Source organism: Burkholderia pyrrocinia (assembly GCF_003330765.1).
In the GTDB taxonomy this organism is placed as follows: domain Bacteria; phylum Pseudomonadota; class Gammaproteobacteria; order Burkholderiales; family Burkholderiaceae; genus Burkholderia; species Burkholderia pyrrocinia_B.
The window spans coordinates 2,559,919-2,616,656 of record NZ_CP024903.1 but is presented as its reverse complement, the minus strand read 5'-3'; the positions used below and the strand labels follow the sequence as shown (position 1 = coordinate 2,616,656).

At 65.6% G+C, this 56,738-nt stretch carries 53 protein-coding genes and 1 pseudogene (2 of these 54 only partly in view); 35 read left to right on the top strand and 19 right to left on the bottom strand.

What is annotated here, in order from left to right:
• The 18 genes from CUJ89_RS29515 to CUJ89_RS29440 all read left to right on the top strand — a co-directional run.
• A protein-coding gene (locus tag CUJ89_RS29515; protein ID WP_161556571.1) for a JmjC domain-containing protein crosses the window boundary here: on the top strand, positions 1-738 show its 3' portion. 411 nt of this gene lie to the left of the window's left edge; 738 of the gene's 1,149 nt are visible here — the last part of the coding sequence; its start codon lies off the left edge, out of view; it ends in the stop codon at positions 736-738.
• Positions 739-917: 179 nt separating this feature from the next.
• Positions 918-2,069 carry a hypothetical protein gene (locus CUJ89_RS29510; protein WP_114180810.1) on the top strand — a complete coding sequence of 384 codons (1,152 nt, stop codon included), beginning with the start codon at positions 918-920 and terminating at the stop codon, positions 2,067-2,069.
• A gap of 20 nt (positions 2,070-2,089) precedes the next feature.
• Positions 2,090-3,358, top strand: a complete 1,269-nt coding sequence (locus CUJ89_RS29505; RefSeq protein WP_114180809.1) for an HlyD family secretion protein — start codon at positions 2,090-2,092, stop codon at positions 3,356-3,358.
• A 3-nt stretch (positions 3,359-3,361) separates the two neighbouring features.
• Positions 3,362-5,518, top strand: a complete 2,157-nt coding sequence (locus CUJ89_RS29500; RefSeq protein WP_114180808.1) for a peptidase domain-containing ABC transporter — start codon at positions 3,362-3,364, stop codon at positions 5,516-5,518.
• Between the two features lie 231 nt (positions 5,519-5,749).
• Positions 5,750-7,168 carry an efflux transporter outer membrane subunit gene (locus CUJ89_RS29495; protein WP_114181622.1) on the top strand — a complete coding sequence of 473 codons (1,419 nt, stop codon included), beginning with the start codon at positions 5,750-5,752 and terminating at the stop codon, positions 7,166-7,168.
• A 124-nt stretch (positions 7,169-7,292) separates the two neighbouring features.
• Complete coding sequence (gene speD / locus CUJ89_RS29490; protein ID WP_114180807.1) at positions 7,293-7,715, top strand: adenosylmethionine decarboxylase; 423 nt, start codon at positions 7,293-7,295, stop codon at positions 7,713-7,715.
• A gap of 52 nt (positions 7,716-7,767) precedes the next feature.
• On the top strand, positions 7,768-8,604 hold the full coding sequence (locus tag CUJ89_RS29485; protein WP_152036675.1) for a class I SAM-dependent methyltransferase: 837 nt from the start codon (positions 7,768-7,770) through the stop codon (positions 8,602-8,604).
• Between the two features lie 3 nt (positions 8,605-8,607).
• Complete coding sequence (locus CUJ89_RS38100; RefSeq protein ID WP_161556570.1) at positions 8,608-9,288, top strand: hypothetical protein; 681 nt, start codon at positions 8,608-8,610, stop codon at positions 9,286-9,288.
• A 1-nt stretch (position 9,289) separates the two neighbouring features.
• Entirely contained in the window at positions 9,290-10,063 is a 774-nt protein-coding gene (locus CUJ89_RS29480; protein WP_161556569.1) for a phytanoyl-CoA dioxygenase family protein, read from the top strand.
• A complete protein-coding gene (locus tag CUJ89_RS29475) occupies positions 10,060-10,881 on the top strand; it encodes a phytanoyl-CoA dioxygenase family protein (RefSeq protein WP_161556568.1) in 822 nt (273 codons plus the stop codon). The genes CUJ89_RS29480 and CUJ89_RS29475 overlap by 4 nt, the downstream gene beginning before the upstream one ends.
• A complete protein-coding gene (locus CUJ89_RS29470; protein ID WP_114180803.1) occupies positions 10,878-11,717 on the top strand; it encodes a class I SAM-dependent methyltransferase in 840 nt (279 codons plus the stop codon). Before CUJ89_RS29475 ends, CUJ89_RS29470 begins: the two co-directional genes overlap by 4 nt.
• Positions 11,714-12,178, top strand: coding sequence for a hypothetical protein (locus tag CUJ89_RS29465; protein WP_114180802.1), 465 nt, complete (start codon positions 11,714-11,716; stop codon positions 12,176-12,178). The genes CUJ89_RS29470 and CUJ89_RS29465 overlap by 4 nt, the downstream gene beginning before the upstream one ends.
• A complete protein-coding gene (locus tag CUJ89_RS29460) occupies positions 12,171-13,244 on the top strand; it encodes a pyruvate kinase (protein WP_114180801.1) in 1,074 nt (357 codons plus the stop codon). The genes CUJ89_RS29465 and CUJ89_RS29460 overlap by 8 nt, the downstream gene beginning before the upstream one ends.
• Positions 13,245-13,499 (top strand): hypothetical protein, encoded by a 255-nt coding sequence (locus tag CUJ89_RS37875; protein WP_152036674.1) that lies wholly within the window; start codon positions 13,245-13,247, stop codon positions 13,497-13,499.
• Positions 13,490-14,629 (top strand): hypothetical protein, encoded by a 1,140-nt coding sequence (locus CUJ89_RS29455; RefSeq protein ID WP_114180800.1) that lies wholly within the window; start codon positions 13,490-13,492, stop codon positions 14,627-14,629. Before CUJ89_RS37875 ends, CUJ89_RS29455 begins: the two co-directional genes overlap by 10 nt.
• 131 nt (positions 14,630-14,760) lie before the next feature.
• Entirely contained in the window at positions 14,761-15,765 is a 1,005-nt protein-coding gene (locus CUJ89_RS29450; protein WP_114180799.1) for a DNA glycosylase AlkZ-like family protein, read from the top strand.
• A gap of 3 nt (positions 15,766-15,768) precedes the next feature.
• On the top strand, positions 15,769-16,857 hold the full coding sequence (locus tag CUJ89_RS29445) for a hypothetical protein (protein ID WP_114180798.1): 1,089 nt from the start codon (positions 15,769-15,771) through the stop codon (positions 16,855-16,857).
• Between the two features lie 18 nt (positions 16,858-16,875).
• Complete coding sequence (locus CUJ89_RS29440) at positions 16,876-17,949, top strand: nucleotidyltransferase domain-containing protein (RefSeq protein WP_152036673.1); 1,074 nt, start codon at positions 16,876-16,878, stop codon at positions 17,947-17,949.
• 124 nt (positions 17,950-18,073) lie between these two features.
• Here the strand turns inward: CUJ89_RS29440 and CUJ89_RS38380 are convergent.
• Positions 18,074-18,223: pseudogene (locus tag CUJ89_RS38380) on the bottom strand (IS256 family transposase); the annotation flags it as partial.
• Positions 18,224-18,433: 210 nt separating this feature from the next.
• Between CUJ89_RS38380 and CUJ89_RS29430 the strand changes: the two are divergent.
• The 4 genes from CUJ89_RS29430 (at position 18,434) to CUJ89_RS29415 (ending at position 24,280) form a co-directional block, all read left to right on the top strand.
• Positions 18,434-18,826 (top strand): Rrf2 family transcriptional regulator, encoded by a 393-nt coding sequence (locus tag CUJ89_RS29430; protein WP_114180796.1) that lies wholly within the window; start codon positions 18,434-18,436, stop codon positions 18,824-18,826.
• A gap of 260 nt (positions 18,827-19,086) precedes the next feature.
• Entirely contained in the window at positions 19,087-19,674 is a 588-nt protein-coding gene (locus CUJ89_RS29425; protein ID WP_114180795.1) for a DUF2760 domain-containing protein, read from the top strand.
• The gene (locus tag CUJ89_RS29420) at positions 19,671-21,512 is read left to right on the top strand and encodes an Hsp70 family protein (RefSeq protein WP_114180794.1); all 1,842 of its coding nucleotides are present in this window, start codon (positions 19,671-19,673) and stop codon (positions 21,510-21,512) included. Before CUJ89_RS29425 ends, CUJ89_RS29420 begins: the two co-directional genes overlap by 4 nt.
• A 5-nt stretch (positions 21,513-21,517) precedes the next feature.
• On the top strand, positions 21,518-24,280 hold the full coding sequence (locus CUJ89_RS29415; RefSeq protein ID WP_114180793.1) for an Hsp70 family protein: 2,763 nt from the start codon (positions 21,518-21,520) through the stop codon (positions 24,278-24,280).
• Between the two features lie 133 nt (positions 24,281-24,413).
• Here the strand turns inward: CUJ89_RS29415 and ctlX are convergent, their stop codons facing one another.
• Positions 24,414-25,415: a citrulline utilization hydrolase CtlX gene (gene ctlX / locus CUJ89_RS29410; protein ID WP_114180792.1), complete on the bottom strand. Its 1,002-nt coding sequence runs from the start codon at positions 25,413-25,415 to the stop codon at positions 24,414-24,416.
• Between the two features lie 59 nt (positions 25,416-25,474).
• A complete protein-coding gene (locus CUJ89_RS29405; protein WP_114180791.1) occupies positions 25,475-26,554 on the bottom strand; it encodes an ornithine cyclodeaminase in 1,080 nt (359 codons plus the stop codon).
• 294 nt (positions 26,555-26,848) lie between these two features.
• Between CUJ89_RS29405 and CUJ89_RS29400 the strand changes: the two genes are divergently transcribed.
• The gene (locus CUJ89_RS29400; RefSeq protein ID WP_006753967.1) at positions 26,849-27,280 is read left to right on the top strand and encodes an Lrp/AsnC family transcriptional regulator; all 432 of its coding nucleotides are present in this window, start codon (positions 26,849-26,851) and stop codon (positions 27,278-27,280) included.
• Between the two features lie 44 nt (positions 27,281-27,324).
• Here CUJ89_RS29400 and CUJ89_RS29395 read toward each other — a convergent pair whose 3' ends face one another.
• The 4 genes from CUJ89_RS29395 to CUJ89_RS29380 are packed head-to-tail and all read right to left on the bottom strand — an operon-like array spanning position 27,325 to position 30,925.
• On the bottom strand, positions 27,325-27,918 hold the full coding sequence (locus CUJ89_RS29395; protein WP_114180790.1) for a peroxidase-related enzyme: 594 nt from the start codon (positions 27,916-27,918) through the stop codon (positions 27,325-27,327).
• Positions 27,915-28,445 (bottom strand): CMD domain-containing protein, encoded by a 531-nt coding sequence (locus CUJ89_RS29390; protein ID WP_114180789.1) that lies wholly within the window; start codon positions 28,443-28,445, stop codon positions 27,915-27,917. The genes CUJ89_RS29395 and CUJ89_RS29390 overlap by 4 nt, the downstream gene beginning before the upstream one ends.
• A 45-nt stretch (positions 28,446-28,490) precedes the next feature.
• Complete coding sequence (locus tag CUJ89_RS29385; RefSeq protein WP_114180788.1) at positions 28,491-29,915, bottom strand: NAD(P)-binding domain-containing protein; 1,425 nt, start codon at positions 29,913-29,915, stop codon at positions 28,491-28,493.
• Positions 29,912-30,925, bottom strand: coding sequence for a LysR family transcriptional regulator (locus tag CUJ89_RS29380; protein ID WP_114181621.1), 1,014 nt, complete (start codon positions 30,923-30,925; stop codon positions 29,912-29,914). Before CUJ89_RS29380 ends, CUJ89_RS29385 begins: the two co-directional genes overlap by 4 nt.
• Before the next feature lie 60 nt (positions 30,926-30,985).
• On the opposite strand from CUJ89_RS29380, the gene CUJ89_RS38095 reads away from it, so the two are divergent.
• Genes CUJ89_RS38095 through CUJ89_RS29360 form a run of 5 tightly spaced genes read left to right on the top strand, consistent with a single transcriptional unit; the run spans position 30,986 to position 35,950 of the window.
• Positions 30,986-31,267 (top strand): hypothetical protein, encoded by a 282-nt coding sequence (locus CUJ89_RS38095; protein ID WP_161556567.1) that lies wholly within the window; start codon positions 30,986-30,988, stop codon positions 31,265-31,267.
• 13 nt (positions 31,268-31,280) lie between these two features.
• Positions 31,281-32,474 carry an ABC transporter substrate-binding protein gene (locus tag CUJ89_RS29375; RefSeq protein ID WP_114180787.1) on the top strand — a complete coding sequence of 398 codons (1,194 nt, stop codon included), beginning with the start codon at positions 31,281-31,283 and terminating at the stop codon, positions 32,472-32,474.
• Between the two features lie 34 nt (positions 32,475-32,508).
• Positions 32,509-34,320 (top strand): ABC transporter permease, encoded by a 1,812-nt coding sequence (locus tag CUJ89_RS29370; RefSeq protein WP_114181620.1) that lies wholly within the window; start codon positions 32,509-32,511, stop codon positions 34,318-34,320.
• A gap of 11 nt (positions 34,321-34,331) precedes the next feature.
• Positions 34,332-35,189, top strand: coding sequence for an ABC transporter ATP-binding protein (locus CUJ89_RS29365; protein ID WP_114180786.1), 858 nt, complete (start codon positions 34,332-34,334; stop codon positions 35,187-35,189).
• Positions 35,186-35,950, top strand: a complete 765-nt coding sequence (locus CUJ89_RS29360) for an ABC transporter ATP-binding protein (protein WP_114180785.1) — start codon at positions 35,186-35,188, stop codon at positions 35,948-35,950. Before CUJ89_RS29365 ends, CUJ89_RS29360 begins: the two co-directional genes overlap by 4 nt.
• A gap of 31 nt (positions 35,951-35,981) precedes the next feature.
• Here the strand turns inward: CUJ89_RS29360 and CUJ89_RS29355 are convergent, their stop codons facing one another.
• The gene (locus CUJ89_RS29355) at positions 35,982-36,905 is read right to left on the bottom strand and encodes a LysR family transcriptional regulator (protein WP_114180784.1); all 924 of its coding nucleotides are present in this window, start codon (positions 36,903-36,905) and stop codon (positions 35,982-35,984) included.
• Positions 36,906-37,067: 162 nt separating this feature from the next.
• Here CUJ89_RS29355 and CUJ89_RS29350 point away from each other — a divergent pair, with 162 nt between their 5' ends.
• The gene (locus tag CUJ89_RS29350) at positions 37,068-37,919 is read left to right on the top strand and encodes an NmrA family NAD(P)-binding protein (protein ID WP_114180783.1); all 852 of its coding nucleotides are present in this window, start codon (positions 37,068-37,070) and stop codon (positions 37,917-37,919) included.
• Between the two features lie 62 nt (positions 37,920-37,981).
• Here CUJ89_RS29350 and CUJ89_RS29345 read toward each other — a convergent pair whose 3' ends face one another.
• Positions 37,982-39,424, bottom strand: a complete 1,443-nt coding sequence (locus CUJ89_RS29345) for a sensor histidine kinase (protein WP_114180782.1) — start codon at positions 39,422-39,424, stop codon at positions 37,982-37,984.
• A complete protein-coding gene (locus CUJ89_RS29340; RefSeq protein ID WP_114180781.1) occupies positions 39,411-40,076 on the bottom strand; it encodes a response regulator transcription factor in 666 nt (221 codons plus the stop codon). The genes CUJ89_RS29345 and CUJ89_RS29340 overlap by 14 nt, the downstream gene beginning before the upstream one ends.
• Positions 40,077-40,314: 238 nt before the next feature.
• On the opposite strand from CUJ89_RS29340, the gene CUJ89_RS29335 reads away from it, so the two are divergent.
• Together CUJ89_RS29335 and CUJ89_RS29330 are read left to right on the top strand one after the other, a co-directional pair.
• Positions 40,315-41,331: an ABC transporter substrate-binding protein gene (locus CUJ89_RS29335; protein ID WP_114180780.1), complete on the top strand. Its 1,017-nt coding sequence runs from the start codon at positions 40,315-40,317 to the stop codon at positions 41,329-41,331.
• 118 nt (positions 41,332-41,449) lie between these two features.
• Positions 41,450-42,760: an MFS transporter gene (locus CUJ89_RS29330; RefSeq protein WP_114180779.1), complete on the top strand. Its 1,311-nt coding sequence runs from the start codon at positions 41,450-41,452 to the stop codon at positions 42,758-42,760.
• Between the two features lie 12 nt (positions 42,761-42,772).
• On the opposite strand, the gene CUJ89_RS29325 is transcribed toward CUJ89_RS29330, so the two are convergent.
• From CUJ89_RS29325 to CUJ89_RS29315, 3 genes are all read right to left on the bottom strand, one after another.
• Entirely contained in the window at positions 42,773-43,450 is a 678-nt protein-coding gene (locus CUJ89_RS29325) for a hypothetical protein (protein ID WP_114180778.1), read from the bottom strand.
• Positions 43,451-43,552: 102 nt separating this feature from the next.
• Positions 43,553-45,346, bottom strand: a complete 1,794-nt coding sequence (locus tag CUJ89_RS29320; protein WP_114180777.1) for a sensor histidine kinase — start codon at positions 45,344-45,346, stop codon at positions 43,553-43,555.
• Positions 45,343-45,990, bottom strand: a complete 648-nt coding sequence (locus CUJ89_RS29315; protein ID WP_114180776.1) for a response regulator transcription factor — start codon at positions 45,988-45,990, stop codon at positions 45,343-45,345. The genes CUJ89_RS29320 and CUJ89_RS29315 overlap by 4 nt, the downstream gene beginning before the upstream one ends.
• A 325-nt stretch (positions 45,991-46,315) precedes the next feature.
• Here CUJ89_RS29315 and CUJ89_RS29305 point away from each other — a divergent pair, with 325 nt between their 5' ends.
• Both CUJ89_RS29305 and CUJ89_RS29300 read left to right on the top strand, forming a co-directional pair.
• Positions 46,316-46,768, top strand: a complete 453-nt coding sequence (locus CUJ89_RS29305) for a hypothetical protein (RefSeq protein ID WP_114180775.1) — start codon at positions 46,316-46,318, stop codon at positions 46,766-46,768.
• A gap of 84 nt (positions 46,769-46,852) precedes the next feature.
• Positions 46,853-48,871, top strand: coding sequence for a VTT domain-containing protein (locus tag CUJ89_RS29300; RefSeq protein WP_114181619.1), 2,019 nt, complete (start codon positions 46,853-46,855; stop codon positions 48,869-48,871).
• Between the two features lie 16 nt (positions 48,872-48,887).
• Here the strand turns inward: CUJ89_RS29300 and CUJ89_RS29295 are convergent, their stop codons facing one another.
• The 5 genes from CUJ89_RS29295 to CUJ89_RS29275 form a co-directional block, all read right to left on the bottom strand.
• Entirely contained in the window at positions 48,888-49,217 is a 330-nt protein-coding gene (locus CUJ89_RS29295; protein ID WP_114180774.1) for a DNA-binding protein, read from the bottom strand.
• Positions 49,214-49,546, bottom strand: coding sequence for a type II toxin-antitoxin system RelE/ParE family toxin (locus CUJ89_RS29290; protein ID WP_114180773.1), 333 nt, complete (start codon positions 49,544-49,546; stop codon positions 49,214-49,216). Before CUJ89_RS29290 ends, CUJ89_RS29295 begins: the two co-directional genes overlap by 4 nt.
• A 371-nt stretch (positions 49,547-49,917) precedes the next feature.
• On the bottom strand, positions 49,918-50,472 hold the full coding sequence (locus tag CUJ89_RS29285) for a protein tyrosine phosphatase (protein WP_114180772.1): 555 nt from the start codon (positions 50,470-50,472) through the stop codon (positions 49,918-49,920).
• Positions 50,473-50,689: 217 nt separating this feature from the next.
• Positions 50,690-53,140 (bottom strand): flavin-containing monooxygenase, encoded by a 2,451-nt coding sequence (locus tag CUJ89_RS29280; protein ID WP_114180771.1) that lies wholly within the window; start codon positions 53,138-53,140, stop codon positions 50,690-50,692.
• Complete coding sequence (locus CUJ89_RS29275) at positions 53,127-54,842, bottom strand: GMC family oxidoreductase (protein WP_114180770.1); 1,716 nt, start codon at positions 54,840-54,842, stop codon at positions 53,127-53,129. The genes CUJ89_RS29280 and CUJ89_RS29275 overlap by 14 nt, the downstream gene beginning before the upstream one ends.
• Positions 54,843-55,106: 264 nt before the next feature.
• Here CUJ89_RS29275 and CUJ89_RS29270 point away from each other — a divergent pair, with 264 nt between their 5' ends.
• Positions 55,107-56,138, top strand: a complete 1,032-nt coding sequence (locus CUJ89_RS29270; RefSeq protein ID WP_114180769.1) for an AraC family transcriptional regulator — start codon at positions 55,107-55,109, stop codon at positions 56,136-56,138.
• Positions 56,139-56,193: 55 nt separating this feature from the next.
• On the top strand, positions 56,194-56,703 hold the full coding sequence (locus tag CUJ89_RS29265; RefSeq protein WP_114180768.1) for a GNAT family N-acetyltransferase: 510 nt from the start codon (positions 56,194-56,196) through the stop codon (positions 56,701-56,703).
• A gap of 16 nt (positions 56,704-56,719) precedes the next feature.
• On the opposite strand, the gene CUJ89_RS29260 is transcribed toward CUJ89_RS29265, so the two are convergent.
• A protein-coding gene (locus tag CUJ89_RS29260; RefSeq protein ID WP_114180767.1) for a leucyl aminopeptidase crosses the window boundary here: on the bottom strand, positions 56,720-56,738 show its 3' end. The gene runs 935 nt beyond the window's last position; 19 of the gene's 954 nt are visible here — the last part of the coding sequence; the start codon falls outside the window, past its right edge — the gene reads right to left on this strand; its stop codon occupies positions 56,720-56,722.

The window sequence follows — 56,738 nt, the reverse complement described above, 5'->3', positions numbered from 1 at the left end:
CATTGGGATTCCAGAGACGTTTTCGCGGTGCAGCTGAAGGGAAGAAAACGCTGGATCGTGTATTCCCCCTCCTTCGAGGCACCGCTATACATGCATCAAAGTAAATATATCGAACACAAATATCCTTGTCCGGATGAACCTTATCTCGATTTCGTTCTCGAGGAAGGTGATGTCTTTTATATTCCCCGAGGCTGGTGGCACAACGTTACGCCACTTGGGGAGCCGACGGTGCACCTCGCTATCGGTACGTTCCCGGCATTTGGTATCGATTACGCAAAATGGGTATTCCGGAAGTTGCCCGAGTGTATTCACGCGCGGATGGCGCTTGAAAATTATGCACAGGACAAGGAAACGATCCGTCTGCTTGCGGAAGTAATCTCCGAGCGCATGAATGATCCCGTGTGCTACCGCGAGTTCATGGAGTCACACGTAGCGGATCAAATCCTCGAGACGCGACTGAACCTCGAAACGCTTGGCAACGCGAGCGTCAATGCGCTCGAGTGTGACGCGCAGCTACGTCTCAACGTGTTGAGAAGCGATCTTTCAGACGATTACCTCGTCACGAGCAACGGCAAGGTGTGGTTTCAGGACGACCTGCAGCCTCTGAAAGATTTTCTGGTCACGAATCCACAAGTGAACGTTTCTCAAATTGAAGAGAAATTTCCGGATCGCACACGTGCCGAGCTGTCCGAAGCTCTTTATTCGCTAGCGATGAACGGAACAATCGAAATTATTTAAAAAGAAAGATTTATTAGCGTGCCTGGTGTAATTCAACGGTATCTGACACGGCATCGTTCTGCCACGTAGTGGAACGTTTTCATGATTGGTTTTGGATTCGGTTTGTGAATCGGGTATTCGATTAGGCGGCCGGTGATTGGCGAGATAACCGTAGTTCGATCGTAGGATATCGCTTCAAAATGATGAAATCCGAGCTTCCCTATCCATTCGACATCGAGTTCATGAGGCAGAACAAGGCTTTCATGTTTTTTTGTCCTCCTGATTGCCTGGACGAAGACGGTCGCCCGGTTCTGGAGGGCCGATCGATGTTGTACAAACCCGGTAGCTCGGCTTACCGGGCGTGTCCTTACCGAGACTCACGAGCGGATACCCATAAGCCGGTCAATGTGGAATCGCTCCAGGCACTTATGCGGCACCAGAACGAAGTGATTGCATTCATCCGGGAAACTGCCTCGCTTCTGCGCGATCGAAAAATCATCGGCGAGACAGGGGGCAGTGTCGGCGACATGTATGCGCTCGCTTACGTGTGCTACAAGTCGCCGGAAATCTATTTTGTCAATCAAGTGTTTGGCCGGCAGGTCGACGTGCCAGCGATATGCTCGATTGCCTCGCGCTTCTTTCATGGGCTGGTCAATCTGTTTGCCATCATGGCACTCGAACATCAGGGTGCCTTGGCCGAGGTCGACCTGACGCCCGAGGAGATCTATTGCTACGCGGATGAAGGAGGGTATCTTATTGGCATGAAAGAGGCGTGCGCCGCATCCAAGGCAACCATCGTCAAATACATCGCCCTCGCCCAGCAAGCCCTGCTTTCCGATGGAGATGTGGCCCGGTTCACGAATGTATTCCTGCCCGAAGAAAGGACAGACATGGTGATTCAAGCGGCTCAAGTCTCGATGAGCCTCGAATTCCATGGCCTTATCTACGAAACCGCGCGTTGTCGTTCCTGGCGACAGATCAATGAAGGTGACCCACTTCGCGGGAACCTTATGGAGCCACTTTCGCGATTTGCTACGACTCATTGTCTGGTGGCGAAGAAATTGTCGCTAGAAGAGCGTCCATTTGATCATCTTCTCTTCAAGCGAGCCCGCAATCTGTCCAAGGCGCTGCTGATTGATCATGCGTCATCGGAACGACTGATCGAATCGGCGAGCGAGTACATCAACACGAGCGTTCGCGATACCGAGGCACGAAGGGCAAGCAGAGAGAGGCTCAAATCCGACATGCTGCAGTTCATCGACAGTCATCGGCGATTCGTTGCCGAGCACGTCGCGGAAGACGGCTATCTCACGGCTGATTTGGACGTATTTTTTGGCCGATGGCCGGAATAGCGAATTGATGATTGGTGTCGATGGACAAGAGAGAATTATTCAGGAAGGAAGCGCTGGAGGCGCGCAAGGAAGCGAGGAATCTCTATGGCGATGTCCTGCTATTTCTTCCTCGATCTTATAAAAAGATACTCGTGTTGCTGCTCGTTTGCATCCTGTCTCTCCTGCTGGTCCTGATCTTCGGGTCCTACACGAGAAGAGTATCGGCAAAGGGAGAGCTGTTCTCGACGCTCGGCGCGATACCGGTGTATCTGCCGAAGCCAGGAATCGTCATTAAGTACTTCGTGAAGGAAGACGAAATCGTAAAAAAGGGCGCGCCGCTGTTCCTGGTTTCGACTGAGGTCTTTGGCCTGGCCAACCGGGGAACCTCGACGGAGGCGATAAACCTTCTCAACGAGCGAAAGGATTTGCTGAACCGGCAACTCGAGACCGAGAAGTCGATTTATGCGCGTCGCCTGAAAAACATCGAATATCAGATTCGCTCGAAACAGAATGAGCTGAAGCTGATTGGGGTGCAGATAAAAGAGGTGCGGAAGAAGAATGAGTTGCTGTTGGCGAGCTTGAGGCGGTACGAGGCGGCACGGGCCCAGGAGGCGATCTCCGAGGATGCGATGGCGGAAAAGGCGATCTCGGCGTTCAACAGCAGGATTGATTACAACGAACGGCAAAGATTGTCGGAAACCTTGAGTCGGGACATCTCTAATCTTTCTTTCGAAAAGGACAAAGATGAGTCGGAGTTCGGGAAGCGCATCTTGTCGATCAAGGGCGAACTGTTGGCGCTTGAAGAGCAGATTCTGGCCGCCGAGTACCGGAAGGGAGCCATCATCAAGGCGCCTGCATCGGGAAAGGTCACGGCGATTCAGGGTGTCGACGGTTCCTATTACGACAGCACCAAACCCGTGTCATTCGTGGTGCCTTCGCAGGCGGAAATCGAAGCCCGGCTTCTCATTCCGGCCGCAGCCATTGGCTTTTTGAAGAAGGGCGATGTCGTATATGTGCGGTATTCGGCTTTCCCGTATCAGCAGTTTGGACAGGGGAAAGGAATTATCTATTCGATGTCCGAAACTTCCCTGATGCCGGACGATATCGCGTTGGGTTCCAAGTTGTCGGTGACGGAACCGATGTATCTGGTGAAGGTTCGGCTCGAGCGGCAGTTCGTGAGCGGGAACGGCACGCGCTATGCGCTGAAGCCAGGGCTGATGATCGATTCGGACATCATGGTGGAACGGCATCGAATCTATCAGTGGCTCATGCGTCCGATCTTCACTGCGTCGGAAAGAATTAAACAGTAGGCAATGGAAAAAAAGGCATATTTCGAACGTTTATTTGGCACGAAATTCCCGACGGTCCTGCAGACTGAGTCGACGGAATGTGGTCTCGCATGCGTGGCGATGCTGGCAAATTACCATGGCCACCACGTGACGCTGCGGGACCTCCGGCTCAAGTTCTCCGTGTCGCTGAAGGGGATCTCGCTGGGATCACTGCTTCGCGTGTGCAAGCACAACGGCTTGTCCAGCCGGCCGATCCGTACTGAAATTGCTGGTCTCGAGCAGATCAAGCTCCCATGCATCTTGCACTGGAACTTCAATCATTTTGTGGTGCTGAGGAAAATAGGCGACGAGCACGCCATCATCATCGATCCCGCATACGGCGAGAGAAAAATAGAGTTGGGAGACTTGTCCCGAGCATTCACCGGGGTGGCCATCGAGGTATGGCCAGATCCAGAGTTCATCGTCATTGAGCGGCAGAAGAACATTCCCCTGAGTCATTTGATGGGCAATCTGCGGGGGCGGATGAGGGCGCTCACCACGATCCTGTTTTTGGCGATCGGGCTGGAATTTCTTGTGGCGCTGTCGCCCTATTACATCCAGTTGGTTATTGACAGTGCGATCGGCGCCAACGATCAGTATGTCATTGGCGCGCTGGCGATAGGTTTTTGTATTGTCTATCTGCTCAAGAATTTCATCGGTTCTGTGCGTAGCTGGTTCCTTATGTATTTGAGCACCAGCCTGAACGTTCAGTGGAAAGACAATGTCTTGGATCACATGCTCTCCTTGCCGCTCGAATACTACGAGAAGCGGAACATGGGAGACGTGCTGTCCCGATTCGGCGCCATCGACTTCATTCAGCGAATGCTGACCACGTCATTCGTCGAGTCGGTGCTTGACGGAGTGTTCTCCGTCGTCATCCTGTTCGTGCTGTTCATCTACCAGCCGCTGCTGGGCAGTCTGGTCCTAATCAGCGCGCTTCTGTACATCGCGGTGCGCTGGCTTCTCAACGCCTCGATTCTGGGTGCGTCGAGGAACGAGATCGTTCATGGGGCGAAACAGAGCTCCTACCTCCTCGAGACCATTCGTGGCATCCGGCAGGTCAAGCTCTATGGTCAGCAAGCGGAACGTCGGCTTACCTGGATCTCGCTGTTCGTCAATCAAACGAATGCCAAGATCAAGACGCTGAAAATCGATGTTTGGCTGAAGTTCGCCAGGACCTTGATATTTGACATTCAGAACATTGCGGTGGTCTGGTGTGGTGCAGCCCTGGTCATCGATCGGGAATACACGGTGGGCGCATTGATCGCTTTCCTCGGATACAAGCTGCTGTTCGAAAGCCGCGTGATCGCGCTCATCGATAACGTGTTTGTCATTCAGAACATGCAGCTCCACGCTGACCGGCTGGGTGACATCGTGCTTTCAAGGCCAGAGGAAACGCGCCGTGACCTGGAATGCGATATCGCCAGATTGTCTGGCAGCCTCGAGTGCAAGGACCTGTTCTTCCAATATTCGCTATTTGAGCGAAACGTGATCGATGGATTGAATTTCAAGGTCGAGGAAGGCGAGTCTGTAGCCATCATCGGGCCTTCGGGATGCGGAAAGTCAACGATTTTCAATGTCATTCTGGGTATCTACCAGGGAGCCAGGGGGCGAATCCTCATTGGCGGGGACGATGTTGAGTCGATGAGTGTGGAGAAAGTCCGCAGCGTATTCGGAACCGTGCTGCAGGATGACATCCTGTTTGGCGGATCCATCGCGGAAAACATCTCGGGATTCGATGCGCGTCCGGATCATGAGTGGATCGCCAAGTGTGCGGCAATGGCCAACATCGAGGATGAGATCGAAGCCATGCCGATGAAGTATGCCACCCTCGTGGGCGATATGGGCGCGGTTCTGTCTGGTGGTCAGAAACAGCGCATTTTGCTGGCGCGGGCGCTTTACAAGCGTCCGAAGATTCTGTTGTTGGACGAGGCAACCAGTCATCTGGATATGTCAAACGAGAAGGCGGTGAATCGGGCGATCAAGTCGCTGAAGATCACGCGCGTCATCATCGCCCACCGTCCGGAGACGGTCCTTTCCGCGGACAGGATCATGCTGATGAAGGACGGAAAGATTGATTCGATTATCACGCCGACGGAGGCGATGTCGTTGCTTGAATCCATCAATGGATCGTCGGTATAGCCGGGCCCGTGGTGGCAGGCAATTGGTCGACCAGGCTTCGTGTGGAGGGGCAGTCTTCATGTTCGCAATATCTGGCTTCAATGGTGACGTGATGCCTGAATTGTGTCTTGTGATTGGGTCTCGAGTGTAATCATGCCGTTTACAAACAAGGATCTGCCTCACGGGAATAACATGCGCAACATGCCCATTCCTGGCAGGCCTCGCCGCGCGTCGCCAGTTGTCGCGCACGCGATGCGTGAGATCACCTTCCCGCGGCTGAAACATTGCTTTGTCGGCGCATTGATCCCGTTCAGCGCCGTGTTTGCTGGGTGCGCGGGCAGTGTCTATGAACGGCCATCGCTCGATGTGCCGGCGCGTTGGGTTCAGGCGAACGTCGTGGACGCACATGCGACGACGGATGCAGCGCCCTGGTGGACGCGTTTTGGCGATGCCCGGCTCGAACGACTCATTGCCGAGGCGCTGTCGCGCAACAACAATCTCGCCACCGCCGCGCTGAACGTGCGGAAGGCCCAGATTCGCGCCGGACTCGCGGGCGACCCGCTCCAGTTCGGGTCCGAGGCTGGCGTTAATGTCCGTCGTGATTTTCACTTGGATAGCGGCGAGGCGACACGGAACAACATCGGCATGTCGCGCGGAACTGTGAGTTACACGATCGACCTGTGGGGCCGACTTGCGCAGCAGCGGAGCATCGCTGAATGGGCACTTCTGGCGTCCGAGGCGGATCGCGAAACAGCACGCCTCAATGTGATCGCCACCACGGCGAACCTTTACTGGCGCCTGGCGTACCTCAACCAGCGGCTAGCCTCCGAAGAGCAGAGCCTCGCGACGGCATTGCACACGCAGCAACTCGTAAATGCCCAGAATCTGGCGGGGATCGTATCCGCGCTCGAGCGTCGGGAAGCGGAGCAGACGGTTCTGACGCAAAAGAGCAGCCTGTCGCAGTTGCGTCAGTCTCAGGTCGAAACGCGCAACGCGCTGGCGATTATGTTCAACGCGGCGCCTAACAGCAATGTGCTGGAAGAGGTGCTCGGCCAGGAGCCGCCGGCATTGCCAGCCGGAGCATTGCCGGTGGTGGAGGGCGGGCTGCCTGCGGATCTGCTGGGGCGACGCCCTGATATGCGTGCTGCCGAACTCCGGTTGCGCCAGAGTCTCGCCAATGTCGATGTGGTTCGCACTAGCTACTACCCGAACCTGTCGCTGACCAGTGCGGTGGGATCGAGCAGCACCTCGCTCGGTAGCCTGCTGGCGAATCCGGTGGCGATCCTTGGCGCTGGCCTGAACTTGCCATTTCTCAATCTTAAGGCGATGCGCGTCGACACGCGCATCGCGCAAGTGGAGTACGAGTCGGCGGTCATCGGATTTCGCCAAGCGCTCTATCAGGCCTTCTCGGACGTCGAAAGCGCGCTGTCGGCGCGCGTTCGTCTGGCCGAACAGGCCGACTTTCGGGCGCGTAGTCTGACTGCCGCGAGAGAGGCCGAGCACATCTACGAAATTCGCTATCGCGCGGGCGCGGTCGCGCTGCGCATGTGGCTTGACGCCCAGGAGGCGCATCGTAACGCGGAGCTTTTGCTGGCACGGACCCGCCTGAGCCAGCTGCAGAATTTTGTGATGCTCTATCAAACGCTGGGAGGCGATACGTCCGCGCGATGACCAATGAGCGGACCATGAACGCGACGTGGCGCTGTTCGGATCACGTTGTCGTCCGGCCGCAAAGAAGAGAACGCCCCTGGAATCCGGGTGACCAGAAAATCAAGCAATGTGGCAATGAGCAAAAATGGAAACAAGCGCGACACACCTGCTGTGCGAGTTAAGTGATTGTGATGAGTCACTTTTGGCGGATTATTCGTACGTGAAAAAAGCATGCGAAATGGCGGCACTGGATGGCGGGGCGTCGATCATCGTTTCCAATGGGCACAAGTTTTCTCCTCAGGGTGTCAGCGTGCTCCTGTTTCTGGCCGAATCTCATTTATCAATTCATACGTGGCCTGAGCATAAATATGCGGCGGTGGATGTGTATATGTGCGGCGCGGCGGCATCCCCCCATCGGGCGATCGACAGATTGGTCGAATTGCTTGGGGCAAAGCGCGTCAATATCCGCGAGTTCATAAGGGGAAGGCAGCAAGGGGCAGAGTATTTATCGGTGGAGCGATTGCACGATGGTTCCAGCTCGCGCGAGCGTCTGGAAAATCATGTCTGAAGAATTCCGTGAGTAATGTGAGTGCCGCTTGATAAAAAGGGAGCATAGCCGGGTGCAAAAAGCCTTGAATTCCACATGTGGCGCTCATTTGGAGGGTGAGAAAAACCATCGCGCCCTGCCGTCTGTCGGGGCCATGGGTAACTATGGATATCGCGCAAGGACCTATCATCTGGAGCAATGCGATGATCGCGATTTTGAGTTCTATCGGTCCCTGCTGGATAACGCACCGGGGCCGACCTTGGTCGTCCCCTGCGGGGTGGGACGTTTACTGCCGATTTTTCTTGACAGACCAATGACCCACTTCATGGATCTGGAAGTCGAGATGGTCCGAATCCTGAAGGAAAGGCTGGAGGCGGCTGGCGGTGATTCGGGCAATGCACTGATTGGAAACATACTGGAATTGCCCGGAGAAAGGTACGCGAATATCGTCGTGCAGGCCGAAGCGATCCAAATGTTTGATCCGACCGAGATCGGGCTGGTGCTATCGAGCATCCATGGCGCCCTGATGCCAGGCGGTATCGCGATCATCGATATGGCGACGTTCCTATCTGGACATGGCGTGCCTTCCTATTTTGATGTACGACGGAAAGACTCGGAAAGGTGGTTGAGCTGGGAGAAATCCCTTGGTGGCGACTCCGTGATGCGGCGCTACGTTAGTCACACTCGACGGCGGAATTTTATCGACTTCGATTTCGAGTACGTGAATCTGAAGGAAGGGATGGAGATCGAGCGCCAGCGGGCCAGTGTCAAATTGTGGCTATACGATGATTCACAGTTCAGGAAATATTGTGATGGCGCCGGCTTGCTTGTCGAGGCCGTCTGGCGAGGATATTCCCGAAGGCAGGCGTGCGATGGGGCACGGTTGATTTACAAGGTTTGCAAACGCTGATTTATGATTGATTACACTGATCAGTATTACGAAAATTACTTCCGTGAAAATTACCATACTGCCTTATTGCGGGGATATGGCGCGGAGGAGTGTCTTGAATGGGCGTCGCGCGCTTTTCAGGCTGGCGACTGGCTTGACGTGGGCGCCGGGCCCTGCTCATTCTTCTGGGCTAGCGCTGCACGCGCGGATCTTTCTTCGATCGTTCTGGCCGATCGCTCCATCTCGGCTCCTCACATCACGTGCCAATTGGTCCAGACAAGGGACTGGCCAGCCGGATATCGGGAGGCCGCCGAGTATCTTGGTCGATCCGCTCAGCACCTGGATTTGCTCAGCCGGGTGCCGTTGACAGCAATCGCATTCGATGCATTTTCCGATTGGCCGCCGATGCACCGGTTCCACTCGATTTCCGCTTTCGGCCTGCTTGGCCTCGCTCAAACCGACGACGAGGTGAGGAGCTTTCTTGGCAATGCGAAGCAGCGTCTGGCGCGAGGCGGCGTGTTGTTCGGCGCGTCCTGGATCTTCAGCGCCGCGTATGCGGAGCGACTGGGCGGGCGCGCGCAATGCTTGGATGGGCTGCCGGACCAGTTGTCGAGCCTGGGCTTCGAGGAGGTTGAGGTTTCGACTGTGCCACTTGCCAATCAGGACCATTACGTTGGAATCCTACTGTTTCGTGGACGGGGATGACATGGACAGTCAACGATGGGCGGAGAATCTGGATGAGAACGGCTTTGTGCACTGTCGTGGCGCACTAACTGGCGACCTTGTGTCGTCCATCAGAGCGCATGCGAAACGCTGTATCGCCGCCGTGAACAGGACTGGCGTGCATGTTGTTGCGCGGCCGACTGGCGCGGATGCACTGAGCTTCTCCACGCTAGTGACGCATCCGGCGCTGGTCCGGACAGCACGCGCGGCACTGTCTACCGACGTGAAGCTGAGCTTGTTGGAGGTCGTCTCCACGGGGCGGGAGGATGGAGTGCTAGCGGCGAGCGACAAGTCAATCGCGCTTGGATACGATGCCTCGACCGGCGTGGGCGTCCATCGCGATGGCGCGTGGATCGAGCGGGATCTGGCCATGGCCAGCGCGCCGCGACTGACATTGAAGGCGGCTGTTTGGCTATCGAACGTTGCAAAGGGCGGCGGCAATCTGCGGCTCTTTCCGCGCACGCAGGCACTCGGTCGGTCGGTGGTGGAAACATTGGATCCCGCGACCCTCGACATTTTCGACGTGGAGGCTGAAGCCGGGGACGTGACGTTCTTCGACCGACGCACACTTCATACCCGAACCTGGAATCACTCGGATCACGAACGGCTGGCCGTGTTCGTCGAGTATTCGGTTACATGGCTGTGCCGGAAGCAGCCATTTCGCGTGTCCGACCTGCTGGCGAATCATGCGAATGACGCGCTGTTATGCAATCTTCTGATGGAGCCAGCGGATCCATGGAGTCACTACTGGCCATGAGCGAACAAGACATGCTTACCGACATTCATCGACTATGCGATGAGATAGAGATCAATGGTTTCGCCATTGTCCGAAATCTGATTGATCGGGATACCGTGACCGAACTGAGTCGCCGCGCGGATTCGGCGTGGCGGCGCGGCGCTGATCCGGATCGCCCGCATAGCAAGGTGGAGATCGCGGGCGCGGAAGTAGAGGCAGTCGATGCGGTGCGGTCCGTCGCCCGGGAAACGCGTCTTCTCGGCACCATGCTGGCGCTTCTTGGGCCGAATATTTATGTGAATTACGCGGGGTTTACGATCAATCCTCCCCAGGCCCCCGACAAGGCGGCGATGGAGTTTCATACCGATGGCGGACGCATTTCCCGCGAGCACGTGGGCGGCGCTGAACCTCGCTATTCGATCAAGACATCGGTGTGGCTAACGGACGGCACGCAACTTGGCACAGGTAATTTTCACGTCATTCCGGGGAGCCATAAATGGCCCACCAGGCCGGATGCCGACCTGGACGCCCTTGCGGTTCCCGTACTGGTCAATGTAGGCGACGCGATCATCTTCGAGCGCCGTGTCTGGCATACCCGTAAACCGAACCTCTCATCCACGACTCGCAAAGTATTGTTTCTGGATTATGCGCCGAGATGGATGGAGCGTAAGTGCTCTTCGGCCGCGGTGTCTTTGAATCACTATTCAGAGCCGATCGAAAATCAATTGTTCAACAATCAGGCCAATTGGTCCGCGTTCGCGCCCAAGAAGCACATGATTCCGTGTCTGGCGCTCATGGAGGCGCTGGGCATCACACGTCGCGAGGACCGTACCCGATGAGTTTCTCGCTGAGCAGTGTGCGTTATCTAGCTTGGTTGAAATCGCGACTGTCGCTGAGTGGTCCCGTGCTGCTTCTGGGTCGGCAGATGGTTTTCGGTCGCCGCACGGATGTCGCTTGGGCGATCAGGGCACAGGGCGAAGAGCCGTACGCGCAGCCACCCGAGTCCGACGGGCCGAACATCGTCGGCCTGGATCCGGATCGCTTCTCCGCTTACACGAATGACGTTTGCGTCCTGCGCATGTTGCTCGGTGACGTCGACGTGGAGGCGATGGATATCGATGGCTATCAGGGTGCCGACGTCATTCACGACTTGACGCAGCCCCTGCCGGACGGGCTGAAATCGAAATACGGCCTGGTCATTGATGCGGGAACACTGGAGCACATCATCAATCCCGTGCAGGTCATGGAGAACCTGGTCAGTGCGCTACGGCCCGGGGGGACGATTATCCATATGACACCGACAGCGGGATATGTCGACCACGGATACTTCCAGTTCGGTCCGCTCTTCTTCGACACGTACTATCGCTCGAAGGACATGACGGTCGACGGCATGTGCTTAGTCGAGCAACCGGCGCGTCGCACCAACCACACCCAATGGCGATTCTGGGCCTGGAACAAGGCGCTCAAGCGGAAGAAATTGCTTTCCATGGATCCGCTTTCGACCTTTTGCGCAGCACGACGCACGATCGATTACGCTGCCCCCGGGAGTACCGTTCAGAATTTTGCCGAATATTTAGAGGCAGATAGTGAGCGAGCGCATGAAGTCAGGCCGTGGGGGCTTGTCGAAGTCGCCGAATTACGAACCCGCACCGACTATCCATTGGAGCAGTTATGAGTACCCAAATGTGCATCGATCTTCCAGCCGTTGAGCCTGTCGTGTCCACGGAAATCGTATTGAGCCTGCAGGATCGCGCGTACGAACTCATCAAGTCAGGTGTGAAGAAGCTTGAATTTCGCAAGCGCTGGCGCAGCGGTCCGTGTATTGCCTATATCTATCGAAGCGGATCCAGGAAGGAACTGTCTGCCTACATGAAACTCGGTGCGCCGATCTACGGCTCGCCCCAGGAAATTGGCCGCCTGGCTGAACAGATGCTGCCGGGCAATGGCCCGGCCGTGGAGGAATACCTGATGTCGACGCAAGGAGGCTATGCCATTCCAATCGAGGAATTTCGGGAGTTTCCCCCTTTCTCCCTCGCTGAACTCCGCGTGATGGGTTTCCATCCGCCGCAGTATTTCTTCTACCTGTCGAACTATCCCGAACTCCAACGTGCGTTGGAGGTGCGTCGCTATGGCTGATGCGAACGAGATCAGCGTGCCATGGATTGCTGCGACGATTGGGCAGGCAACGTGCGGCAGCGAGATGCTGCGGGAACTTGGCCACGCCGGCGTCAGATTATTCAGGTACAACCTGGCAGCACAGCTCGGGCTGGAGGAGCATGGCCGGCGGATGAAGCTCTTTCGGCAGGTTCAGGAGGAACGAGGCGGCGACATTGAGCTGATGCTCGATCTCCCTTTCCCGGGGGCGAAATTCCGGATCGGCATGCTTCCCGAGTCGAGGCACCTTATCGAGAAGGGGACGCAGCTGACTTTTGCTACGGGCGTCGAAACCGACTCGATCGAGCGCGTGGTCCCGGTCGATGTCGCCCGATTGGGTGAGCGGGTGGAAAAGGATCAGGTCGTCACGGTGGGGGACGGCGAGCTTGCATTGCGGGTGCGGGAAGTCATTGATCACAGCAGCTTCCTGGCGGAGGCGTTGACCACGCATTACCTCCCTTGCCAAAAGTCGCTAAACGTCGGAAGCGTCGATCTCTCCGCGACAGATCGGAACGACGAACTGGCCGCCTTCGTCGCGAGCGTTCGGCCCGAGTACATCGCGTTCTCGTTCGTGGAGAGTCTTCAAAGCGCGCGCGATGCCTTCATGCTTCTCGAGCGTCATGGACTCGGGAGGGGGGACTACAAAGCGATCGCGAAGATCGAGACGCTGGCGGGCATCAAGGCTTTGCCCGAGTTCATCCGCGAATTCCACAGCGTGATGGTCGCAAGAGGAGACCTGGCACTGAATCTGGACTTCGCCTACCTGGGGGAGGCGCAAGAGCACATCATCGATTCGTGCCGGGCATTCGGGTGCGCCTGTATCGTTTCCACCCAGCTGTGTGAGAGCGTGAATACAGGCGGCATACCAAACCGTTCGGAGCTGGTGGGCATGCACCACATAGCCACGCGAGGCGTGGCGTACATGTTGCTGGCGAAGGAAACCAGCACACTTACCGAGCCCATACGTGCCGTGCTCACATTGCGTCGGATCATTGAGGCCGTGCGCAATCCTATGTTCACCGCGCCCCGCGCGAGCACGGAGGGTTGAATGCGCATGCGACTTCGCCAGTACCCGGAGCGCTACCCCGCCCATGATGCGCTGTCCTGCGTCCAGTCGTTTCTTTTTCGTGCTTCGAGTGCATTGAACAAGGTCATTTATCAGCAGACGCGCCGCAGCGGTTCCATTCCGGAACGTCGCAGGGCAAGTGTGGCGGAATCGCGGGCCAGGTCGATGATGGCACGAATCCGGGAGGGCGCAACGGAGATCGAACCATCGGGTTTCGGGGAGGTGCAATGCGCCTGACGCAATCCGAACGCGTTCCTGCGATTGTTGGCGTGCCGAAGGAAGTTCGCGGGGGGGAACGTCGCGTCATTCTGTTGCCGAGGACGGTTAGGCTGCTTGTCGATCGGGGCTGGCATGTCGTCGTGGAGCGGGGCGCGGGCCATGGCATCGGGATTGACGATCTGGCCTATGAAGAAGCCGGCGCTCGGGTGAGCGACGCCGAAGCGGTCTGGACGTCGTCGGACATCGTGCTGAAGTACAAGGCGCCTGTTCCGGACGAATTTCGCTTCTTTCGCCCTGGACTCGTCCTGGCGGGAATCCTGCATGCCGAGGGCGATCCGGAATTGACGAAGGCGCTGCTCGACTCGCGGGTGACTGCTTACTCGTATGAGTTCTTCCAGACAGAAGACGGAGGTTTTCCGCTTGCCGTCGCTGGTGGCCGTATCGCGGGCCGGATGGCGGCGTTGTACGGGATATGGCTTCTCCAGTCGCATCATGGTGGCGTGGGCAAATTGCCGGGACTCACGGGGGAAGGTGTTGAGCCGGTTCGGTGCGTGGTGATCGGGTCGGGCAACGTGGGCGCGAGTGCGACGGACGTGCTGCGCGCGTTGGGATGCCATGTGACGCTTCTGACATCGGGCGTGGCTGGTCTCGACAAGGCGCGCGCACGGTTCGGCGTCGATCAGGACGATCTCTGGATCGACATCAACGCACCCGAGGTGTTGGCCGATTGTGTCGCGCGCGCCGACTTGGTGATTGGCGCTATTCTCGTATCGACCTTCGACACTCCTCCGATGATGACGGAAGAGATGGTTCGCTCGATGCGTCCCGGGGCGGTTCTGGTCGACGCAACCGCGGGATACGGCGGGGGCTACATGCCCAGCTTTGATCGTCTGAGCGAACTTCCCTCCCCGTCCTTTGTGAAGCACGGCGTAGTGCATTGCAAGATCGACAATTACCCCGCCGCAGTACCGACAACCGCCGTGCAACTGGTCAACGACATCTACACGCCGTACCTGATGGCGCTGCTCGATAGCCTCCGCTCGGGCGAGGAAGAGCCGATATCCCGACGCGGCATGGTCACGCACGCGGGGCAGATCAGGCATCCGGAAGTGTTGCGTCATGCGAGATATCAGGAGCTGGCCGGTTGATATCGCTCCACGACTTTCATCAGCGAGTCACGCTGCGCCAGCTATACGCCGTGACGCGGTGCGCATGCCTGCCTACTGAAATCGCCTTTCGATCGGTGGGGCTTCACGCGGCACGCAGGAAGACGCCGCATATGACGCTCGTGGGCAGGCTTGCGTTTGCCGGTGCGCAAGCGAGCCTCACGCCACCTGACCGATGCGCGCTCGTCAAGGCGCCACTCATGCGGTCAACTCTGCACTACGTGCTCGGGGAAGAGTTTGCGGAACTTCATTGCGCCACGCTGGACTACCGCATCGCGCGCCGTTATCGATCGCTGAGGCGGTTGGGATGGGATGACGGCGCCATCCAGGCGTTGCGACGGAACTTCATCGATCTCGTGCCCGAGGGGGAGGTTTCGGAGGAGGAACTCTTCGATCTTGCCCGAAAGGTGTTGCACCACGCCGGTATCCCATGGCGAGGAGTCTCGGATGCACACGTTGCCTGGCAACTCTGCCGGCTCCTGTGGGACAACGGAGACCTGCGCATGATCAATGCTGCTTCCAGCTGGCGAAGCGAACAGCGATGTTTTCGGCGGTGGGACATCCCGCGCGTCGAGCCACGGAATGCGATGAATCATCTCATCTTGCGATATATCGCCGCGTATGGCCCGGTGAGCCCGACGGACATCGCGTGGTGGTCCGCTCCGGGCGCTAGGCATCTGAAAAGGAGTCTGGACGATCTACTGTCCATGAAGAAGATTGTCGCGATCAGTGTCGCGGATAGGACCTTATATGCGATGCACGACGATGTTCGATCTCCCGTCATCGCCGCGAACGATTGCGATCCGGTCTACCTTGCCTACGAGGATCCGTTCATCAAGGCATATTTCGATACGCGGGATCGTTATGCCAGCCCATATGCGCTCAGCCGGTTATTCCACTCGACAGGCGAGGCGAAGGCGTGCGTACTGATTCATGGCCGTGTCCGAGGCATCTGGGAAGCCGCACCACAAGGCGATTTCGCTCATCTGACGCTATGTCCGGCGTTGAGTCGTGCCGAGAGCGAACGAGCCATTGAAATGTGGGAAAAGCATCTGTCGGCGCTGTATGAGACGGAGCAGCGCCGCGAGGTTCTGCTCGACACAAAATCTTATCAATAGAAGATGATGCGATACCCAGATGTTTTTGCGCCCGTCGCGCTCAGCCATATCTGCGATCAGGTCGCGGATCTCGTTTCGACCCGGGTGAATGGGCGAAAAGCCATTGAGCTGAATACGTCGGCCCAGCCGAACAGCAATCCCCATCTCGGCACAGTCACGACGATCTTTTCCGCGTTTGCGCTTGGAGCGCATCTTCAGGAACGGACTGGTGTTCCCGCCCGGCTGACGTTCGACTATCTCGAGAATGCCTGCGGTTCTGTCGAGCTGATGGGCGGCGCGACTTATCAACGCTCGCTCGCGGATACGCGCAATGAGGAGGGCAGATCAAAGCTGGACTGCTACCTGCCGGAGTTCGAGCGATTGATCCGTTTCGCGTCGGCCCGAACTGGGGTGGATGCGGTCATGCAGTCGTATTCGGCGTTCCAGTCGGCGCCAGCCGTGCGCGGTTTCCTGCTGCAAATGGTTCAGCGCAGATCGGAGTTCCAACCTCTGCTCGGCGCGCACGAGCCCAATATTCATGTGCGATTTCCCTGTCCGGCGTGCCGACGGATCGAGAAGGGCGCGGCATCACTCCGGGTGGAGGAGGTTGATTCGGAGCAGGCCGTTCTCTCCATGGAATGTCCGCTTCATGGGCGACATGCAGTCACGCTCGGCGTGGCGACCGACAGCTATATCGATACGGGAACTGCGGTTCGCGATGTCGCGAAGATGGCCGCGCTTGCCGTGCAGGCGCGTGAAAAAGAACACCTTGCCGTGATGATGGACGGGGTGGACTGGGGAGGCGCATGGGCATGGAATGTTTCCGCGTTGGGGGCGACGATGCTGGGCGTGCCGTATGCCGAACTGCCGATCAGATACTTCAGTCCATCCATCCTGGACGCAAGAGGGGCGAAGTTCTCCAAGTCGGTGTTCGTGGCGTCTGGAACGTACGACTACCTTCCTCGGGAGTGTCTCGATTCCAGATACATGTACGAGAAACATGGAGATCCGGTCTTCGAACGACTCCTGCGGATGACCAGGACATGGATGTCGGATCCCACGCGCTTTTTCAGGAATTATTCGATTGATTACGTGGTTCAGGAAATGGCCTGAGGAAGAGATATTCAGATCTTGAAAAATAGAAATATTGTCGACACGAATTTTATTGAACGAGATGTGCTGACGGCCATTTTGCGCGAAGCGGAACGCACGGGGCTGGAGGTTCGGTTTGTCTTGATGGGCGGGTCGTTCTCGGAGGGCTTGGCATCATCGGCTTCGGATGTCGATCTTGTTGTCGTTCACGACGGTGAAAGAAAGTCGAAGAACATCGTCCTGGTCGTGGCGGGCGTAAAGGTCGAGGCGATGGTTTTTGGCCAGCAGGATTTCTCAATGATGATCAGGATGGGCCGGCAGGGAGCTGCGGGGGCAGCATACTTCTGGCAGCTTGACGCAAGAAGAAGGCTGCTGTTTTCCCGGCCGATCCATGGGCATGACGCCTATGAGGCGCAATTCGGGCAAGCCCGGCTCGAGGACTTCGTCGCGGACCTTGCCGAATTTCAAAAGTCGCTTGCCATCAAGAGCTTCTCGGACGTGAAAGGAGCGTTCGACGACGCTCTTCATGAGGATGATCTCAGAATACGCTGCCGAATTCACCTTGAGCATAGTGTTGATCTGCTGCTTAGCTCGCTTGGTGACTATTATTTTCGTGAAAAGTACAGGATGGCGCGGATTCGGCGCAGCTTAAAAGGGGATTGCCTGGCGCTGGTTGAAGATTCTATCTCCGCGCTTCTCTCTGGACGCATGCTGGAGGGAAGAGGTTTAACCTCGCTGTCGGCTTGGAGCGGGCAGGTATTTGCCTATTCGACTTTGTGTCAGTATTTGGCTGCGTTTTCGGATTTCTGGCCAGGTTGGATGACTGTAGGTGATGTCGAGAGATTTTTAAAACCCCCCGCGCTTGAATTCCCAGTTGGTATTTTTCTGAATGATAAGGATGTTCTATGTCTGTCTCGGCGTTCGGCATTTAAAATTCCGATGGAAGTTGCCAATGCTGTGGGTTTGAGGTTGCTTGGATTTTCTGAAGATCGAGTGGTCGAGGGTATCGAGGCTTATGTTCGATATGAATCGGCCCGTGGCCGGGATGATGTTGTGCCGGAAAACCTTCTAAGAAAGAAACTGCAGAAGATTATGGTGAGGTTGGGTGTATGAAATATATTCAATCTGAATGAGATATCTGCTGTTCCGATGGGATAATCAAGATAATTGCTCTTTATCGATGTGAAAAATTTCGGACGTGTCAGGAATTTCGTGTGCTTGAGGCCGGTTAAAAATCTCAGCTGATGGCGGAGGTGAATCGCTCACCGAACAGGATGGCGAATTGATTGACCGCTTGCTGCCAAGTGATAGGCGGCATCTTCCAATCCTTTTCGATGTTGCGCAAGGCCAGATACAGCAGTTTGCTGGCGGCTTCATCGCTCGGGAACCTATGTAGATGAATTCGTTGTGACGTGGGCGCACGGATCGAAAGTGTTTCATCCCATTGTTTGGCTGTACATACTCGAGGAATTGGACGCGATATTTGGCGAGATTGGGCTGGAGATCTTCGATGTGGAATATGATAAGCCCTATCAAACGGACAATTCCTTGACGGCTTGCAATCCCATGCTCTTTATTAGAAGGCGATAATCTCCACATGGACCAGGCCGATGGCCCGCTGACGTCGGAGACGATCGCGACGATGCTGTGCACGAATCCGGTCGTCGTGCGGCGCCTGCTCGGCGGCTTGCGCGACTGCGGCTACGTGCAGTCGGAGAAAGGGCACGGCGGCGGCTGGGTGCTGAGCGTCGCGCTCGACGACATCACGCTGCTCGACGTTTATCGCGCGGTGGGTGAACCGCCGCTGTTTTCCGACCTGGTGCCCGAGGATGCGCCCGAGTGCCTGGTCGAACAGGCCGTCAACGCGCATCTGTCGGCGACGCTGAAGGATGCCGAAGCATCGTTGCTGGCGCGCTTCGGCGAAGTCACGCTCGGCATGCTGTCGCGCGATTTCGAAGCGAAGGCCGCGCTGCGGGGCTACACGCGCTGACGCGCCGCAGCATCACGATCGATCGCGCCTGACGTGCAATCCGGCGCAATCCGGCACGGCCCAAACCGTCGCGCCGAGATGTTCTGTCCCCCAACTTCTGCCGTGTTCGCCCGCCACAGGGCAAAATACGGGTTTTCCGCACCCGCGAGGGCGCGTTCGAATCACGCGCCGGGCGGCGGCAATGCGCGTTGCGCACGCCGCCACCGGGCGCCCAGGCAAGATTGCTCGCCGTGTCGCGAGCCCACAGGAGTCCAGACCCCATGCCCGAATCCAACCTGTCCTTCTTCGGCCGGCTGTCGCTGGCCGTCGGCACGTTCTTCTCCGTGCTCGGCAACCGCGAGTTCGCCGCCGGCGTGCTGCGCGTGCGCGACGGCGCCCCGGCCCCGGTCGCGCCGACACCCGCGGCCGCACAGACCGCGGCGCCCGCGCCTGCGCCCGTGAAAGCCCCGGCGCCCGAACTGCGCGAAGCGAGCCCGCAGGCCGCGCTGCAACTGCTCGGCCTGCTGCAGCGCGATGCGCGCTTCATCGACTTCGTCGAGGAAGACATCGCCGGCTACGCGGACGCCGAGATCGGCGCGGCCGCACGCCTCGTGCACGACGGCTGCCGCGCCGCGCTGCGCGAACACTTCACGATCGTGCCGGTGCGCGATGAAGCCGAAGGCAACCGCGTGACGCTGCCGGCCGGCTTCGACGCGACGGCCGTGCGCGTGACGGGCAACGTGGTCGGCTCGGCGCCGTTCACGGGCACCGTCAGCCATCGTGGCTGGCGCGTGGCCGACGTGCGCCTGCCGAAGCTGACCGGCAGCCACGACGCATCGGTGGTCGCACCGGCGGAGGTGGAACTGTGAGCGATCCGCGCTATTCGATCGGTATCGACCTCGGTACGACCCACTGCGCGCTGTCGTATGTCGACAGCGCCGCGAGCGACGGCGAAAAAATCACGCAGCAGGTGCTGCCGATCGCGCAGCTCACCGCGCCCGGCGCGCTGGAATCGCGCGACCTGCTGCCGTCGTTCCTGTACGTGCCGCATGAAAGCGAGCTGACGCAGGGCGACCTGACGCTGCCGTGGACGGCGTCGCGCAATTTCGCGGTCGGCGAGATGGCGCGCACCCGCGGCGCCGGCACGCCGATCCGCCTCGTGTCGAGCGCGAAAAGCTGGCTGTGCCACCCGGGCGTCGACCGCCGCGCGGCGATCCTGCCGAGCGATGCGCCGCCCGAGGTGTCGCGCGTGTCGCCGCTGGAAAGCTCGATCCGCTACCTGACGCACCTGCGCGAAGCGTGGGACCACACGCATCCCGATGCGCCGTTCGCCGATCAGGACGTGACGGTCACGATCCCCGCATCGTTCGACCCGGCCGCGCGCGAACTGACGGCCGAGGCGGCCCGCGCCGCCGGCTACTCGCGGATGACGCTGCTCGAGGAGCCGCAGGCGGCGCTCTACAGCTGGATCCAGAAGAGCCAGGGCGGCTGGCGCAAGCAGGTGCAGGTCGGCGACCTGATCCTGTGCGTCGACGTCGGCGGCGGCACGACCGACCTGTCGCTGATCGCGGTGGTCGAGCGCGACGGCAATCTCGAACTGCATCGCGTGGCGGTCGGCGAGCACATCCTGCTCGGCGGCGACAACATGGACCTCGCGCTGGCGCACATCGTCGCGCGCAAGCTCGCGCAGCAGGGCACGCAGGCCGATCCGTGGCAACTGCGCGCGCTCACGTACGCGTGCCGCGCCGCGAAGGAAACGCTGCTGTCCGACCCGACGACCGACGCGGTGCCGCTCGTCGTGCCGAGCCGCGGCTCGAAGCTGATCGGCGGGTCGATCCGCACGGAGCTGACGCGCGCGGAACTCACGCAGACGATCCTCGAAGGCTTCTTCCCGCAGGTCGAGGAGGCGGCGCGCCCGGTGAGCCGCGCGCGCGTCGGCCTGACGCAGCTCGGCCTGCCGTATGCGCAGGATGCGGGCATCACGCGCCATCTCGCGGCGTTCCTTGGCCGCCAGGTCGCGGCGCTCGACACGCTCGAAGGCGTGCAGCGCACGCTGCCGCAGGGCGCGACGTTCCTGCATCCGACCGCCGTGCTGTTCAACGGCGGCGTGTTCAAGTCGACGCTGCTCACGCAGCGCGTACTCGATACGCTCAACGGCTGGCTCGCCGCCGAAGGCGCGCCGCCCGCGCGCCTGCTCGAAGGCGCCGATCTCGATCTCGCGGTCGCGCGCGGCGCGGCTTATTACGGCTACGTGAAGCGCGGCCGTGGCGTGCGCATTCGCGGCGGCACGGCGCGTGCGTACTACGTCGCGATTGAATCGGCGATGCCCGCGGTGCCGGGGCTCGAACCGCCGGTGCAGGCGCTGTGCGTCGCGCCGTTCGGGATGGAGGAAGGCTCGGACGCGGCGCTGCCGCCGCAGGAGTTCGGCCTCGTCGTCGGCGAGCCGGTGCAGTTCCGCTTCTTCGGTTCGTCGGTGCGCCGCCAGGACCAGGTCGGCACGCTGCTCGACTACTGGTCGCCGGAAGAGCTGCAGGAGCTTGACGAAATCCAGGCGACGCTGCCTGCCGAAGGGCGCACGGTCGGCGAGATCGTGCCGGTGAAGCTGCATGCGCGCGTGACCGAAGCCGGCACGCTCGAACTCGAGGCGATCCCGAGCGGCACGAACGAGCGCTGGAAGGTCGAGTTCGACGTGCGCGGCGCCGCCTGAGCGCGATGAAGCGTTATACGGTCGGCATCGACCTCGGCACGAGCAATACGGTCGTCGCATACGTCGAGGCCGGTTCCGACGCGATCCGCGTGTTCGACGTCGAGCAGCTGGTCGGCCCCGGCGCGGTGGCTGCGCAGCCGCTGCTGCCGTCGGTGCGCTATCACCCGGCGGCGGGCGAACTGCCGCCGGACGCGCTGCGGTTGCCGTGGGCGGCCGATGCGAAAACGAAAGCAAACGCGAAAGCGAACGCAGTCGACGCACCGCCGGCCGTGATCGGCCGCTACGCGCGCACGCTCGGCGCGCAAGTGCCGGGCCGGCTCGTGACGAGCGCAAAGAGCTGGCTGTCGCACGCATCGGTCGACCGGCTCGCGGCGATCCTGCCGTGGGGCGCGGCCGACGGCGTCGACAAGGTGTCGCCGGTCGACGCGAGCGCGAGTTATCTCGCGCATGTGCGCGACGCGTGGGATGCACGCTTTCCCGACGCGCCGCTCGCGAAGCAGGACGTGATCCTGACGGTGCCTGCGTCGTTCGACGACGGCGCGCGCGCGTTGACGGTCGAGGCCGCGCGGCGGGCGCGGCTGCCCGCGCTGCGGCTGCTGGAAGAGCCGCAGGCCGCGTTCTACGACTGGTTGTACGGCCAGCGCGACACGTTGCGCGACACGTTCGCCGCGGCGCGGCGCGTGCTGATCTGCGACGTCGGCGGCGGTACGACCGACCTCACGCTCGTCGATGTCGCGCCGGGCAACGACGGCGAGCCGACCTTCACGCGGGTCGGCGTCGGCAATCACCTGATGCTCGGCGGCGACAACATGGACCTCGCGCTCGCGCGCCTGGTCGAGACGCGGCTGACCGAGCCCGGCACGCGGCTGTCGGCCGCGAGCCTGTCGCAACTGGTCGAGCGCTGCCGCGCGGCGAAGGAGCGGCTGCTCGGCGACGACGCGCCGGCCTCCGTCACCGTCACGCTGCTCGGCGCGGGCAGCCGGCTCGTCGGTGGCGCGCGCTCGGCCGAGCTGACGCGGCAGGAAGTCGAGCAGATCGTCGTCGACGGCTTTTTTCCGCAGGTCGAGGCCGGCGAACTGCCGCGCCGCGCGCGCGCGGCGATCGTCGAATTCGGGCTGCCGTATGCGAGCGACCCGGCCGTCACGCGGCACGTCGCCGCGTTCCTGAACCGTCATGCGGAAGGCCCGTTGCCCGACACGCTGCTGCTTAACGGCGGCGTGTTTCGCGCGGGAGCGCTCGCCGGCCGTCTCGCGCAGACGCTCGGCGCGTGGCGCGGCGCACCGCTCGACGTGCTGCACAACGCGCATCCGGACGTGGCAGTCGCGCGCGGCGCGGTGGCCTACGGGCTCGCGCGTGCCGGGCATGCGCCGCGCATCGGCGGGGGTTCCGCGCGCAGCTATTTCCTCGTGCTCGACGACGGCGCCGCCGACTCGGCCGCGCGCGGCGTCTGCCTGCTGCCGCGCGGCGCGGAAGAGGGCCGCGAGATCCGGCTCGAGGATCGCACGTTCGCGCTGCAACTCGGGCAGCCGGTACGCTTCCACCTGGTTTCGACCGTGGCCGAGACCGCGTACCGGCCCGGCGATCTCGTCGAACTCGACGGCGGCGATTTCGTGCGGCTGCCGCCGATCGCGACGGTCGTCGAGCGGCAGGCGGGCGGCGACGCGCGCGAAACGCCGGTGAAGCTCACGGCGTCGCTGACCGAGGTCGGCACGCTCGAAATGCATTGCATCGCGACCGACGACGCGGCGCGCCGCTGGCGGCTCGAATTCCAGTTGCGCGGCGACGCGCCGGCGCACGGCGGCGAAGATGCGTTCGCGCGGCATCCGCATCTCGACCACGCCATCGAGCTGATCGAGCGCTCGTTCGGCAGCAAGGCCGCGGACGTCACGCCGAAGGACACCCGCCGGCTGCGCGCGCAACTCGAACAGGTTCTCGGCCCGCGCGACGCGTGGGACGTCGCGCTCGCGCGCGAACTGTTCGACGCATTGCTCGCGCGTGCGCGGCGACGCCGGCGCTCCGCCGATCACGAGCGCGCGTGGCTGAACCTCGCCGGCTATTGCCTGCGTCCGGGCTTCGGCCATCCGCTCGATGCATGGCGCATCGAGCAGCTGTGGCCGCTGTTCGACGACGGGATTCAATACGTGAACGACGCGCAGGTGTGGTCAGAATGGTGGACGCTGTGGCGGCGCGTGGCCGGCGGCCTCGACGACGATGCGCAGACGCAGGTGCGCGACGCGATCGCGTTCCTCGAACCGTCTGACGACAAGCGACGCAAGCTGCCGTTCGATCCGGGCAAGGTGGGCCCGGCCGACATGACGCGGCTGTCCGCGTCGCTCGAACGGCTGCCCGTCGAGCGCAAGGTCGAACTGGCCGAGCGCCTGATCGCGCAATTGCAGAAGCCGGCCGAGCGTGCGCTGTGTGCATGGGCGCTCGGGCGCATCGGCGCGCGCCGGCCGTTCTACGGCAGCGCACACAGTGTCGTGCCGGCCGACGTGGCGAACGGCTGGCTCGACGCGCTGTTCGCGCTCGACTGGAAGCAGGTGGAGCCGGCCGCATTCGCGGCCGCGCAGATTGCACGGATGACGGGCGATCGTTCGCGTGACCTGCCGGACGATGCGCGCGATGCGGTGATCCGGCGTCTGTCGGCCGCGAATGCATCGTCGGCATGGATCGACATGGTGCGCGAGGCGATCGCGTTCGACGAAGCCGATACGGTGCGCGTGTTCGGCGAAACGCTACCGGCCGGGTTGAAGCTGCTGGCCGGGTGAGCGGTGCGGTGTGCTCCGGTATCGTTCGGATGCCGGAGCATTTCGTGGCGTTGTCGATTCAACACCCTTCGAATACGGGAACGGCTGCCGGTGCATCGCATCGGCAGCCGTTTGCGCTTTGCCAGCCTGCCGGTCAGCGCTGCGGCGTCGTCTCGCGTGGCGATGCGGCCGATTCCACGGCGATCGCCTCCTGCGCGGTTGCCCGCCGCGCGAGATGAATCCCCGCGAGCATGCAGCGTACCGACCCGCCGGCCAGTTCGATCGTCGGCACGTCGAGCGGCAGCAGCCGTGCGGAGCGCTCGATCGTCGCGCGCTGGTCATGCGTGAGGCAATCGAACGCTCGTCGCGACAGCGCGAGCACCCGCCCGTTCCTTCCCGACAATTCCAGCGTATTGCCCGCGAAGTTCGCGATCTGCGACGGCTCGAGCGCAATCACCGCGCGTCCCGTTTCGGTCAGCCGCTGCGCGATCTCGGCGCGGCGTCGGCTGTCGGCGATCAGGTCGAGGCCGACCATCGCGAACGCCGTCGCGACGCTCATCATCACGTTCGTGTGATAGATCGGGCGACCGTCCGCATCGGCCGTATCGAAGCAGATCGGCTCGAAATTGAAGTGCGTGCAGAAGCGTTCGAGCGCGACCGGATCGGCGCGACGCGATCGCGCGGTGTACGCGATCCGCGCGACGTGGTCGAGCACCATCGCGCCCGTGCCTTCCAGGAACACGTCGTCGTATTCGAGCCCCGAATAGTCGATCACGTCCTGCACGCGATACTCGGCCTTCAGCATCTCGACGATGTCCGCGCGCCGCTCGCGGCGGCGGTTCGGGCTGTGCATCGGATACAGCGCGACGTGGCCGCCCGGATGCGTCGAGAACCAGTTGTTCGGGAACACGGAGTCGGGCGTGTCGCGCTCGCCGTGGTCGTCGAACACGTGCACGCGCACGCCCGCATCGGCGAGCGTCTGCGCGGCGGCCGTGACTTCGTCGCGCGCGGCGGCGGACACCGACGGCGGGTCGCCCGCGCCGCCGCCGGCGGTGCGCTGGAACGCGTTGTCGGCCGCGGTCTGCGGGTTCGGCAGGAAGCGGTGGGGCCGGATCATCACGACGGCGGCCGGCGCCTGGATCGATACGAGATTCATGAACAGTAGAGGCGGAGGGCAAGGAGCCGGGCGGCGCACCGGTCGCCCGGGGATGACGGTCAGCGCGCGAACGCGGCGGCGGCTTCGGTGACGTAGGCCGCGTGACCCTGCGCGATCGCGGCCGGGTCGTCGATCAGCGCGAACAGGTTCTTCGGGTCGACGGCCGGCGGAATCAGCGCGATCTCGACGCCCGCGTTGTGCTGCTGCGCGAGCGCGTACAGGTAGCGCAGCGCCGAGTAATCCTCGAGCGCGAAGCCGACCGAGTCGAACACCGTGACTTCGTCCGCGCGTTCGCGGCCGGTCGTCTCGCGCTGCAGCACGCGCCACAGCTCGGTGACGGGGAAATCGGCCGGCATCTGCTGGATCTCGCCCTCGATGCGCGACTGCGGCTCGAATTCGACGAACACGCGGCCCGCGTGCAGCACGCCCGCTTCGAGTTCGGTCTTGCCGGGGCAATCGCCGCCCACGGCGTTTACGTGCATGCCGGGCTCGATCATGTCGGCCGTGATGATCGTCGCGTACGCCTTGTCGGCGGTGACGGTCGTCACGATGTCGGCGCCGCGCACGGCGTCGGCGGTGGACGCGGCGCGCACGACGCGCAGCGCCGGATACGCGGCGAGGTTTTGCACGAGCTTGTCGGTCGCGAGCGGATCGACATCGAACACGCGGATTTCGTCGATGCCGAGCTGCGTGTGGAACGCGATTGCCTGGAATTCGCTCTGCGCGCCGTTGCCGATCAGCGCCATCGTGCGCGAGTCGGGCCGGGCGAGCGCCTGCGCGGCGAGCACCGACGTGGCGGCCGTGCGCAGCGCGGTCGTCAGCGTGAGTTCGGCGAGCAGCAGCGGGTAGCCGGTATCGACTTCGGCGAGCGCGCCGAATGCCATCACCGTGTGCATCCCGCGCGCCGCGTTGACGGGGTGGCCGTTCACGTACTTGAACGCGAACAGCGACGCGTTCGCGACGGGCATCAGCTCGATCACGCCGTTGCGCGAGTGGCACGCGACGCGCGGCGACTTGTCGAAATCGGCCCAGTGCAGGTAATCGGCGCGCAGCGTGTCGACGAGTTCGCTCAGGAACGTCGTGACGCCGGTTTTGGCGATCAGTCGGGCGGTGGCGGGAACGTCGAGGAAGCGAGTCATCGGTCTGTCTCCATTTTGATTGCCGGTACGGGTGTCCTGGCGTTCTGGTCGACCGGGCGGTGCTTCGGCGCGGGCTCGGGCTTCCTGAAAAGCGGCGGCGCGGCGTGTCGGCCGGTCGATGGAGTCATTATTTCCCCGAGCGGAGCCAACAAATAGACAGCAAAAGTGGCAGATTTATCAAGAGGCATGACAAAATGCCAGCCCATTCCGGCAGTTTGGCAGGTCGGTGCTGGCCGGAATGCGCAACCTCCGGCACGCTGGCGGCCGGCTCACGCTCAACAGGAAGGCCCGTTCATGATTACGCTCGACGACGTCGACCGGCAGCTCATCGCGCTCCTGCGCGACAACGCGCGACTGCCCGTCGTCGCACTGGCGAAGGAATTGCGCGTCGCGCGCGCGACCGTACAGAACCGGCTGACGCGGCTCGAGAAAAACGGCGTGATCGTCGGCTATACGGTGCGGCTCAAGCCGGCGGCCGAACGGCACCGGATCCGCGCGCTGATGTCGATCGCGGTGCAGGGCAATCGCGGCGCCGAGGTGGTGAAGGTGCTGCGCGGGCATCCGAACGTCGCGTCGATCCACAGCACGAACGGGCGCTGGGATCTCGTCGCGGAGCTGCATGCCGATTCGCTCGAGCATTTCGATCGCGTGCTCGGCGCGATCCGGTTGATCGACGGCATCGCGAGTACCGAGACGAGCATTTTGCTGTCGACGCACAAGGCGTAACGCGGGCCGGGCCAGCGTTACGCCTCTGTTTGCTTGCCCGAGCGTCAGGCGTTGGCCGCCGGCTCCGGAAACACCGGCTCGCCCAGCGTCAGCATCAACCGGTTTGCCCACGCGAAGATCGCGACCGCGTGCGACAGGTCGAGAATGTCCTCATGCGTCAGCCCTTCGGCTTCAAGCGCGGCGATATCGTTCGCATCGACCGTATCGGGACGCTCGGTCAGCGCGATCGCATAGCGCACGATCGCGCGTTCGCGTGCTGTCGTGCCGGCCGTCGCCGGATCGTCGAACACCTGTTCGATCGCATCGGTGCGTTTCGCGAGCTGCGCGAAGCGCTGCGCATGCACCGACGCGCAATACACGCAGCCATTCACGCGCGACACGGCCGTGCTGGCCAGCTCGCGCTCCGCGCGCGACAGCCCGCCGGGGCCGTACATGATCGCGTTGAATACGCCCGAGCGCTGCCGCAGGATTTCGGGCAGATGGACGAGCAGCAGGTAGTAGTCGGATGTTTTCGCATGCGGGTGGCTCGCTTCGAGCACCGCAAGCTGATCGGGCGTCGCGGCATCGAGCGGTACCGTGTCGAGCCAGGCGCGCCAGCCGAGCGTGTCGGACGTGAAGCCGTGGGCGGTCGTCGTCATGCGGCCTCCTTTGCAGCGCGCGCCTGGAGTGCTTGCGCAGCCGCCGCGACGCGCAACTGATACGCGACGAACGCAACGAGTTGCGACAGCGCGACGATCGCGGGCGTCGTGAGTCCGGCCGACTTCAGCGCGTCGAGATCGGACGGGCGCGCGTCGGCGGGCGCCTGTGCCAATAGCCGCGCATGAGCGAGGATCGCGCCGACGCGCGGGGTAAGCGCGGCGAACGTATCGGCGTCGGCGCGCGCGATGTCCTCGGCGGTGCCGCCTGCTTCGATCAACCGCGCACGATAGGTTGCAGCCAGCGCCTTTGCGTTCGATCGCAGTGCGACATACCGCGCCGCATGCAGTCTTTCAACCAGCGAAAGATCGGGCAATGCGCGATCGAACAGCGCGGTTTCGCTCAGCCGCGTATGGAGCAGCACCTTGTCGCGCGCGCGGCGCAGCGCGGCCACCGTATCGCCGTCGTGCAGGCCGGCCACCGCGTCGATCGTATCCGGCGCAGCGGCCGGCGTGATGGATTCAGTCATCGTTTCGGTTTCCCTTCGTCGTCAATGTGATCGATGGACGCGCGCTCACGCGTCGGCGTCGCGCCATTCGTCGCCCTGCAGTTCCGCGTTCGCGAACGCGACGAGCGCGTCGTAGTGGCGATCGCGGTCAGCATCGAACAGCCGGCTCGCGATGCCGCGCGCGAGCCGCTTGGCGCCCGCGCTGATCGCCGGGATATCTCCGGACAGCTTGCCGTGGCTCAGGCTCGCCGCATGGTTGAAGCAATGGATTCGCGTGACGGCCGCGCACGCGCCGGGCTCGCGTTCCTGGAACGCGAACGCGGGGCCGAGGTCCGGCGACTCGGCGAGCTCGTCGAGCCACGTGCCCGGTTCCGGTTGATAGCGATCCTTCCAGCGCCGCACGTGCGCGCCGAACGACGCGAATTCCGCGCGCGTCGTCCAGTCCGAATGAAAGCCCGTCGCGAAGATCAGGAAGTCGACGGTGTAGCGCCCGCGCGGCGTCGTCACGGCGAGGCCGTCCGCTCGTTCGGCGAGCGTCTCGATCGGGCTGCCCGCATGAAAGTGCGCGTGCGCGTGGCGCGACACGCGCAGCACGCTGTCGCGCGGCGGCGGTGTTTGCGACGTCGACGCGTAGTGCATGAAGCGCCACTTCGTCGTGTCGTCGAGATCGGCATAGCCGTGCACGAGGCCCGGGCTGCCGATGCCGGTCAGCTTGTTGATGCGCGGAATGTCCGCGCGGCGGAAGAACAGGTCGACGCGCGCCGCGCCGGCTTCGAGCGCGGTGCCCGCATTGTCGAACGCGGAGGCGCCCGCGCCGACCACGCCGACGCGCTTGCCCGCGAGCGCCGCGAAGTCGATCGGCTCCGACGAATGGGCCCAGCGCGTGCGCGGCGCGCGTTGCGCGACGGGCGGCAGGTACGGGCCGCCGAGTCCGTCGCGGCCGGTCGCGAGCACGACGTGCCGCGCGAGCAGGGTCTGGGCTTCGCCGTTGCCGCGCACATCGAGCGCGAGCAGCCCGTCGTCGCGCGGGCGCAGCGCGACGAGCGTGGTGTCGTTGCGCACCTGCAGGTCGAGCACGCGCCGATACCAGCGCAGGTAATCCATCCATTGCGTGCGCGGGATCTTGTAGAGCGCATCCCATGCGTCGCGGCCGTATTGCGCTTCGAACCAGGCGCGGAACGTCAGCGCGGGCAGGCCGAGCGCGGGGCCCGCGAGCTGCTTCGGCGAGCGCAGCGTGTCCATCCGCGCGAACGTGACCCACGGCCCTTCGTAGCCGGCCGGCGCGCAATCGATCACGCACTGGTTGTCGATGCCGAGCAGGCGCAGTTCGGCGGAAGCCGCGAGCCCGGCCATGCCGCCGCCGACGATCGCGACGTCGAGCACGCGCGCGCCGTCGGCCTCGCGCGGCGGCACCCACGACGGCGCGGGCAGGTCGAGCCAGCGCAGGTCCTGCGCGAGCCGTGCTTCGAGGGTGTCGAGCGGCGTCGTCATGCGGCCTCCGGGCGCGTGCGGCGCGTACGTGTCGTGCGTTGCGGGCGCGGTGGGCGATCGCTGCGCAGCCGGTCGCCGCGCAGCAGCGCGTCGTGCGCGGCGGCTTCGTGAAAGATCACGTCGTCGAGCAGCGCGCGCGTCGTGCGATGCAGCGCGTCGAGCAGTGCGTCGACGGCCGCCGTGCGCGTCTTGCCGGCCGGCGTCGCGACGCCGAACGCGAACGGGATGTCGACGTCGAGCGGGCGCGCGACGACACCGTCCACCGGCAGCGCGACACCCGTGGCCGGATCGACGATACCGACCCCGATGCCTGCCCGCGCGGCCATCACCGCATTCAGCGACGCATTGGTTTCGAGGAACACGCGCGTATCGACGCGTGCGGCCGCGAACGCCGCATCGATCCGCTGGCGCAGCCGGTGCCGGTTCGCGACCGTCACGATGCGGCGGCGCGCGAGATCGCGCAGCGCGACGCGCGGCTTCGCCGCGAGCGGATCGCCGGCGGGCAGCACGGCGACGCACGGCGTTTGCGCGATCCAGTGCAGGTCGAGCCCCGCGTGCGCCATCGGCAGCGTGACGACGCCGACATCGGCAGTGCCGGCCAGCACCTCGTGCACGACATGCTCGGCCGACTCGCTGCGCAGCTGGTAGTGCGGCGCCAGCGCGCCGTCGGGCAGCGCGGCGAGCGCGGCCGGCACGAGCGTGGCGGCGAGCGATGGCGTCGCCGCGATGCGTACGGGTTCGGCGGTTGCGTCGCCGAGCGCGCGCGCCCGTGCCTCGATCGCGCGCAGGCCGACCAGCGAGCGCTCGACTTCGTCGTACAGCAGGAACGCGCGCCGCGTCGGCGTGACGCGCGGGCCGTGCCGGTCGAACAGCGCGTAGCCGAGATCGGCTTCGAGCTCCTGGATCTGCCGCGTGACGGCCGGCTGCGAGCGGCCGAGCAGTTCGCCCGCGCCGGTCACGCTGCCGGCCGACATGACCGCGGAAAAGGCTTCGAGTTGATGCAGCTCCATGACGCGTTCCGATGATGCGATTTGCGCATTGTAGGAGTGCGAGCATGCGCGATTCATATAATGATTTTTGCTATCGACAGCGCGAAAACTGCGAAGCGCACGATCGTCGCGGCGGCCGGCCGTGCACGCATGCGCATCGGTTTCCCGCGGCGCCGCGCGCGAAACGCCAATCGAATCAACGCGATGCGATGCATGTTCATGCACCGCGCGATGCGCCGCATGCGGATGGCCGTGCGCGAGCGTCATCCGCTTCGCGCCGCGCGCGATATCGATATGCGCAAAACTTCGTTGGATCGTCCTGAACCGGATGGTTACATGCCCTCACTCTTTTCGACTGGCTGAAGCTGGGGGACGCATGAACGTTTCGGGGAACGACGCACGCGGCGCATGGCGGCGCGTGCTGGGCACGGTGGCGGCGCTCGCCGCCGCATGGGGCTTGTCGACGGGCGGCGCGCTCGCGGCGGGCGTGTCGGGCGAGCCGGTGGTGGTCGGCGTGAGCGGGCCGCTCACGGGCCAGGACGCGCAATACGGCGAGCAATGGAAGCGCGGCTTCGAGCTCGCGCTCGACGAGATCAACGGCAGCGGCGGCATTCACGGCCGGCCGCTCGCGGTCGACTTCCAGGACAGCCGCAGCGACCCGCGTCAGGCGGTGGCGATCGCGCAGAAGTTTGTCGCCGATCCGCGCATCGCGATCGAGCTCGGCGATTTCTCCAGCGCGACGTCGATGGCCGCGTCGCCGATCTACCAGCGCGGGCAACTGGTCCAGTTCGGCTTCACGAACTCGCATCCGGATTTCACGAAGGGTGGCGATTACCTGTGGAGCACCGCGCTGAGCCAGGCCGAGGAGCAGCCGCTGCTCGCGCGCTACGCGGTGAAGGAACTCGGCTTCAAGCGGATCGCGGTGCTGTACCTGAACACCGACTGGGGCCGCACCAGCAAGGACATCTTCGCGAAGGCGGTGGCCGGGCTCGGCGCGCAGGTCGTCGCGGCCGAAGGCTACCAGCCGGCGGAGAAGGATTTCCGCTCGACGCTCGTGCGGATCGGTGCGTCGAAGCCCGATTCGATCGTGCTGATCTCGTACTACGCGGACGGCGCACAGATCGTGCGGCAGGCGCGCACGTCGGGCGTCGTGCTGCCGATCGCGGCGGTCGGCTCCGTGTATTCGCCGAAATTCCTCGAACTGGGCGGCGCGGCCGTCGACGGTGTCTATACGGAATCGAACTTTTTCCCGGCCGAACCGCGCCCCGAGGTGCAGGCGTTCGTGCAGCGCTATCGCGCGAAATTCCACGCCGATCCCGATTCGTTCGTCGCGCGCGCGTACGACGCGCTGATCCTGTCGGCCGAGGTACTGCGCCGCTACGGCACGACGCGCCAGGCCGCGCACGACGGCTTCGCGAAGGTCGGCGACGTGCCGAGCGTGATCTTCGGCAAGGTGCGCTTCGATCCGCAGACGCGCCGCGTCGCGGGTGCGCGCACCGTGTATCTCGTCGTGAAGCAGGGGCAGTGGGCGCTGTGGGATGGCGCGAAGCCGCCGCTCGCCGCGCGCTGATTCCGAACCGCATGCAAGTGACGGACGCATCGTGATGGCTTCCTGGCTCGACTACACGCTCAACGGCCTCATCGTCGGCAACATCTACGCGCTGCTCGCGGTCGGGCTCGCACTGATCTTCGGCGTGTCGCACCTGATCAACTTCGCGCACGGCTCGGTCTACATGGTCGGCGCCTTCATCGGCTGGCTGTGCCTGACGCGCTTCGGGCTGCCGCTGCCGGTCGCGCTCGCGGCGGTCGTCGTCGGCTGCGGCGCGCTCGGCGTCGCGATCGAGCGGATCGGGCTGCGGCCGCTGCGCCACGCGGCGCGGATCGCGCCGCTGCTCGCGACGATCGGCATCAGCTTCATCCTCGACCAGCTTGCGCAGCTCGCCTTCGGCGCGGACCCGCGCGCGGTGCCGACGCCGCTGCCCGACTGGCACGTGCGGATCGCCGGCGCGACGCTCGGCTCGCTCGACCTGCTGATCGCGGGCATCGGCATCGCGGCGGCCGCGCTGCTGTACGGCTTCCTGCGCTTCACGCGGCTCGGCTGGGCCGTGCGCGCGACCGCGCAGGATCGCGACGCGGCGCTGCAGATGGGCGTCGACGTGGACCGCGTGAACCAGACCGTGTTCGCGATCGCGTGCGCGCTCGGCGGCGTGAGCGGGCTGCTGGTCGGCATGTACTACAACAGCATCGATCCGGCGATGGGCTTCCAGGCGACGCTGAAGGGCGTGGTCGCGCTGCTGATCGGCGGGCTCGGCAACGTGCCGGGCTCGATCGCCGGCAGCCTGCTGCTCGGTCTCGTCGAAAGCTACGGCGTCGCGCTGTTCGGCACGAGCTATCGCGACCTGTTCGCGTTCGGGTTGCTGATCGTGTTCCTCGTGTGGCGGCCGAACGGATTGTTCAGCGCAAACCGCGCGCTGCCGCCCGAGCCGATGACGGGCACCTTCCTCGCGGCCGCGAAGGCCGTGCGCGTGCCGCGCCCGGTGCTCGCCGTACTGCTCGTGCTGGCGGCCGTGCTGCCGTGGCTCGGCGCGTCGCCGTACGTGCTGCAGACGCTGACCAACGCCTGGCTGTACGGCCTGCTCGCGCTGAGCCTCACGCTCGTCGCGGGCACGGTCGGGCAGATATCGCTTGGGTCTGCCGCGCTGCTCGTGATCGGCGCGTATGCGTCGGCGCTGCTGTCGTCGGATCTCGGCTGGTCGCCGGCCGTGACGATCCCGTGCGCGGGCGCGATCACGGCCGTGCTCGGCACGCTGCTCGTCTATCCGGCGTTCCGGCTGCGCGGGCACTACGTGTCGATCGCGACGCTCGGCATCGGCGAAGTGGTGGGCCTCGTGATCCTGAATTGGGACGGCCTCACGCGCGGCCCGCTCGGCATCGCCGGCATCGCGCCGCTGCCGTGGGCGACGACCGCGCGCGCCGCGTACTGGTTCACGTTCGCGGTGCTCGTCGTGTTCGCGCTCGTGCAGGTGCGGCTGCTGCGCTCGCATCTCGGCCGCACGCTGCGCGCGGTGCGCGAGGACGATGTCGCCGCGCGCGCGCACGGCATCGCGCCGAACCGCTACAAGGCGATCGCGTTCGCGGTCGGCGGCGTCGCGGCCGGCGTGAGCGGCGGCATCGCCGCGCATCTGTACAGCTACATCAATCACCAGACCTTCGATTCGCAGGTGTCGATCCTTGCGCTGACGATGGTGATCCTCGGCGGGCTCGGCAACGTGCTCGGCGGCATCGTCGGCGCGATCGCGCTGATCGGGCTGCCCGAGCTGTTCCGCTGGGCGGCCGATTACCGGATGCTGATCTACGGCCTCGTGCTGCTGCTGCTCGTCCGGTTCCGGCCGCAGGGCCTGCTTGGCACGGTGTGAGGAGGAATGCGATGACTACCCCCCGACCCTTGCTCGACGTGCAGGGTTTGACGCGCCGCTTCGACGGCGTGACCGCGCTCGACGGCGCGAGCCTGACGCTTGCCGACGGCGAACTGCTGAGCGTGATCGGGCCGAATGGCGCCGGCAAGTCGACGCTGTTCAACCTGATTGCGGGCGCCGACCGGCCCGATGCCGGCCGCGTGACGTTCGACGGCCGCGACATCACGGGCACGGCGCCCGAACGGCTCGCGGCGCTCGGCATTGCGCGCACGTTCCAGCACGGCCGCGTGTTCGGCAACCTGAGCGTGCTCGACAACGTGCTGATCGGCGCGCATGCGCGGCTGCGCGCGGCGCGGCCGGGCTGGCCCGCGCTCGGTGCGGCGGCCGAGGTGCTGCGCGCGCTCGTGCGGCCCGCGTCGGTGCGGCGCGAGGAAGCGGCGCTGCGCGACGAGGCGCGCGCGATCGTCGCCGGGTTCGGCGAACGGCTCACGCCGCGCATCGATCATCCGGCGCACAGCCTGTCGTATGCGAACCGGCGGCGCGTGGAGATCGGCCGCGCGCTCGCGCTGCATCCGCGCCTGCTGCTGCTCGACGAACCGACGGCCGGGATGAACGAGACGGAGACGGCCGAGATGCTGCAACTGATCCAGTCGCTGAAGGCGCGCGGCCTGACGATCCTGCTGATCGAGCACAAGCTCGAACTCGTGATGCGCGTATCCGACCGCGTGATGGTGCTCGACAACGGCGTGAAGATCGCCGAAGGCGCGCCGCGCGACGTGCGGCACGATCCGCGCGTGATCGAAGCGTACCTCGGCCGCCGCCACGCGGGCGGTGCGCCGGTCGATCTCGCGGCGCAGGTGGCCGCATGAGCGCGCTTTCTTCCGGACCCGATACGACCATGACCGATGCGCTGCTGAAACTGGAACACCTCGACACGTTCTACGGGCCGGTACAGGTGCATTTCGACGTGAACTTCGAAGTCGGTCGAGGGCAGATTGTCAGCCTGCTCGGCGGCAACGCGAGCGGCAAGTCGACGACGATGAAGCTGATTCTCGGGCTGATGCGGCCGCGTCGCGGCGTCGTGCGTTTCGACGGCGACGACGTGACGGCGCTCGCGACGCCGCAGCGCGTGCGGCGCGGGATCGCGGCCGTGCCCGAGGCGCGGCGGCTGTTCGGCGACATGAGCGTGCGCGAGAACCTGCTGATGGGCGCATACACGCGCGGCGACCGCACGGCGGTGGCTGAAGACTACGAACGCGTGCTCGACCTGTTTCCGCGTGTGCGCGAGCGACTCGCGCAGCGCGCGGGCACGCTGTCGGGCGGCGAGCAGCAGATGCTCGCGATGGCGCGGGCGCTGATGGCGCGGCCGAAACTGATCTGCATGGACGAGCCGACGATGGGGCTGTCGCCGCTCTACGTCGACAAGGTGCTCGAACTGATCGACGCGATCAACCGGCAGGGCGTGACGGTCTTCATGGTCGAGCAGAACGCGAGCCTCGCGCTGGAGATCGCGCATTACGGCTACGTGCTGCAGACGGGGCGCGTCGTGCTCGAAGGGCCCGCGAAAGCACTGCTCGACGACGAGCGCGTGCGCGATGCGTATCTGGGCGGGGAGGCGGTGGCGGCGTAGTGCGCAGCGTGCCGCACGTCCGAAGCAGCCGTCAATCGAATGCGTCGACGCGCGCACGCCAGTCGCTTCGTGCGAACGACGTCGTCAGGAACTCGATGAACGCGCGAACCTTCGGCGGCGTCAGGCGTGCGTGCGCGTAGTACACGTGGATCGTGCCGGCCGTCGCCGGAAATGGCGTGAGCACCCTGACGAGCCGGCCGTCGTCGAGATATGGCAGCACGTGATGCACGCCGAGCCGCGCGAGCCCCAAGCCGGCCGCGGCCGCATCGCAGATCGCGTCCAGGTCGGTCAGCACGACGCGCCCGTCGATCGGCACCGTCACCGTTTCGCCGTCCACCGTGAACGCCCAGTCGCGCACGCGGCCCGTCGTCGCGGAGCGCAGCCGGATGCAATCGTGGTGCGCCAGATCAGCCAGCGTCGCCGGTGCGCCGTGCCTGGCCAGATACGCGGGGGACGCGACGGTCAGCAGCCTGATCGGCACCAGTTCGCGTGCGACGACGTTCGCGTCGTCCTCGACGCCGGAGCCGATCGCCGCGTCGAAGCCTTCCTTCACGAGATCGACGTGGCGGTTCTCGAAGCTCCAGTCGAGCCGGAGGTCGGGATAGCGTTCGAGAAACGCCGGCATCAGCGGCAGCACGTACTGGCGCCCGAACCCGGGCGCGACGCTCACCCGCAGCGTGCCGGCGGGGCGCGCATCGCGCTCGGTCAGCGTCGCCATCGCCTGGCTCAGCGCGCGGGCCGCCGCCGACGTTTCCGCGTACAGGCGCTCGCCGGCTTCCGTCAGCGTGAGACTGCGCGTCGTGCGGCGGAACAGCCGCGTGCCGAGACTGCGTTCCAGCCGGGCGACATGCTTGCTGACGGCGGCCGGCGTCACGCCCAGCCGGCCGGCTGCCGCCGAGAAGCTGCCCGCCTCGACGGTCCTCAGAAAGCTTTCCAGCACACGCAGATCGTTCATCGCGATTCGATCCGGATCGTTGAAATTGATTCGACAGATTATGGCCTACCCGGCATGAATCGGGGCGACTAGGATGAGGTTCGTCGCGTCGTGCTCCGGCAGCCGGCCACGCCCGGCCACGCCGGCGCGGCGCGCATTCCCTTTGCGATCAGGAGGCACCTCATGTCCCACACCATTCTCGTGACCGGCTCGACCGGAACGATCGGGCGCGAACTCGTCGCGCAATTGAAGGCGGCCGGCGCGGACGTGATCGCCAGCTCGAACAGCGGCAGGGCGGTCGACGGCGTCGAAACGCGCCGCGCGGATCTCGCCGATGCCGCCGGCCTCGCCGGCGCGTTCCAGGGCGTCGACACGCTGTTCCTGCTGCTGCCGTTGCAGGCCGACATGGTCACGCTGGCCGGCAATGCGGTCGCCGCGGCGAAGGCGGCCGGGGTCCGGCACATTGTCCGCTCGTCGGGTGCGGGCGCCGATCCGGATTCGCCGTTCGCGATCGGGCGCGTGCAGGGCGAGATCGACCGGCTCGTCGCTCAGTCGGGGATCGCGTACACGATCACCCGGCCGAACTGCTTCATGCAGAACTTCGTGACGTTCTATGCGGACATGATCCGCGCGGGCGCGCTGTACCTGCCGCAGGGCGACGGCAGGGCGTCGTTCGTCGACGTGCGCGACATCGCCGCCGTCGATGCGGCGATCCTGCTGCATCCGGCCGATCATTCCGGCCGCACCTATGACCTGACCGGCGATGCGGCACTGTCGAACACCGATGTCGCGGCGCGTATCGGCGCGGTGCTCGGGCGTCGCGTCGAGTACGTGGCGGTGGCGGACGACGCGGCGATTGCGTCGATGCGCGACGCGGGCGTCGACGCGTGGTCGATCGATACGCTGATGAGCCTGAACCGGATGATCGCGGCCGGCGCTGCGGCGGCCGTCAGCACCGACGTGCGGACGCTGCTGGGGCGGGCGCCGATTCCGTTCGAGCAGTTCGCTGCGGATCATGTCGGACGCTGGCGCTGAGCGGCGACCGCATCGTTGCGCGCGGGGGCGGCGAGGCGGTGGCGGTGGAACGCGTCCGCGGTTCAGCGCGTATCGCCGTGTTTCGAAACGCTGTTCCCATTGGCCCGCGGAAACGTCAGCACCACCGCGAACCCGCCCGCATCGGGAAACGCGAACCCGATGCGCCCGCCGTGCGCCTTCATCACTTCCTGCACGATCGCGAGCCCGAGGCCCGACCCCGTGCGCCGCTCGCTGCCGTCCGGCGCGATCCGCACGAACGGTTGCAGCGCGGCGTTCCAATGCTCGCGCGGAATCCCCCGGCCGTTGTCGGTGACGGTCAGCGTCACCACGTTGCCGGCGTCGCCGGCGTGGCCCGTGGTCGCGACCGATACGACGATGTCGTCCGCATGACCGTGCAGCAGCGCGTTGTGCAGCACGTTCGACAGCGCTTCCTGCAGGCTGATCGCGTCGCCGTCGATCCATGCATGCGGCGCGTCGCTCGCGAACGCGACGGCGACATCGCGCTCGCCCGCGAGCGGAATCGTGCGGCCGAGCACGTCCTTCGCGAGCGCAACGAGTTCGACGGGTTGCAGCGGCACGGCCTCGGTGCGATGGATCACCATCGCGTGATTGAGCAACTGGCCGGTGAGCCGGCCGACGTCCGAGCAGGTTGCGCGCAGCGCGTCGAGCCGCGCCGCGTGACGCGCGGGATCGGACTCGCCGTCGAGCAATTCGATCTGCGCGTCGAGCCGGGCGAGCGGCGTGCGCATCTGGTGCGCGGCGTCGGCGATGAAGCGCTGCATCGCGTTGATCCGCTCGGCAAGGCGGTGTATCAGCCCGTTGATCGAACCGATGATCGCGTCGATTTCGCTCGGCGTGTCGACGGCCACGGGCCGCAGGTCGGCCGGGTCGCGCGCGGCGATGAGCGTGCCGATCTGCGCGAGCGGGCGCAGGCCGCGCCGGATCGCGAGGCCGCTCGCGCCGATCGCGAGCACGCTCATCAGCAGGATCAGCGTCCATACCTTGATGCTCATGTCGTTCGTGAGCTGCTGGCGCGCGTGGGTGGTTTGCGCAACGGTCACGAGCGCCCAGCCCGGCGTGCTTTCCTCGGGCATGTAGCGCGCGATGGTCGCGGTGCGGATCCGGTGCCCCTGGTAGACGGCGTTCGCGAACGCGGGGCCCTGCTTCGCGGCGGCGAGCGTCGCGGGGCTCGCGAGGTCGTTGTAGCCGGCCACGACGATGCCGCGCGAATCGACGACCTTGTAGTAGACGAGGTCGTAGCGCGACAGCGTCGACAGCGCGGCCACCGGCGGATTCAGCGCGAGCACGCCGCCCTGCACGTACAGGTTCTCCGCGACCTGGATCGATGCGCCGGCAAGCAACTGGTCGTACGCGCGTTCGGCGGCGACGCCCGCGTAGTAGCGCGCGATCGCGGCCAGCGCCAGCGCACCCGACGCGACGACGAGCGCGATGAACAGCAGCGTGCGCCCGAACAGCGTCTTCGGAAACCAGTTATTGCGCGGCAATCTGATACCCCATCCCGCGCGCGGTGCGGATCTCGACCGAGCTGCCCTGAAGCTTCCTGCGCACGCGCGTCACGTACTGCTCGACCGCGTTCGCGGTCGGCTCGTTGCCGAAGCTGAACAGCTGGTTCAGCAGTTCTTCCTTCGAGAAGATGCGCTGCGGGCGGCTCGCGAGGATTTCGAGCAGCGCGAATTCCTGGCGCGACAGCGACAGCGGCTGGCCGTCGAGTTCGGCGAGGCGGCTGCTGCGGTCGATCACGAGGCCGCCGAGCGTCAGCACGTCGTTCGCGTGGCCGCTGTTGCGGCGCAGGAGCGCCTGCACGCGCGCGTCGAGCTCGCGATAGTCGAACGGCTTCACGAGGTAGTCGTCGGCGCCGAAGCCGAGGCCGCTCACGCGGTCGTCGATCGCTGAGCGCGCGGTGACGAGCAGCACGGGCGTCGTGCTGCCGGACGCGCGCAGGTTGCGCAGCACCGCGAAGCCGTCCATGCCGGGCAGGTTCGCGTCGAGCACGACGAGGTCGAAACGCTCGACGCGCAACAGCCCGTTCGCGGTCGCGCCGTCGGTTTCGAGATCGACGGCGTGGCCGAGCCGCGCCAGGCGGCTGCGGATCGCCGCGCCGATTTCGGCATCGTCCTCCACGACGAGAATGCGCATGGTGCCGTTTTGCAGGTGGGTGGATTAGGGGTTTTCCCGGGGCCGGGATGTCAGCATTTTCTCAGACTCGGTCGATAACCTGTGTCGAGCCGGAAGCAGCACGCAAGGACGGCATTAATACCAGAAATATTCAAGGAGACGGCAACATGCAGCATGTCACGGGCACGACGAACGCGCGGCGCAGCGCGACGCGGGCCTTCGCGTTGCCGTTTGCCGTCCGTCGCATGGCGGCGCACGCATGACGACGTCGCCGCGCCGCCGCGCATTGATCGCCGCCGGGCTCGGCGTGCTCGCCGCGCCGTCGCTCGTGCGCGCGAAGCCGCGCACGGTCCGGATCTCGAAAGGCTATGGCGTGCTGTACCTGCCGCTGCTCGTGATGGAGAAGCAGCGGCTGTTCGAACGGCACGCGGCGCGGCATGGCGTGCGCGACGTCGCGGTCGACTGGGTGCTGCTCGACGGCGGCAATTCCGTCAACGACGCGATGATGGCCGGCACGCTCGATTTCGCGGGCGCCGGCGCACCGGGCTTCATCGAGCTGTGGGCGCGGGCGCGCGGCATTCCGAATGTCGAGGTGATCGGCATCAGCGGGCTGTCGACCACGTCGCTGTCGCTGAACGCGAACCGTCCGGGCCTCAAGTCGCTGCGCGACTTCACGCCGTCCGACCGGATCGCGGTGCCGGGCATCCGCACGTCGCTGTCGGCGGTCGTGCTGCAGATGGTCGCAAGCCGGCAGCTCGGCCCCGCGCATTTCGCGCAGCTCGATTCGATCACCGTGAACCTGCCGCATCCGCAGGCGATGCAGGCGCTGATCCGCCGCGAGAACGGCGTCACCGCGCACTTCACGTCGCCGCCGTTCTCGACGCTCGAGTTGCGGCAGCCGGGCATCCACCGCGTCGTGAGCTCGGTCGACGTGCTCGGCCCGATGACGCTCGACGTCGTGTTCGCGCCGAAGCGGCTCGTCGATGCGGAGCCCGCGCTGGCATCGGCCTTTCTCGGCGCGCTCGACGAAGCGAATCGCCTGATCGTGCAGGATCCGCGCGCGGCGGCCACGCTCTATGCGGCGTCGTCGGGCGTCGGCGTGTCGCACGACGACGTGCTGCGGATGCTCGCCGCGCCGGACACGCGCTTCTCGGTGCAGCCGAACCAGTTGATGGACTACGTCGAATTCCTGTACCTGGCCGGCACGATCAAGGCGAAGCCGCGCACATGGCACGAGATGTTCGCGCCGATGCTCGACGACTACCGGTCGGGCTGAACGCCGCCGGCCGCCGGCCCCCATTCATCGAAACACCCCGTGCCCGCGCCTTCGTTGCGCGCGGCGCCGATTCAATCGATTCAACCGACAAGCAACCGATTCACGTAAGGAGCCTGCAGTGACTGCTACCGAAACCCTGGACCCCGCGTCCGCCGAAGAGCAGCGCATCATGTCGAAGATGGCGCGGCGCCTGCTGCCCATCCTCGTCGTGATGTTCCTGATCGCGTTCATCGACCGGCAGAACGTCGGCTTCGCGAAACTGCAGATGGTGCACAGCCTCGGGATGACGGAGGCCGCGTTCGGGCTCGCGTCGTCGCTGTTCTTCATCGGCTACCTGCTGTTCGAGGTGCCGAGCACGCTTGCGCTGCATCGCTTCGGCGCGCGCGTGTGGCTCGCGCGGATCATGCTGACGTGGGGCCTCATCACCGTGCTGATGGGCTTCACGACGTCGATGCCCGCGTTCTGCTCGCTGCGCTTCCTGCTCGGCATCGCCGAGGCCGGCTTCTATCCGGGCGTGATCTATTACCTGACGCTGTGGTTTCCGCAGAGCTATCGCGCGAAGGTGCTCGGCATCTTCACGCTCGGCAGCGCGCTCGCGAACATGCTCGGCTCGCTGGTCGGCGGCGTGCTGCTGGGCCTGAACGGCGTGTGGGGGCTCGCGGGCTGGCAATGGGTATTCATCGCGACGGGCATCCCGGCGGTGATCGTCGCGATCGTCGTGTTCCGCGTACTGCCCGCGTCGTTCCGCGACGCACCGTTCCTCGACGAGCGCGAGAAGCAGATCGTCGCGGCCGCGCTCGAACGCGAGAAGCCCGCGCAGGCCGAGCACGGACAGCCGTGGAAGGCGCTGCTCGATCCGCGCGTGATGCTGTTCGCGGCGACCTACATGCTGATGTCGACGTCGCTGTACGGCGTCACGTACTGGCTGCCGACGCTCGTGAAATCGTTCGGCGTGTCGAGCAGCACGAACGGCTTCCTGAGCATGCTGCCGTGGGCGCTCGCGGTGCTGCTGCTGGTGTGGCTGCCGTCGAAGCTGCGCCGCGCGAAGAGCATCCTGCGCACGATCGCGATCGTCGCGGCGCTCGGCGCGCTCGGCTTCCTGCTGAGCCTCGTGCTGCCGTCGACGCCGCTGCGCTTCATCGCACTCGTGCTCGGCGGCGCGTGCATCCCGCTGCTGTATCCGTGCTTCTGGTCGATGCCGCCGCGCTACTTCACGGGCGCGCGGGCGGCGGCGAGCGTCGCGGCGATCAACTCGATCGGCAACCTCGGCGGCTTCTTCAGCCAGAACCTGATGCCGTTCGCGGGCAAGGTGACGGGCACCGCGTTCGGGCCGATGATCGTGCCGATCGTGTGCCTCGCGCTGCTCGGGATCGGCGCGCTGGTCGCGTGGACGCGGTCGGAGCGGGGGATGGTGGCGGCGCGGGTGTGACGGTGGGAGGCGTCACCGCATCATCATCTGGTTCCCGACGAACTTGAAGTTGGTCGATACGTGCGCGTTCGACAGCAGGTACTTGAGCGCGTCGATGTCGGGCGCGGTCGTCGAAAAGCGGTTGTCGCCGTCGAATATGAAGTCCCACGTGATGATGCCGCGGCTGTATTCGGGCATGTCCACGTGGATCGCCTTCAGCGACGCAAGCGGATACGCGCGCTCGTGCCAGTCGAACAGGTGCCGCACGTAGAGGTGATCCTGCGTCACGATTTCGTAGCGCCGCAGGAATGGTGTCGCGACGATGAGGAGCACGGCGGTGAAGATCAGCAACGAGCGGGCCCCGCGCCACAGGACGGCCCGCGATGCGCGGCCGCGCGGCTTGGTGCGATAGCGCTTGTAGGTGGACGGCACGATCATCAACACGCTAATCCACCAGATGATCGCGATGAACCCGAGCGGCACGTTCATGAACGGCACCGAATAGGCGCCGACGAAGCTGGTCGGAAAATCCATGAGCCGCGCAGTCGACACGAACCCGAGCCCGATGTAGCTGCCGGCCGGATGCGGGATGAGCAGGGCCGTCGTCAGGGCTTGCAGCGCGAGCAGGACGGGCCAGCACAGCAGCGATACCGCAAGCCAGCCGGCCAGGGCGGCGAGGCAGCAGAGTGCGTAGGTCAGGATGGTTTTCATCGTGTCGAAGGGGCGAGATACGGGCGGCCGGCGTATCGGCGCGAGATGTGCGGAGTGGCGATGGCGGTGGATTGTAGCGCCTCCATCACCCCGCCCAATCCGTTACCCGTCCGCTCGCGAAACCCCGTCCCCGCCATGCGCGACCGCGACCGGCGCGTGCGGCAGCGGAATGTCCACCTCGACCGTCGTGCCCTCGCCGAGCGTCGTCTCGATCCGCAGCGTGCCGCCGACGAGATACGCGCGCTCGCGCAAACCGACCAGCCCGAACGAGCTCGACTTGCGCGGCACACCAGGATCGAATCCCGCGCCGTCGTCGCGAATCGTCAGCGCGATCGCATCGTAGCCGTACAAGAGTTCGACGTTCGCATGCGACGCGGCCGCGTGCCGCGCGATGTTCGCGAGCGCTTCCTGCGCGATGCGGAACACGGCCGTCGCATACGGTTCGTCGAGCTGCAGCTCCGGCGGCTCGACGTGCAGCGCGCACGCAATGCCGTGACGGTGCCGGAAATCCTCCACGAGCCATTGCATCGCCGCGGCGAAACCGAGATCGTCGAGCATCAGCGGGCGCAGGTCCGACGCGATGCGGCGCGTCGCGGCCACCGCGCCGCGCGCCAGCATGTGCATTGCCGCGATCTTGCGCGCAAGCAGCGCATCGTCCTGCGGCACCTGGTCGATCAGCCATTCGAGATCGTTCTTCAGCGTCGCAAGCGTCTGCGCGAGTTCGTCGTGCAGTTCGCGCGCGATGCGGCGCTGTTCGGCCTCGCGCGCGGTCGCGCTGATCGCGGCAATCTCGCGCAGTTCCTCGCGCGAGGCCTGCAGCGCACGCTCCGCGCGCACGCGCTCCTCGACTTCGCGCCGCAAGTCGCGGTTCGACGCGCTCAGTTGCGCGGTGCGCGCGGCGACGCGCTGTTCGAGCCGTTCGTTCGCATCGTTGAGCTGCGCGCTCTTCTGCGCGACGAGCAGATGCTGGTAGCGCGCGCCAGCCAGCGCGCGCACCGTCTGCGCATGCAGCCGGCCGTTCTCGAACAGCATCGCGAACAGCACGACGCCGGATGCGACGAGGCCGTACGCGCGTCCCGCGTAGAAGCCGAGATCGAAGCGCCCGTGATTCAGCATCGACGACAGCGCGATGTCGAACAGCCAGGCGACGAGCACGGTCATCACCCACAGGTCGAGCACGGAATGGCGGCGCCGCTGCCGCCACATCAGCATCAGCGCGACCAGGTTCAGCCCCCAGACGACCGTGATCGCGTTCGTCATGGTCGCGGCCATCCGGTTGCCGTTCATGATGCGCGGCAGCAGGTCGTGGCCGGCGGTCGCGAGCAGCGCGAGCGCGACCGTCGCGCCGACCGCGGCGGCGATGCAGAGCACCACCGGAATCGCCGCGCGGCGCTGGGGCGCCGGGATCGGGCGCGCGCGCGACGCCGCGCGCAGCAGCGCGTAGGCGGCGACCGCCAGCGGAAAGCCGCCGTGCCAGAACAGGTACAGCCACGCGGTGGTCTGGTCGCCGGCGCCGAGCAGGCCCGTCGGCGTGAAGAGCCCGGGAAAGGTCAGCATGTGCGTGCCGGCCATGAAGCCCGTGAACAGGTAGCCGCCCGCGAGCACGAGCAGCGATTTCTCGCGCAGGATCGCGTACTGGCCGAGCAGGAGGCCGGCCGTCACCATGTCGTTGACGACGATTGCCGACTGGTACACGGGGATGAACGCCCAGCCCGGCGCGAGCGGCATGCCCGCGAACGGCGCGAGCGCGGCGAAGATCACGGCCGACACGATCACGGTCGCGAGCGCGAGCCGCCGCTCGCGCCGGCCCGGCGGCAGCGACGACATGAACAGGTGCGACGTGTCCGGATCGTCGTTGTCCGGGGGAGCGGGCGGGAAGCGGGGGGTGGCCATCATGCGTCGTCGACGCCGGGGTCGAGATCGTGGCGCACCGCGTAGCGGACCAGCGCGGCTTCGTGCGGCAGCTCCATCTTCTCGAGGATTCGTGTCTTGTACGTGCTGACCGTCTTTGCGCTCAGCGCGAGTTCGGACGCGATCTGCGTGACGGTCTGGCCCGCGACGATGCGGCGCATCACGTCGAGCTCGCGCGCGGACAGCCGTTCGTGCGGCAGCGTTTGGGCCGGCGCGCGCAGCGTGAGCGCGAGGCTTTCGGCCGCCGACGGGCTCACGTAGACGCCGCCCGACGCGACCTTGCCGACGGCCTCGACGAGCTCGGCGGTCGCGCTGTCTTTCGTCAGGTAGCCGGTTGCGCCGGCCTTGAACGCGCGTGCCGCGTATTGCGCTTCAGCGTGCATCGTCAGCACGAGCGTGCGCAGCGACGGCGCGTGGCGCTTGACCAGCCGGATCAGCTCGATGCCGGTCGGCGCGGGCATCGACAGGTCGAGCAGCAGCACGTCGGCGGCGGCGCGCTCGGCCAGCGCGAGCGTGGCCGAGCCGTCGCTCGCCTCGCCGACGATTTCGAAACCGCCGGCCATTTCCAGGATGTGACGCAGTCCGTCCCGCATGACTGCGTGATCGTCAGCCAGAATTACCCTGATCATTAGCGATCCTCTTCGGGATGACGCCGCGAACTGCTGTCCGGTTGTCGCCGCTACCGTTCTTCTGATCAATACAATATATTCCGTCGAATCCGAAAACGGTACACATCCTGGAAATTTTCGAGATAGCCGACCGAGGAATCTGCACTGAAACGAAATAATCCACGGTAAAGGGGACGATGCGAAGCGCGAGAGGATCGGGGTATTCCCTGATGATCGCCGCGACCGGGGCGGGCTGGCACGGCGCCGTGCGAACCGCCCCGCGAACCGTCCTGATTCGGGACTAAACTGGTGCCCGATGCCACTGCGCCACCCGAGGAGCCTCGCGATGATCGATCTTGCCGATATCCTGCCGTCCGCACTGCCCGCCGCCGTCGCGTGGGCTGAAGCGGAGGCGGCGCGCGGGATCGCGCAGGGCGCGCCGCTGACGCCGGCGCAGGCCGACGACGCGCGCAAGGTGGGTGTCGCGCAGCCGGAGCGGATCCGCGTCGTGACCGTCGACCGCATGCCGTTCCCCGAGACGCCTTCGCTGGCCGCGATCGCCCGCGACACGGGGCTGCTGTCGCCCGGGACGATCGGCCTGACGCTCGGCCATGCGGTGTACGTGCTGCGCGGGCAAGACACGCGCCGCCTGCTGACCCACGAATTCCGCCACGTGCATCAATACGAGGCCGCCGGATCGATCGGTGCGTTTCTCGCGCGCTATCTGCAGGAGATCGCGACGGTCGGCTACCACGACGCGCCGCTCGAGGCCGATGCGCGGCAGCACGAGTTCGATTGACCTGTCACGCCAGCGCGACCGCGTGCATCTCGCGATGAACGTTCCCCACCCCACTGCCCGGGCCGCACCGCCGTGGAGCCTGCGATGAGCGACACGATCCACGCATGGATCGGCGCGATCGGCGCGCATCCGCTGCTCGTGCTGGCGATCGTGTTCGTGACCGCTTGCGCGGAGGCGATTGCGCTGGTCGGCACGGTCGTGCCGGCCGGCGCCGTGATGTTCGCGGCCGGCGCGCTGATCGGCGCGGGCGCGCTCGACGGGTGGACGACGATCGGCGTCGCGGCCGTCGGCGCCGTGGTCGGCGACGGGATCAGCTACGAGTTCGGGCGGCGCTACGGCGGGAAGATCCGCAACCTGTGGGCGCGCTTCGGCTACGCGGCCGCCTACGCGCGCGGCGAGGAGTTCGTGCTGCGTCACGGCATGAAGAGCATCGTGCTCGCGCGTTTCCTCGCGCCGGTGCGCGCGGTCGTGCCGGTCGTCGTCGGCTGCGCGACGCTGCCGCGCCGGTCGTTCTATCCGGTCAACGTCGTCTCGGCACTCGTGTGGGCGCCCGTACACGTCGCGCCGGGCATCCTGTTCGGCGCGTCCGCCGCACTGGCCGCGGCGATCAGTGTGCGGGTCGCCGTGATCCTGCTGGTCGTCGCCGCGCTGGTCGCGCTCGTGTGGATCGGTGTGCGCGTCGCGCTGCGGCGCGGCTGGCCGCTACTGCACCGCGCGACCGTCGCGGCCATGCACGCGTGTGCACGCCGCTGGCCGCGGTTCGGCGCACGGCTGAACGACGCGATCGCGCGCGTGCGCCGCCTGCCGGGCACGGTGCCCGTGCTCGCGCTGCTGTTCGTCGGCTGCGTGTGGCTGTTCGCGGGCCTCGTGCAGGATGTCGTCGCGAACGATCCGCTGATGCACGCGGACATCGCGCTTTACGCGTTCCTGCAGAACCTGCGCACGCCGCCGGTGGACGCCGTGTTGCGCGCGCTTGCCGTGCTGCACGGGCACGATACGGGGCTGATCGTCGCGGCCGCGTTTCTCGTCTGGCTGCTGATCCATCGCTGCTGGCTGACGGCCGCGTGGTGGCTTGCGACGGTCGGCATCGCCGTCGTGCTCGTGCCGGTGTTCGGCGCGGGCGTGCCCGGCGCGACGCCCGCGAGCCTGCCGCCCGGCGCGCCGCACGTGCCGCTGCCCGATGCCGAAGCCGCGTTCGCGATCCTCGCGAGCAGCGGCCTCGGCTGGGCGCTGACGCGCGACCGGCCCGCGCTGTGGCGCATTCCGGTCGTGACGGCGGTCGTGCTGTGGGTCGTGCTCGGCGGCTTCGCGCGGCTGTATGTCGGCGACACATGGCTGTCGGGTTTGCTCGGCGGCTGGAGCCTCGGGCTGGCCTGGTTCGCGTTGCTCGCCGGCGCCTATGCGTACTGGCGCGTGCGCGAGCATGTGCAGCCGAGAGGCGCGCTCGTCGCGGTGGTCGTGGTGCTCGCGACGGCCGGCGTATGGACGGTTCCCGCGCAATGGCAGCTCGATCGCGCGTCGCGCCCGCATGTCGGCGACGTGGTCGCGATGACCGTCGATCAGTGGATGCGCGGCGGGTGGCAGCGCGTGCCGACGCGGCGCACCGAGATCGGCGGCGATCGCGAGGAATACCTGCCGCTGCAATGGAGCGCGACGTCGGACACGCTCGACCGGCATCTCGCGCAGGCCGGCTGGCAGCGCGCGACGCCGTGGTCGCCGGCCACCGCGCTGCGCTGGCTGTTGCCGCAGGCGCCGGCCGACGCACTGCCCGTGCTGCCGCGCTACACGCACGGCGAAAGCACGCGCCGCGTGTTCGTCCACGTCGATCCGGGCCGCCCGGAAAGCCGCCTCGTGCTGCGGCTGTGGCGTTATCCGTACGTGTTGCAGGACGCGCTCGGCATGCGGCCGCTGTGGTACGGCGCGCTGTATCGCGAGACGCTGCACCGGCCGGCGGGGCTGATGACGATCGTGCGCACGACGCCGATCGACGATGCGGCGGCAATCGCGCAGGCGCTGGCGGTCGAGCCGACGATCGAGCATCCGCCGGCGGAGATGAGTGCCGCGCCGGCCGAGATGCTGCTCGTATGGATGGTCAGGCCGTGAGCGGGCCGTGCGCCGCTTATGCGTGCGCCGGCTGCGCGGGGACGACGGACAGACGCAGGCCGACGGTCTTGAGCACCGCGAGCAGGGTTTTCAGCGTCGGGTTGCCGTTGGGGGACAGCGTGCGATACAGCGATTCGCGGCTGATGCCGGCTTCGGCCGCGACGGCGCCGAGCCCGCCGTATGCTTCGGCGACCGTGCGCAGCGCGAGCAGGCCGGCCGCGCGGTTGTCGGGATCGTCGAGCGATTCCATAGCGACCTGCAGATAGGCCACCGCGAGTTCGCGGTCGGCGCCGAGTTCGGCGACTTCCGCGTCGTGGTGCGATACCGCGCCTTTGAGCTTGTTCACATTTGCCTCCGTTTCCAGTTTGACCAGTGTTCCCTTGCGCGCTTGATGTCGTCGGGTTGACTGCCCTTGTCACCGCCGGACAGCAGCAGCACCAGTGCGCTGCCGTGCCGGCCGAAGTACACGCGATAGCCGGCGCCGACGTGGACGCGCAGTTCGATCACGCCTTCGCCGACAGGCACGCAATCGCCGAAGTTGCCTGCCTGCACGCGGCGCAGGCGTTCGCGAATCCGTGCCTGGGCGAACTTGTCGCGCACGGCGTTCAGCCATTCGGTGAAAGGCTCGCGACCATCGTCGCGCTGATAGCGAAGCAGTTCGAACTTGGATAGCATTGTAACTTATAAGCTACAAAAAGAGGTGATGGAAACGAGGCGGTCGTGCGGTCTGCCAACGGTGTTAGCCGGGGGGCGGTGCGTGCGTTGCACATCGCCGATTGCCGGATCGGGGCGGTGCCCAACGCAAGGGCGCTGTGGCCGGAGCGCATGCGGCGTCTTCAAGGTTCGGGATTTCAGGCAGCGAAACCGGCTTCCCGGACGACGATCATTCTTTCATCCGGGGGGGGACGGCGGCGATTCGGCCGAATGGCCTGTGTCGATGGCGCGATGACGGGGCACGCGCCGTGGGCGGGGTATCGGGGGGAGTGACGTGAGCGGCAAACCTGCCGGTGCATTGCGCGACCGGTGGGCCGACAGGTGTTCCCGCGTTACGGCTTCGCGGGCGCGGCGCTCGCGACCTTGTCGAGCGCGGCCGGAAGATACGTGTCGAGCTGCGCGGTCACCGATTCGTAGAAGTCGATCGGCTTGCCCCATGCGTCGGGCACGTCGAGGTGCTTCCCGGTCGCGTATTCGGCGAGCGTGAACACCTTGCCGGCGGCCGACGGATAAAGCGCGAGCACCTTTTCCTTGTGCTTGTCGGTCATCGTCAGGATCACGTCGGAATGCTTGACGTCGTTCGCGTTCAACTGCACCGAGCGGTGCGCGGACGTGTCGAGGCCGCGCCGCTTCATCAGGATCACGCCGTTTTCCTCGGGCTTTTCGTCGTACGGATCCTCGTCGACCGCACGCGAGATCACCGCGACATGCGCGTGGCGCTGCGCGATCAACTGGCCGGCGATCGCTTCGGCCATCACGCTGCGCCCGGTGTTGCCCGTGTCGACGAACGCGACCTTCTTCGGTTCGTCGGCGAACGCCGACGTCGCGCACTGGATGCCGACGCAACAGAGCAGCGCCAGCGCGTTGAGTGTGTGGCTTCTTTTCATGATGTCTCCGCCAGGGTGGGGTGTTGTCGCCCCGGCGGCGCGCCGAGGCTCGGGGGAGATCATGACGGTCGCCGGTGACGGAAAAAAATAAACGACCGGTTTTTGCAAGACGGCGTCGCTTCGTTGCAAGCGGGCGTGGCGGTCGCGCACGCGCCGTCCGGCCGCCCGGGGCAGCCGTGCACCGCTGCCCCGTTCGCCGCGCGTCACTGGCTCGTCGTCACGGCGTCGCGGCGACGCGTTCCGACGCAAACCCCGCCAGCGTCCGCAACGCGTCCCGCGCCGACCGCAGGTAAAACGCCTGCAAATGAAACACATGCCAGCGCGCCGCATGAATCTCCAGCCGGCACGGCACGCCGCACGCGGTCGCGTGATGCGCGAGCCGCTGCGCATCCGACAGCAGCACCTCCTGGTCGCCGGCCTGGACCAGCATCGGCGGCAGGCCGCGCAGGTCGGTGTCGAGCGGGCCGCGCGCCGCGGCCGAGCCGGCGCCGTGATACCAGCGCAGCCCCTGTTCGAGCCAGCCGCGACGGATCATCGGATCGTCATGGCGGCGCGACGCCAGCGTCGCGCCGCCGAGCGCGGGGTCGGTCACGGGCGAGATCAGCAGCAGCGCGGCGGCGGCCGGCTCGCCGCGCTCGCGCAGCGCGATGGCGAGCGCCAGTGCCAGCGCGCCGCCGGCCGAATCGCCGGCGATGACGATCCGGTGCGGCGCATGACCCTGCGCGCGCATCGCGTCATACACGGCCAGCGCGTCGTCGAGCGCGGCAGGGCTCGGATGCTCGGGGGCGAGCCGGTAATCGGGCACCCACACCGGCAGGCCGGCGTCGTGCGCGAGCCGCGTCGTCACGCCGCGATGCGTATGCGCTCCGCCGAGACAGAAAGCGCCGCCGTGCAGATAGAGGATCGCGCCGCCCGCATCGCCGCGTTTCGGCGCGACCACTTCGACCGGCACGCGGTGCGCGGACGTGCGGTAGCGCAGCGTGCCGCCCGCGCCGGGCATCAGCGGCGACAGCAGCGCGACGACGCGGCGCTGCACGCGCGCGCTGAACGGCGGCCCGATCAGCGGCCGGAATGCCACGCGCAGGAAGCCGCGCAGCGACGCGGCGGCGAGCGCCTCCAGCCCGCCGGCGGGTGGCGCGACCACCACGCCATGAGTCGGCGCGGCGGGCCCGGGCAGCGGATGCGTGAAGCGGTACGCGGACAGCCCGGTGAAGCGCGTGAGCCACCGGTAGGTCAGCGTGAAGCCTGGCCAGTTCGTGCTGTTGCGCCCCGACGCATCGACGTACCAGCTCTGGCAACTGCTCCACACCGAACCGTCGAGCCGCTGCTGCACGTGCGCGTTGAAGCGCCGGTAGCGGCGCGCGTCGACATCGATCGCGCTCGCGCCGCCGCGCCGCATCGCGCGCACGCAGCGCATCACGTGCGCGATCTGGCTCTCGAGCATGTAGACGATCGAGTTGTGACCGAGGTTGGTGTTCGGGCCGTACAGCATGAAGAAGTTCGGAAAGCCGGGCACGGTGAGCCCGAGGTACGCCTGCGCGCCGCGTCGCCATGCGTCGTTCAGGTCGAGCCCGTCGCGGCCCGTGATGCGCATCGGCGACAGGAACCGGGTCGCCGCGAACCCCGTGCCGTAGATGATCGCGTCGACCGGATGGTGCGCGCCGTCGACGGTCTCGATCCCGTCCTCGGTCACGCGCCGGATCCGTTGCGTGACGAGCTCGACGTTGTCGCGGCTCATTGCGGCGAGGTAGTCGCTCGACAGCAGGATGCGCTTGCAGCCGATCGGGTAGTCGGGCGTGAGCCGCGCGCGCAGCGCGGCGTCCGGCACGTCGCGCGCGAGCAGTTTGCGGAACGGCCGACCGACCGCGATATCCATCAGCCCGTGCAGGCGCGTGAATGCGATCGCGCGCGCTTCGTAGCGCAGGTAGATCGACGCGCGATGCAGCTTCATCGCCCACGGCAGCCGGCGAAACAGCGTCTTCTCCCATGGGCGATACGCGCGGTCGGGGCGCGGCATCACATAGGCCGGCGAACGCTGGAACACGACCAGGCGCTGCACGTCGTTGGCAATCGCCGGGACGAACTGGATCGCCGACGCGCCGGTGCCGACCACGGCCACGCGCTTGCCGGCGAGCGGATAGTCGTGATCCCAGTGCGCGGAGTGGAATGCGCGGCCGCGAAACGTGTCGATGCCGGGCAGGTCGGGCATCGCGGGGCGGCTCAACTGGCCGGTGCCGCTGACGAGCACGGCGGCGCTCAGCGTCGTGCCGTCGGCGAGCGTGACGCGCCACAGCGCATCGGCTTCGTCGTACCGCGCGCGCTCGACTTCGGCGCCGAAGCGCAGATGGCGCGCGAGACCGTACTTGCGCGCGCAATGCTGCAGGTACGCATGGATTTCAGGCTGCGGCGCGAATACGCGCGACCAGGCCGGATTGGGTTCGAACGAGAACGAGTACAGGTGCGAGGGCACGTCGCATGCGGCGCCCGGGTAGCTGTTGTCGCGCCATACGCCGCCAACGTCGTGCGAGCGTTCGACGATCACGAAATCGTGGATGCCGGCGCGTTGCAGCGCGATCGCCATGCCGATGCCGGCGAAGCCGGCGCCGATGATGATCGCCGCAAGCGGCGCGGCGGATTCGGTCAGGCGGGAAGCATCAGGCGACGACATGGCGGGTTTCCTCCGGCTGGATGGCATCGTGCGCGGTGCACGACGCAAGAACCGTGTCGCGATCCATCGCTGCGCCGGCGGTCCCGGCGTGCGGCCGCGCGGACGTGCGGCAAACGCCGCGGATCAGGTCGACGGCCTTCTCGGCGATCATGACGGTCGGCGCATTGGTATTGCCGCCGATGAGCGTCGGCATGACCGACGCATCGACGATGCGCAGCCCTTGCAGGTCGCGCACGCGCAGTTGCGGATCGACGACGGCGAGCGCGTCGTGTCCCATCCGGCACGTGCCGACCGGGTGATACACGGTGTCGGTGCGCCGGCGCAGCACATCGCGGATCTCGTCGTCGGTCGTGACGTTCGCGGCGAACAGGTCGCGGGTGATCCAGGCGGCGAGCGCCGGCGCTTCCATCAGCCGGCGCGTGAGCCGGAAGCCCGCGACCATGTCGTCGAGGTCGCGCGGATCGTCGAAGAACGCGGGGTCGATGCGCGGCGCCGCGAGCGGATCGGTGCCGTGCAGCGTCACCGAGCCACGGCTGCGCGGCCGCAGCAGGCACACGTGGCACGACAGCCCGTGGCCGGCATGCAGCTTGCGCGCATGATCGTCGACGAGCGCGACGACGAAGTGCAGCTGGATATCCGGCGCGTCGAGGCCGGCGCGCGTCTTCAGGAAGCCGCCGCCTTCCGCGAAATTCGACGTCAGCATCCCGCGCCGTTCGCGGCGAAAGCGCGCGAGCTCGCGCAGCATGCGCAGGCCGCCGCGTGCGGACACGCCCATCGTGTCGACGCTGTGCGAGCGGTAGCCGAGGATGAAATCCGGATGATCCTGCAGGTTGCGGCCGACGCCGGGCAGGTCGGCGTGCACCGTGATGCCGAGCCGCTGGAGTTCGCGGCCGGGGCCGACGCCCGACAGCATCAGCAACTGCGGCGTCTGCAGTGCGCCGGCCGCGAGCACGACTTCCCGCCGCGCGCGCAGCGTGCGGACTTCGCCGTGCTGCCGCACTTCGACGCCGACGGCGCGCGTGCCGTCGAACAGGATGCGCAGCACCTGCGCGTGCGTCTCGACCGTCAGGTTGTCGCGGCGGCCGACGTGCGGCAACAGGTACGCGCGCGCCGCGCTCCACCGTTCGCCGTGCTTCTGCGTGACCTGGTAGATGCCGACGCCTTCCTGCTGCGCGCCGTTGAAGTCGTCGGTGAGCGGCAGGCCGGCCTGTTGCGCGGCTTCCAGATAGCGCGCATGGAACGGGTTGCCGGTGCGCAGGTCGCTGACCCACAGCGGACCGTCGCGGCCGTGCCACGCATCGTCGAAGCGTTCGTTGTGCTCGCTCAGGCGGAAGTACGGCAGCACGTCGTCGTACGCCCAGCCCTCGTTGCCGAGCGCGGCCCAGCCGTCGTAGTCGACGCGATGGCCGCGGATGTAGACCATCGCGTTGATCGCGGACGAACCGCCCAGCCCCTTGCCGCGCGGCTGGTAGCCGATGCGCCCGCCGAGCCCCGGCTGCGGCGCCGTGTCGAATGCCCAGTTGTTCACGCGGGTCGGCAGCATCGCGACCGCGCCGGTCGGCACGTTGACGATCGCGCCGTCGCCGCGGCCGCCGGCCTCGAGCACGCAGACGGTCACGGCCGGGTCCTCGGTCAGTCGCCCTGCGACGACGCACCCGCCCGAACCGCCGCCGACGACGATGTAGTCGAAAGTCTTGCTCATGGATCGTTTCCTGATGGTCGATGGATCAAGCGCTGCGCGTCGGTACGCGGTCGCGGGCGCAGGCTTCGCGCTGGCGTTCGCAGCGGGCTGCGGGATCGGTCGGGCGACTCGGTCGCATGGTGTCTCCTCCGGGGGGGCGATGGCGTCGTTCGGACGACGACTGGATGACGCCGATGGTGCTGGTCGCGTGGGAAAACACCAATGCTGCTTCGGGACAATTGTTTTAGTATTTGGGCCAAATCGGCGCTTCGAGGGTTTCTCCGCATGAGCTTCTGGGACTTCACCCGGAGTCCGGCCAGCGCCCGGCTGCTGGTCGATTTCGGCGACGAGCGCGGCGTGCCGCACACGACCCTGCTGGCCGGCACAGGGCTCGCGGATGCGCAGCTCGACGATCCGAAAGTCGAGGTGACGGCCGCGCAGGAGCTGCGGCTGACCGGCAACCTGCTGCGTGCGCTCGGGCGCGCGCCGGGCCTCGGGTTCGAGGTTGGCCTGCGCTACCACTTCTCCGCGTACGGGGTGTGGGGCTACGGGCTGATCGCCAGCGCGACCGGGCGCGACGCACTGGCGCTGGCGATGCGCTTCCTGCCGCTCACGTATGCGTTCACCGTCATCACGTACCGCGAGGAACCCGACACGGGCGTGCTCAATTTCGGCGCGCCGGAACTCGACGGCGACCTGAGCCGGTTCCTCGTCGAACGCGACATGACGGCCGCGGCCGTGCTGCTGCAGGAAATCGGCAGCGGCGATTTCGCGTTGTCGCGCTTCACGCTGCAGGCCGCGCGCGCGCCGTTGCTACCCGCACCCCGCATCGCCGGCATCGAACCGGCTTTCTCGGCGCGCTCGAACAGCCTCGCATTCGACCGCGCGTTTCTCGACCGGCCGCTGCCGCACGCGAATCCGCTGACGGTGTCGATGTGCGAGCAGATGTGCGGCCAGCTGGTCGAAACGCGGCGCGCGCGGGTGGGCACGTCGGAGATGGTGCGCCAGTACCTGAGCTCGACGCCCGGCGCCGCGCCGTTCTCGCTGGAGGACATGGCGCGGCTGATGAACACGAGCCCGCGCACGCTCAAGCGCCGGCTCCAGGAGGAAGGCACGACGTTTCGCGCACTGCTCGCGCAGGCGCGCGGCGCGATGGCCGAGACGCTGCTCGGCGATGCGCGCCTGTCGCTCGCGGAAGTGGCCGAGCGGCTCGGCTTCAGCGACCTGTCGAGTTTCTCGCAGGCGTTCAAGCGCTGGTACGGCGTGCCGCCGGGCGCGTATCGCAGCGCGGCGCAACGGGACGGCAGCCAATCTTGAATCGCGGTACGATCGATTGCTTTCCTGCCGACATCCCCCTGACGAGAGAACCCGCATGATCACGCTTCGCCCGATGACCGAGGACGATTTCCCGCGCTTCTGGCCGACCTACCGCGCCATCGTCGCTGCTCAGGAAACCTACGCATTCGATCCCGCGCCGGCACCCGAAGCGGCGCGCGCGCTCTGGCTCGACGCGCCGCTCTGCACGTGGATCGCCGAACAGGATGGCGTGCTGCTCGGCTCGTACTATCTGAAGGCGAACGCGGCCGGGCCCGGCAATCACGTGTGCAACTGCGGCTACATGGTGAGCGACGCCGCGCGCGGCCGCGGCGTCGCGCGCCTGATGTGCGAGCACTCGCAGCAGGTCGCGCGCGAGCGCGGTTTCCTCGCGATGCAGTTCAATTCGGTGGTCGCGACGAACGAGGTCGCGGTCGCGCTGTGGCAGAAGCTGGGATTCGAAATCGTCGGCCGCCTGCCGCGCGCCTACCGTCACGCACGGCTCGGGTTCGTCGATTGCCTCGTGATGTTCAAGTGGCTCGGCGACACCGCTGCCGCCGAAGCCTGAGCACGCAGCCGCTTCGTCAGACGGCGAACGCGCCG

Coding starts and splice junctions, on each gene's coding strand:
- CUJ89_RS29510 (WP_114180810.1), top strand. CDS start 918: ATGATGAAATCCGAGCTTCCCTATCCATTCGACATCGAGTTCATGAGG.
- CUJ89_RS29505 (WP_114180809.1), top strand. CDS start 2,090: ATGGACAAGAGAGAATTATTCAGGAAGGAAGCGCTGGAGGCGCGCAAG.
- CUJ89_RS29500 (WP_114180808.1), top strand. CDS start 3,362: ATGGAAAAAAAGGCATATTTCGAACGTTTATTTGGCACGAAATTCCCG.
- CUJ89_RS29495 (WP_114181622.1), top strand. CDS start 5,750: ATGCGTGAGATCACCTTCCCGCGGCTGAAACATTGCTTTGTCGGCGCA.
- speD (WP_114180807.1), top strand. CDS start 7,293: ATGGAAACAAGCGCGACACACCTGCTGTGCGAGTTAAGTGATTGTGAT.
- CUJ89_RS38100 (WP_161556570.1), top strand. CDS start 8,608: ATGATTGATTACACTGATCAGTATTACGAAAATTACTTCCGTGAAAAT.
- CUJ89_RS29480 (WP_161556569.1), top strand. CDS start 9,290: ATGGACAGTCAACGATGGGCGGAGAATCTGGATGAGAACGGCTTTGTG.
- CUJ89_RS29475 (WP_161556568.1), top strand. CDS start 10,060: ATGAGCGAACAAGACATGCTTACCGACATTCATCGACTATGCGATGAG.
- CUJ89_RS29470 (WP_114180803.1), top strand. CDS start 10,878: ATGAGTTTCTCGCTGAGCAGTGTGCGTTATCTAGCTTGGTTGAAATCG.
- CUJ89_RS29465 (WP_114180802.1), top strand. CDS start 11,714: ATGAGTACCCAAATGTGCATCGATCTTCCAGCCGTTGAGCCTGTCGTG.
- CUJ89_RS29460 (WP_114180801.1), top strand. CDS start 12,171: ATGGCTGATGCGAACGAGATCAGCGTGCCATGGATTGCTGCGACGATT.
- CUJ89_RS37875 (WP_152036674.1), top strand. CDS start 13,245: ATGCGCATGCGACTTCGCCAGTACCCGGAGCGCTACCCCGCCCATGAT.
- CUJ89_RS29455 (WP_114180800.1), top strand. CDS start 13,490: ATGCGCCTGACGCAATCCGAACGCGTTCCTGCGATTGTTGGCGTGCCG.
- CUJ89_RS29450 (WP_114180799.1), top strand. CDS start 14,761: ATGACGCTCGTGGGCAGGCTTGCGTTTGCCGGTGCGCAAGCGAGCCTC.
- CUJ89_RS29445 (WP_114180798.1), top strand. CDS start 15,769: ATGATGCGATACCCAGATGTTTTTGCGCCCGTCGCGCTCAGCCATATC.
- CUJ89_RS29430 (WP_114180796.1), top strand. CDS start 18,434: ATGGACCAGGCCGATGGCCCGCTGACGTCGGAGACGATCGCGACGATG.
- CUJ89_RS29425 (WP_114180795.1), top strand. CDS start 19,087: ATGCCCGAATCCAACCTGTCCTTCTTCGGCCGGCTGTCGCTGGCCGTC.
- CUJ89_RS29415 (WP_114180793.1), top strand. CDS start 21,518: ATGAAGCGTTATACGGTCGGCATCGACCTCGGCACGAGCAATACGGTC.
- ctlX (WP_114180792.1), bottom strand. CDS start 25,415: ATGAATCTCGTATCGATCCAGGCGCCGGCCGCCGTCGTGATGATCCGG.
- CUJ89_RS29405 (WP_114180791.1), bottom strand. CDS start 26,554: ATGACTCGCTTCCTCGACGTTCCCGCCACCGCCCGACTGATCGCCAAA.
- CUJ89_RS29400 (WP_006753967.1), top strand. CDS start 26,849: ATGATTACGCTCGACGACGTCGACCGGCAGCTCATCGCGCTCCTGCGC.
- CUJ89_RS29395 (WP_114180790.1), bottom strand. CDS start 27,918: ATGACGACGACCGCCCACGGCTTCACGTCCGACACGCTCGGCTGGCGC.
- CUJ89_RS29390 (WP_114180789.1), bottom strand. CDS start 28,445: ATGACTGAATCCATCACGCCGGCCGCTGCGCCGGATACGATCGACGCG.
- CUJ89_RS29385 (WP_114180788.1), bottom strand. CDS start 29,915: ATGACGACGCCGCTCGACACCCTCGAAGCACGGCTCGCGCAGGACCTG.
- CUJ89_RS29380 (WP_114181621.1), bottom strand. CDS start 30,925: ATGGAGCTGCATCAACTCGAAGCCTTTTCCGCGGTCATGTCGGCCGGC.
- CUJ89_RS38095 (WP_161556567.1), top strand. CDS start 30,986: ATGATTTTTGCTATCGACAGCGCGAAAACTGCGAAGCGCACGATCGTC.
- CUJ89_RS29375 (WP_114180787.1), top strand. CDS start 31,281: ATGAACGTTTCGGGGAACGACGCACGCGGCGCATGGCGGCGCGTGCTG.
- CUJ89_RS29370 (WP_114181620.1), top strand. CDS start 32,509: ATGGCTTCCTGGCTCGACTACACGCTCAACGGCCTCATCGTCGGCAAC.
- CUJ89_RS29365 (WP_114180786.1), top strand. CDS start 34,332: ATGACTACCCCCCGACCCTTGCTCGACGTGCAGGGTTTGACGCGCCGC.
- CUJ89_RS29360 (WP_114180785.1), top strand. CDS start 35,186: ATGAGCGCGCTTTCTTCCGGACCCGATACGACCATGACCGATGCGCTG.
- CUJ89_RS29355 (WP_114180784.1), bottom strand. CDS start 36,905: ATGAACGATCTGCGTGTGCTGGAAAGCTTTCTGAGGACCGTCGAGGCG.
- CUJ89_RS29350 (WP_114180783.1), top strand. CDS start 37,068: ATGTCCCACACCATTCTCGTGACCGGCTCGACCGGAACGATCGGGCGC.
- CUJ89_RS29340 (WP_114180781.1), bottom strand. CDS start 40,076: ATGCGCATTCTCGTCGTGGAGGACGATGCCGAAATCGGCGCGGCGATC.
- CUJ89_RS29335 (WP_114180780.1), top strand. CDS start 40,315: ATGACGACGTCGCCGCGCCGCCGCGCATTGATCGCCGCCGGGCTCGGC.
- CUJ89_RS29325 (WP_114180778.1), bottom strand. CDS start 43,450: ATGAAAACCATCCTGACCTACGCACTCTGCTGCCTCGCCGCCCTGGCC.
- CUJ89_RS29320 (WP_114180777.1), bottom strand. CDS start 45,346: ATGATGGCCACCCCCCGCTTCCCGCCCGCTCCCCCGGACAACGACGAT.
- CUJ89_RS29315 (WP_114180776.1), bottom strand. CDS start 45,990: ATGATCAGGGTAATTCTGGCTGACGATCACGCAGTCATGCGGGACGGA.
- CUJ89_RS29305 (WP_114180775.1), top strand. CDS start 46,316: ATGATCGATCTTGCCGATATCCTGCCGTCCGCACTGCCCGCCGCCGTC.
- CUJ89_RS29300 (WP_114181619.1), top strand. CDS start 46,853: ATGAGCGACACGATCCACGCATGGATCGGCGCGATCGGCGCGCATCCG.
- CUJ89_RS29290 (WP_114180773.1), bottom strand. CDS start 49,546: ATGCTATCCAAGTTCGAACTGCTTCGCTATCAGCGCGACGATGGTCGC.
- CUJ89_RS29285 (WP_114180772.1), bottom strand. CDS start 50,472: ATGAAAAGAAGCCACACACTCAACGCGCTGGCGCTGCTCTGTTGCGTC.
- CUJ89_RS29280 (WP_114180771.1), bottom strand. CDS start 53,140: ATGTCGTCGCCTGATGCTTCCCGCCTGACCGAATCCGCCGCGCCGCTT.
- CUJ89_RS29275 (WP_114180770.1), bottom strand. CDS start 54,842: ATGAGCAAGACTTTCGACTACATCGTCGTCGGCGGCGGTTCGGGCGGG.
- CUJ89_RS29270 (WP_114180769.1), top strand. CDS start 55,107: ATGAGCTTCTGGGACTTCACCCGGAGTCCGGCCAGCGCCCGGCTGCTG.
- CUJ89_RS29265 (WP_114180768.1), top strand. CDS start 56,194: ATGATCACGCTTCGCCCGATGACCGAGGACGATTTCCCGCGCTTCTGG.